Here is a 42,007-nt window from a genome sequence, read left to right as displayed (position 1 = left end):
GAGGACGCCCAGGCCGTGGGCGTCGTCGACGACCAGCCCGGCGCCGTGCTCCCGGCAGGCCGCCGCGAGTTCCGCGAGCGGGGCCCCGTCGCCGTCGACCGAGAAGACCGTGTCGGACACCGTGATCGCCGCCCCCTCGTGTGCCGAGAGCGCCTTGCGCACGGCGTCCGGCTCGGCGTGCGCCACCACCTGGGTCGTACCGCGGGCCAGCCGGCAGCCGTCGATGAGCGAGGCGTGGTTGCCCGCGTCGGAGACGATCAGTGAGCCGTGCGGGGCCAGCGCGGTGACCGCCGCGAGGTTGGCCGCGTAGCCGGAGGAGAAGACGAGGGCCGCCTCGGCACCGCAGAATCCGGCCAGTTCCGCTTCCAGTTCCGCGTGCAGTTCGGTACTCCCGGTGACGAGCCGGGAGCCGGTCGAACCGCCGCCCCAGACCCGCGCGGCACGGGCCGCGCCCTCGGTGACCTCGGGGTGCCGGGCCAGTCCCAGGTAGTCGTTGCTCGCCAGATCGAGGAGCGGTGAGGCGGCCGGACGGGGGCGCAGAGTCCGTACGAGTCCGGCGCGGCGGCGCACTCGCGCCTGCTCGTCGATCCAGCCGAACGCCATGGGTGGTCCTCCGGGAATTTTGTAGGCAGTGCACAGACACTAGCGGGACCACCAGCAGGTCAGTATGTGGCAATACCCACACCTCGAAGCGACTCTGTTGTGCGAACTCTCCTTGGCCCGGAGCGGGTCCGTAGGACAGGATCGGCTCTCATGGACCTGCTGAACACGCTGGTGGACAAGGGGCTTCGGCGCGAGCTGCCGACCCGCGAAGAGGCACTCGCCGTCCTCGCGACGTCCGACGACGACCTGCTCGATGTGGTGGCCGCGGCCGGGAAGGTGCGCCGGCACTGGTTCGGCCGACGGGTGAAACTCAACTATCTCGTCAACCTGAAGTCCGGCCTGTGCCCCGAGGACTGCTCCTACTGTTCGCAGCGGCTCGGCTCCCAGGCCGGGATCCTGAAGTACACCTGGCTCAAACCCGACCAGGCCTCCGACGCCGCGGCGGCCGGTGTGGCCGGGGGCGCCAAGCGCGTGTGCCTGGTGGCCAGCGGACGCGGTCCGACCGACCGTGACGTGGACCGGGTCTCCGACACCATCAAGGCGATCAAGGAGAACAACGAGGGCGTCGAGGTGTGCGCCTGCCTCGGGCTGCTCTCCGACGGGCAGGCCGAGCGGCTGCGCGAGGCGGGCGCCGACGCCTACAACCACAACCTCAACACGTCCGAGGCGACGTACGGGGAGATCACGACCACGCACACCTACGCCGACCGGGTCGACACGGTCGGCAAGGCGCACGCCGCGGGCCTGTCGGCCTGCTCCGGGCTGATCGCCGGCATGGGCGAGAGCGACGAGGACCTCGTGGACGTCGTCTACTCGCTGCGCGAGCTGGACCCGGACTCGGTTCCGGTCAACTTCCTGATCCCGGTCGAGGGGACCCCGCTGGCCAAGGAGTGGAACCTCACCCCGCAGCGCTGCCTCAGGATCCTCGCGATGGTGCGCTTCGTGTGCCCGGACGTCGAGGTGCGCATCGCGGGCGGCCGGGAGGTCCATCTGCGCTCGATGCAGCCGGTCGCCCTGCACCTGGCCAACTCGATCTTCCTCGGCGACTATCTGACCACCGAGGGCCAGGCCGGCAAGGCCGACCTGGAGATGATCGCGGACGCCGGCTTCGAGGTGGAGGGCACCGACCAGGTGACGCTGCCCGAGCACCGGTCCGGCGGCTGCCACGACGGCGGCGGGGTCTGCGGCTCCGAGGGTTCCGGAAGCTGCGGCTCCGGCGCCGCCCCGCAGGAGTCCGAGCCCCGTACGGCCGCCGATGCCCGGGCCGACCTGGTCGCCGTCCGCCGCCGGGGCGCCGGAACGGACCTCGCGCCCAATGCCTGAGCGGACGGCGCCCGAGCTGACGGTGCCCGAACTGCTGGAGCTCGACCGGCGGCATGTGTGGCATCCGTACGGCCCGATGCCCGGACGGCAGGAACCGCTGGTCGTGGAGTCGGCGAGCGGGGTGCGGATGCGGCTCGCCGACGGCTCGGGAGAGCTGGTCGACGGCATGTCGTCCTGGTGGTCCGCGATCCACGGGTACAACCACCCGGTGCTCAACGAGGCGGCGCGTGGGCAGCTGGAGCGGATGAGCCATGTGATGTTCGGCGGGCTCACCCACGAGCCCGCCGTACGACTGGCGAAACTCCTTGTCGACATGTCTCCCGAGGGTCTCGAGCATGTCTTCCTCGCCGACTCGGGGTCCGTGTCGGTCGAGGTCGCGGTCAAGATGTGCCTGCAGTACTGGCGTTCGCTGGGCCGTCCCGGCAAGCGGCGGCTGCTGACCTGGCGCGGCGGCTACCACGGCGACACCTGGCAGCCGATGTCGGTGTGCGATCCCGAGGGCGGGATGCACGACCTGTGGACCGGGGTGCTCCAGCGTCAGGTGTTCGCGGACGCGCCGCCCGCCGGGTACGACGAGTCGTACGCCGAGCACCTGCGCGGCATGATCGAGCGGCACGCCGACGAGCTGGCCGCGGTGATCGTCGAGCCGGTGGTGCAGGGCGCGGGCGGGATGCGCTTCCACTCCCCCGCCTATCTGCGGGTGCTGCGCGAGGCGTGCGACGCGCACGACGTGCTGCTGGTGTTCGACGAGATCGCGACCGGGTTCGGCCGTACGGGCGCGCTGTTCGCGGCGGAACACGCGGCCGTGACGCCGGATGTGATGTGCGTGGGCAAGGCGCTGACCGGCGGATATCTGACCATGGCGGCGACGCTGTGCACCGCTCGGGTGGCCGACGGCATCTCCCGGGGCGAGGTGCCGGTGCTCGCGCACGGCCCGACCTTCATGGGCAATCCGCTGGCGGCGTCCGTGGCCTGCGCCTCGATCGAGCTGCTGCTCGGCCAGGACTGGCTCACGGAGGTCAAGCGGATCGAGGCGGGGCTGCGGGACGGGCTCTCGGCGGCCTCGGAACTGCCCGGTGTGACGGACGTGCGGGTCCTCGGCGCCATCGGGGTCGTGCAGCTGGATCACCCCGTGGACATGAAGGCGGCCACCGAGGCGGCCGTACGCGAGGGCGTGTGGCTGCGGCCGTTCCGCGATCTGATCTACACGATGCCGCCGTACATCACGAGCGACGCGGATGTGGCGCGGATCGCGCGGGCGGTGTGCGCGGCGGCGCGGGAGGGATGACATGTCGGTACTGGTGATCACGGGCACGGGCACGGAGGTCGGCAAGACAGTCGTGACCGCCGCCGTCGCCGCGGCGGCGAGGGCGGCCGGCCGTTCGGTGGCCGTGCTGAAGGCCGCCCAGACGGGCGTACGTCCGGACGAACCGGGGGACGCCGCCGAGGTCGCGCGGCTCGCGGGCGCCGTGACGACGGCCGAACTCGCCCGGTATCCCGAGCCGTTGGCGCCCGCCACGGCCGCCCGCCGGGCCGGTCGTACCCCGGTGCATCCGCGGGAGGTCGCGGAGGCCGCCGCCAAGCTGGCCACCGAGCACGACCTGGTGCTGGTCGAGGGGGCCGGCGGACTGCTCGTACGGTTCGACGCGGCCGGCGGGACCCTGGCGGACGCGGCCCGGCTGCTGTCGGCGCCGGTGCTGGTCGTGGTGCCGGCGGGGCTCGGCACGCTGAACACGACGGAGCTGACAGCGCGTGAACTCCGCTCCCGTGGGCTCGACCTGGCCGGCATCGTGATCGGGAGCTGGCCCGCGGCTCCGGATCTCGCCGCGCGCTGCAATCTCGCGGACCTGCCGGACGTGGCCGGAGCGCCGCTGCTGGGCTCCGTGCCCGCCGGGGCCGGGGTCCTCTCCCCCGCCGCCTTCCGCTCGGCCGCGCCGCACTGGCTGGCGCCCCGTCTGGACGGTACGTGGGACGCGGAGGCGTTCCGGGTGCGGGAGGCGCCCGGGGCGTCCTGAGTCCCGGCGTCCTCAGTCCCGGCGGGCGCGCGGTGAAACCGGGGCGGACGTGATCGCGTGTTGAACTACGTACGTGATCACCTCTGGAGGGAACGCCTTGCACGCGACACACTCACGCCCGTCCCGCCGCACGGCCCTCGCCCTGGGCGCGGCCGCCGCTCTCTCGCTCGGCGGCGGCACGGCCCACGCGTTACCCGGTACGGGCGGCGTCACCGCACGGCTGAGGAAGCTCGAACGGGAGCACACCGCCCGGCTGGGCGTCTACGCCCGCAATCTGCGCACGGGCCGGACCGTGGCCTACCGGGCGGACGAACGCTTCCCGATGGCCTCGGTGTTCAAGACGCTGGCCGCCGCGGCTGTCCTGCGGGACCTCGACCGCGACGGCGAGTTCCTGGCCAAGCGCGTCCGCTACACCCAGGGCTACGTCAAGAAGTCGGGGTACTCCCCCGTCACCGAGAAGAACGTCGCGACCGGTATGACCGTCGCCGAACTCTGCGACGCCACCATCCGCTTCAGCGACAACACCGCGGGCAATCTGCTGCTCGTGGAGCTGGGCGGACCGACCGCCGTCACGCGCTTCTGCCGCTCGATCGGTGACGGGGTCACCCGGCTCGACCGCTGGGAGCCCGAACTCAACAGCGCGGAACCCTGGCGTACGACCGACACGACCACTCCGCGCGCCATCGGCCTGACCTACGCCCGTCTGGTGCTCGGCGACGCGCTGGAGCCCCGGGATCGCGCGCGGCTCACGGACTGGCTGCTGCGCAACACCACCAGCACCGAGAAGTTCCGCAAGGCGCTGCCCGCCGACTGGCTGGTCGCCGACAAGACCGGCGGGGGACGGTACGGCACCAACAACGACGTGGGCATCACCTGGCCGCCGGACGGTCCGCCGATCGTGATGTCCGTCCTGACCACCCAGCCGGAGGAGGACGCCGCGGCCGACAACCCGCTGGTGGCCGGGGCCGCCGCGTTGCTGGCGTCGGAACTCGGCTAGGGAGCACGGGGTGAGGGGTGGCCGGTCGTGGGACGCCTGGCTCGTCGCGGGCGCCGTCGGTGTCGCCGGCCTGTCGGCCCTGCACTCCGCCGTGCCCAACGGGGTCGGGCGGCTCGGAAGTCTCCTGGAGACGTTCCTGCCGTGGCTGGGTGCGGCCGTGCCTGTGCTCGGCTGCCTCGCCGCGTTCAAGCGGTCGAAGGCGGGGCTGCTCGCCTGCCTGGCGCCGTTGGCCGTCTGGTTCTGGATGTTCGGCGGGCTGTGGTTCTCCTCGCCCTCTGAGTCCCACGACGACCTGACGGTCGTGCAGCACAACGTGGCCGATGACAACGCCGACCACTCCGGCACCGCTCGGGCTCTGCGCGCCACGGGTGCGGAGCTGGTGGCCGTCGAGGAGCTGACGCCCGCCGCACGGCCCGTCTACCAGGACGTCCTGGGCGCCTCCCGGCCGCACCGGGCGGTTCACGGCACGGTGGGTCTGTGGTCGGCCTGGCCCCTTTCGGACGTGCGGCCCGTGGACATCCGGCCCGAGGGCTTTCCGGAGAGCTGGCAGAGGGGTCTGCGGGCCACGGTGTCCGCGCCCGGTGGAAAGCTCGCGGTGTATGTGGTCCATCTGCCGTCCGTCCGTCTGGGCCCGACGGGTCTGACCTCGGCGGCACGTGACGAGAGCGCGGCACTGCTCGGGGCACGGATCGCTGACGACCCGGCCGACCGGCTCCTGCTGGTCGGCGACCTCAACGGCACGGTGCAAGACCGGGGGCTCGGTCCGCTCACCTCCCGACTGGACGCCCCTCCTTCGGGGTTCGCGTTCAGCTGGCCGGCCTCCTTTCCCGTGGCGCGGATCGACCAGGTGCTGGGGAGAGGAGCCGAGGTGACGGAGGTGTCCGCCCTGGACGCCACCGGGAGTGATCACCTTCCGGTGCTCGGCCGGGTCCGTCTGGGCTAGTCGAGTTGTCGGCGGCAGGGGTGCGCGGGGGCCCCGCGGGGGACAATCCGGGTAGTCCGCCACGCAGGGAGGTCTCCATGCCGCTCCGCTCCGGCAAGGTGCCGCGGGATGCCGTGCACCATCCGCTGTTCGCCCGCTACTACGCCCGGATCAGCGTCGCCGCCGAGACCCGGATGGGTATGGGCGGGGTGCGCGAGAGGCTGCTCGGCGGGCTGTCCGGGCGGGTGCTCGAGATCGGCGCGGGCAACGGGCTGAACTTCGCGCACTACCCGGGCACCGTCTCGGAGGTCGTGGCCATCGAGCCGGAGCGGCGCCTGCGGCAGCTGGCCGTGGAGGCCGCCCTGCGCGCAGAGGTGCCGGTGGACGTGGTGCCTGGTGCGGCCGAGGCGCTGCCGGTCAAGAGCGAGGGCTTCGACGCGGTGGTGGTGTCGCTGGTGCTGTGCAGTGTGCGGGACGTGCCCCGGGCGCTCGGGGAGCTCCGGCGGGTGCTGCGGCCGGGCAGCGAGGTGCGGTTCTTCGAGCACGGCCGGGGCGGCGGCCGGGTGATGACCTTCAGCCAGCGCGCGCTGGACCGGACGGTGTGGCCGGTTCTGGCCGGTGGCTGCCATCTGTCGCGGGAGCCGGTGCGGGCGCTGCGCGACGCCGGTTTCGAACTCGGCCCCTACCGGCAGGTGCTGATGCCGGAACAGGGGCCGGTCCTGCCCGCCTCATACTGCGTACTGGGCACGGCCTGGCGCCCGGTCAGTTCGTAGTCACAGGCTCCACTGCAGCAGCTCCCGCTCGATGTCCCGGACGGACGCCTCGCCGCTCTTGACCAGCTTGGCGAGGTCGCGGACCTGTTCGGGCGAGGTGACGACCTTGGCGCCGCTGGCGACGAGGTACGCGTAGGCGACGGCGGAGGCGAACAGGGCGTTGGAGCGCTCCAGGGCGGGGACGTGGATCAGCAGCTGGAGCAGCGCGGCGGCGCGGGCGTGCGGGCTGTCGTAGACGGGGACGTCGAATATGGCGGCCTGGTGGCGTGCGACGGCGGCGACGAGGGCTCCCCAGTCGGTGACCTGGGGGTCTCCCGGGGTCTTGTGCTCGGCGAGCATCAGCAGCCAGGCAAGATCGATCTCGAGGTTGTTCAAGGGATCAGTGACGACCTTCGCGCGTGCCCTCCCGGTCCCCGCCGAACTCCTCGGCGAAGACGGACTCGTACTGCTTCATGAAGTCGGCGGCGGCCTCCACGAAGGTGTGGCCCACCTCGCCGGTGTCCTGTCTGACCAGCTCTTCGATGTAGCGGTTGACGCTCATGCCGCGGGCCAGGGCGCGTTCGCGGGCGGCTCGGGCGGTGCCCTCGTCCACTCGCACGTTCAGCTGGGTCTTCGCCATACCTCGACGCTAGCGCGAGGACGCTAGCACCGGCAAGGCCGGGACTCCGACTCGCGGAGGATACCGAGTGTGGGCCGCGTCACATTACCCTCGGGCAAGACGACGAAGTCCGGACATCCACCCCGAGGAGGCGGCCTTGTCCACACCTGCTGCGGAGCACGCCCCCGGCCTCGCGTCGGCCGACGGGATCGCGGCCCGCGCCCGCGGTCTGACCAAGGCGTACGGCTCCGGCGAGACGGCCGTGCTCGCGCTGGACTCGGTGGACGTGGATGTCGCGCGAGGCCGGTTCACCGCGGTGATGGGGCCGTCGGGCTCCGGGAAGTCCACGCTGATGCACTGCCTGGCGGGGCTCGACACCGTCTCGGCCGGCCAGGTGTGGCTCGGCGACACGGAGATCACGGGGCTGAGGGAGCGCGAGCTGACGCGGCTGCGCCGGGACCGGATCGGGTTCATGTTCCAGTCGTTCAACCTCATCCCGACCCTGAACGCGCTGGAGAACATCACCCTGCCCATGGACATCGCGGGCCGGAAGCCCGACGAGACGTGGCTGGACCAGGTCATCGACACCCTGGGCCTGCGGGACCGGCTCAGGCACCGGCCGTCGCAGCTCTCCGGGGGCCAGCAGCAGCGCGTGGCCTGTGCGCGGGCCCTGGCCTCGCGGCCCGAGCTGATCTTCGCGGACGAGCCGACCGGCAACCTCGACTCGCGCGCCGGTCTTGAGGTGCTCGGCTTTCTGCGCGAGGCGGTGGACCAGCTGGGCCAGACGGTCGTCATGGTCACCCACGACCCGGGCGCCGCCGCCCACTCGGACCTGGTCCTCTTCCTCGGGGACGGGCGGATCGTGGACGAGACGCCGCGGCCGACGGCGGAGGCCGTGCTGGAGCGGATGAAGAGATTCGACACGATCCGCACCCGGTTCGAGGACACCCCGGCCGCCGAGGAGAACTGACCCGTGCTCAAGGCGACCCTGAGAAGCTTCCTGGCGCACAAGGGGCGGCTGCTGCTCTCCGCGCTCGCCGTCCTGCTGTCCGTGGCGTTCGTCGCGGGCAGCCTGATCTTCTCGGACACGGTCAGCCGTACGTTCGACCGGCTGTTCGCCTCCACCGCGGCCGATGTCACGGTCAGCCCCAAGGAGGACCTCGACGAGGCCGTGCCCTCCGGCCGGACGGCCACCCTGCCGGCCTCGCTCGCCGCACGCGTGCGGCAGGTCGACGGGGTCGCGGCGGCCCGGGCCGAGGTGGACGTGGACGGCCTCACGGTCGCCGACGAGGACAACGAGCCGGTGGGCCCGACCACCGGGGCTCCCACACTCGGCACCGCCTGGAACCCGACCGAGCGCAGCCCCGTGGAGCTGACCTCCGGTCACGCCCCGCGCGGACCGGCCCAGGCGCTGCTCGACTCGGAGACCGCCGGCCGCAAGGACGTGCGCATCGGCGACACCCTCACCGTGATCGCGCCGCCCGGGTCGTTCAAGGTCAAAGTCGTCGGCATCGTCACGTTCACCACCACCAACCCCGGCGCCGCCCTGGTCTTCTTCGACACCCGGACCGCGCAGACGAAGCTGCTGGGCAGCCCGGGGGGCGCCACCGGCATCGCGGTCGACGCGGCGGAGGGCGTCAGCGACGCGCAGCTCAAGCAGCGCGTGGCCGCCGCGCTGGGCGCGCACACCTACGACTTCAGGACGGCCGGCGAGCAGGCCGAGTCGGACGTCGAACAGCTCGGCGGATTCCTGGATGTCATCAAGTACGTGATGGTCGGGTTCGCGGGGATCGCCGTGCTGGTGGGCGTGTTCCTGATCGTGAACACCTTCTCCATGCTCATCGCGCAGCGCACCCGCGAGCTGGGGCTGCTGCGCGCGCTGGGCGCCGACCGGCGCCAGGTCCGCCGCTCGGTCCTCGTCGAGGCCCTCCTGCTCGGCCTGGTCGGCTCCACGCTGGGGCTCGCGGCGGGCATCGGGCTGGCGGCCGGTCTCATCGAACTGATGGGCCTGCTCGGCATGAACATCGACGCCGGCGAGATGGTCATCGGCTGGGTGACGCCCGTGACGGCGTATGTCGTCGGACTCGGGGTCACCTTCGTCGCCGCGTACCTCCCGGCGCGGCGGGCCGCGGGGGTCTCGCCGATGGCCGCGCTCTCGGACGCCGAGGTCGCCGGGGTGGGCCGGCCGCTGCGGGTGCGCGCGGTGGCGGGCGCGATCGTCGGGGCTGCCGGGGCGGCGGCGCTCGCGGGGTGCGCGGCGGCGACCCGGACCTCGTCGGCGGCGTCCCTGCTGGGGCTGGGTGTCGTCCTGACCCTGATCGCCACCGTGATCGCGGGTCCGCTGCTGGTGCGCCCGGTGATCCGCGTGCTCGGCGCGGCCTTCCCCGCGCTGTTCGGGTCCATCGGCCGGATGAGCCAGCGCAACGCGCTGCGCAACCCCCGCCGTACGGGGGCCACCGCGGCGGCCCTGATGGTGGGTCTCGCCCTGGTGGGCGGGATGTCGGTGGCGAGCGCCTCGATGACCAGGTCCTTCGACCAGCAGATCGACAAGACGCTGGGCGCCGACTTCGTGATCCAGAACACCAACTTCCTGCCGTTCCCGAAGGAGGTCACCGACGAGGTGCGCGGCACCGACGGGGCGGGCCTGGTCGTGCGGGGGCGGTTCACGCCGGTCGCGGTGCGGCTGCCGGACGGCGACCGGGTGGAGACGACCGCCGCCGCCTACGACCCGCGGCTCGACGAGGTCGCCAACATCACGTACGTCCAAGGGGACTCCGCGTCGGCACTGGCGGCCGGGCGCCTGGCCATGGACCGGGACTTCGCGCGCGACCACGGCGTACGCGTGGGCAGCACCGTCCCGGTGGAGTTCCAGGGCGGCCGCAGGGCCGAGCTGAAGGTCGGGGCCCTCACCGACCAGGACTCCGCCGAGGGGTTCGGCACGCAGGGCGGGCTCTACTTCGGCCTCGCCACCCTGGAGCGGTACGCGCCGGGCGGGCAGGACTCCGCGCTGTACGTCAACGCCGCCCCCGGCACCGGCGACGACGAACTGCGCGCGAACCTGGAGCGGACGCTGGATCCGTATCCGCAGGTGCAGGTGCGGGACCTGGCCGACTACAAGCAGCTGGTGCACGACCAGATCGCCGTTCTGCTGTACCTCGTGTACGCGCTGCTGGGGCTGGCGATCATCATCGCGGTGCTCGGCGTGGTCAACACCCTCGCCCTGTCCGTCGTCGAGCGCACCCGGGAGATCGGACTGCTGCGGGCGATCGGGCTGGCCCGGCGTCAGCTGCGGCGGATGATCCGGCTGGAGTCGGTGGTGATCGCGGTGTTCGGCGCGGTCCTGGGGCTGGCGCTGGGGCTGGTGTGGGGCGTGTGCACACAGCAGGTGCTGGCGCTCCAGGGCATGACGGCCCTCGCGATCCCATGGGGCACGATCGTCGCGGTGGTGATCGGCTCTGCGGTGGTGGGCGTGGTGGCCGCGCTGCTGCCGGCGTTGCGTGCATCCCGCATGAATGTACTGGCGGCCATCGCGCACGAATGATGGAATCGCGGCAGTCGCTCAAGTCCCTTCCCGGTGAGGAGAGTTCATGCCGCGCCCGTTCCGCTTCGGAATCAACATGCTCACGGCCGCCCCCGGCGAGGAGTGGCGCGCCAAATGCCGCCGGGCCGAGGAACTCGGCTACGACGTGATCCTCGTCCCCGACCATCTGGGCATGCCCGCGCCCTTCCCCGCGCTGGTGGCGGCGGCCGAGGCGACCGAGCGGCCGAGGCTCGGCACCTTCACGCTCAACGCCGGTTTCTGGAATCCGGCGCTGCTGGCCCGCGAGGTGGCGACGACGGACGCGCTGACGGGCGGGCGCCTGGAACTCGGGATCGGCACCGGCTACGCGCGGGACGAGCACGAGTCGGCCGGGCTGCCGTTCGGCTCGCCGGGCGAGCGGGTGGACCATCTGCGGCGCACCGTGGAGGAGTTGGAGCGCCTGCTGGCCTCCGAGGAGCACCAGCCGCGGGCGGCGCAGCGGCCGCGGGTGCCGCTGCTGGTGGGCGGGAACGGCGACCGGATGCTGAGGCTGGCCGCCGGGCACGCCGACATAGCGGCCTTCACCGGCGCGCGCACGGCACCCGGCAGCACAACGGGGCAGTTGACACCGATCAGCGCGGACGATCTCGAGGAGCGCGTGGCACGGTATCTGAAGTTCGCGGAGGGCCGCGCCGAGCCGGCCGAGCTGAATCTGCTGGTGCAGGTGGTGATCGGCACCGAGGACCGCGAGGCCGCCATCCAGCCGTTGCTGGACCGCGTACCGGGCCTGACGGCGGAGGAGGTACTGGACCTTCCCGTCACCCTGGTCGGCACGCTGGACGAGATCACCGCCCAGGTCCTCTCCCGGCGCGAGCGCTACGGCTTCACGTACCTGACCATCCTGGAGCCGTACATGGAGGCGTTCGCGCCGGTCATCGAACGGTTGCGCGGGCAGGCCGGCTAGCGCGTCACGCGGTGGCGGAGGTAGACGACTCTCGAAGCGAAGGTGCGGGTCTCGACGAGTTCGAGATCCACCCGGCGCTCGTGCCGGGGAAAGTACGGGATGCCACCGCCGACGAGTACCGGGTAGACCATGGTCCGGTACTCGTCGATCAGGCCCGCCCGGGCCGCCTCGGCGGCGAGAGTCGCGCCGCCGATCGCGATCTCGCCCTCCCCCGGCTCGGCCCGCAACCGCTCGATCTCCTCCGCCACGCCGCCGGAGGCCAGACGGGCGTGACCCTGCACCGTGGACAGTGTGGTGGAGAACACCACCTTGGGGAGCGGATTCCAGAGCGCGGCCCATTCGTGCCCCGCGGCGTCGAGCGAGGGGTCCTGGTCGGCGGTCTCCCAGTACAGCATCGTCTCGTACAGCCGCCGTCCCATCAGGTGGACGCCGACCCCTCGGATCTCGTCGATCCAGAAGCGAAAGACCTCGTCGGGCAGCCCCCAGTCGAAGTCGCCGTCCGGCCCGACGATGTAGCCGTCGAGTGACACGCTCATCGAATAGGTCACGCTGCGCATCAGCAGTCCTCCTCGGTATCGGGTTCGACCGGCTGTCGCCGATCGATGTATCCGCCCTCAAAGCTTGAACACAAATTCCACACACCCTCTCTCCATACTGGCCCCGATGGTCTAGATTGACCGTGCTTCAGCTGTTCGGGCACGAGGCGACCCTTAATGATCAATAGGTCCAGCGCTGTACGCACTGGCATGTCATGCGCACGACGAGGGGGGGGCGGGGGCCTCCCTGGGGGAGAACGGCGCGGGGGGCGGGGGCCTCCCGGAGGGGGAGGAACAGTGTCGGGCGAGCACGTCGAGCCACTGGGGACCTGGGGGGTTCTGTGCGGCAGGGGGGATTAGCCAGCCCGTATCCGTCAGCGCGCGGGCGCCTGGCGGACGGGGCGATCAGCCGGCCCGCGATCGATTGGGAGCAGCGGTACCGCCGTACCGTGATCATCAGCGATACCGTGGCCACCGCCTTCGTGGTGGCGGCCATCGGCAACTTCTTCGGGGCGCGGGACGCGGCCAACTGGCACGAGAAGTGGGGAATCCTCGCCTTCGGCACCGAGCTGCTGGTGCTGGGGGCGCTCGCGGTGGGCCGGGCTTGGGCTCCGGCAGTGCTCGGCCAGGGGGCTGAGGAATTCCGCAGGCTCGGACGCTCGCTGTTCGCGGCGACCGTCGTACTGGCGCTCGGGGGCATCGCCCTCACCTCGCGCAACATCAAGCTCTGGATCTTCGTCGCGATCCCCGCGATCGCGCTCGTCACCATGACCGCGCGGTATCTGCTGCGCCTCGGGCTGCACCGACAGCGCAAGGAAGGCCGGTGCCTGAGACCGGTGCTCGCGGCCGGCAGCCCGGCCACCGTGCACGACCTGATCACCCGGACCCGCAAGTTCCCGCACCTCGGCTGGCGGGTGGACGCGGTCTGCACGACGGACGGCCTCGGGATCGACGGTGATCAACTGGATGGAGTACCGGTCGTCGGCCGACTGGCGGACGTCGCGGGCCACGTCCACCGCGACGGCTACCGGGTCGTCGCGGTCACCCCGGACCCGCACTGGTCACCGGACCGGCTGCAGCGGCTGGCCTGGAACCTCGAGGGCAGCGACGCCGAGATGGTGGTGGCCCCCGTGCTGATGGAGGTGGCCGGCCCACGGCTGCACATCGACGCGGTGCTCGGGATCCCGCTCCTGCGGGTCAGCATGCCGGCCTTCACCGGGGGCCGCCGCGTGGTCAAAGGAGTCGTCGACCGAGTAGGCGCAACGTTTCTGCTGGTGCTGTTCGCTCCGCTGATGGTCTTCGTCGGGCTGCTCGTGCTGATGGACAGCCGGGGCGGGGTGTTCTACCGCCAGCGCAGGGTGGGCAAGGACGGCCGCGAGTTCACGATTCTCAAGTTCCGCACCATGGTCGCCGGGGCTCATGGGGCACGTGCCGGGCTGGCCGGCCTCAACGAGGGCGCGGGCCTGCTGTTCAAGCTCCGCCGGGATCCGCGGGTGACCCGGGTGGGAGCGGTGCTGCGCCGGTACTCGCTCGACGAGCTCCCGCAGCTTTTCAACGTGCTCACCGGATCGATGTCGCTCGTCGGTCCGCGGCCTCCGCTGCCGGAGGAGTCCGCGGCGTACGGCCCGGACATCAGGCGGCGGCTGCTGGTCAAGCCCGGACTCACCGGCCTGTGGCAGATCAGCGGACGCAGCGACCTGTCGTGGGAGGAGGCGGTCCGGCTGGACCTGCGGTACGTGGAGGACTGGTCGCTGGCCCTGGACACAGTGATCTTGTGGAAAACGCTACGCGCGGTGCTCCACGGCCAGGGGGCCTACTGATGCGCGGGGGGAAGCGGCGGGGCGGTCCCGCCGGCGCGCTGAACGCAGGCCGCGAAGGCCTGCCTGGGGGGAGGAACGGGTCATGAGAGTCAGTGTTTTCGGGCTCGGCTACGTGGGCTGCGTGTCGGCCGCGTGCCTGGCCGGCATGGGCCACGAGGTCGTCGGGGTGGACGTGAACCAGGTGAAGGTCGACCTGGTCAACGACGGCAAGGCCCCGGTGGTCGAGGAACGGATCGGCGATCTCATCGCCGAGGTCGTGCGGACCGGAGCGTTACGCGCCACCGGCGACGTCCGCGAGGCGATCATGGACAGCGAGGTGTCGCTGGTCTGTGTCGGCACACCGTCGGAGCCCAACGGCAGCCTGTGCACCACGTACTTGGAGCGGGTCACCGAGGAGATCGGCGCCGCGCTGGCCGAGAGGGCCGGGCAGGGGGCCCGGCACACCGTGGTGTTCCGCAGCACCATGCTCCCGGGCACCTGCCTGAACCTGCTGGTGCCGATCCTGGAGAAGTCAGTCGGCGGCACGGCCGGGGTGGACATCGGGGTCGCGGTCAACCCGGAGTTCCTGCGCGAGGGCACCAGCGTGCGGGACTTCTTCGACCCGCCCAAGACCGTCATCGGCGAACTCGACCCGGCGAGCGGCGATGCCGTGCTGGCGCTGTACAAGGGCCTGCCCGGCGAGGTGTTCCGGGTGCCGGTCCCGACGGCCGAGGCCATCAAGTACGCGGACAACGCGTTCCACGGCCTCAAGATCGGCTTCGCGAACGAGCTGGGCGCGGTGTGCCAGGCGCTCGGCGTGGACTCGCACCAGGTGATGGACGTGTTCCTGGCCGACCGCAAGCTGAACATCAGCCCCGCCTACCTGCGGCCCGGCTTCGCCTTCGGAGGCTCCTGCCTGCCCAAGGACTTGCGCAGCCTGGTCCACGCGGCGCGCCGGGCCGACGTCTCGGTGCCGATCCTCGCCCATGTGCTGCCCTCCAACTCCGACCATCTGCAGCGCGCGGTGGAGCTGGTCGAGCGCACCGGCAAGCGCCGGGTGGGCCTGTTCGGGCTGTCCTTCAAGCCCGGCACCGACGACCTCCGCGAGAGCCCGCTCGTCGAGCTGGCGGAGAGGCTCTTCGGCAAGGGGTACGAACTGAAGATCTACGACGCCAATGTGAGCCTCTCCCGGCTGATCGGCGCCAACCGCGAGTACATCGAGACCCGGCTGCCGCACCTGGCGCAGCTGCTCGCCGACTCGGTCGACGAGGTGCTGGAGCACGCCGAGGTGTGCCTCGTCGGGAGCAGTGATCCGGCCGTGCTGTCGGCGCTGCCCCATGGCGACGGCACGGTGATCGTCGACCTCATCCGCCTTCCCGACGCCGAGGCGCGCCGGGCCGAACCGGGGTACGTGGGCCTTGCTTGGTGACAGATCGTCGGGTGACCCGGCCGGCGGCCAGGGGACGGACCGGCGCGCGCTGATCCTGGTGGAGAACCTGTCGGTGCCTTTCGACCGGCGGGTGTGGCAGGAGTGCACGACGCTGCGCGACGCGGGCTGGGAGGTGCACGTCATCTGTCCCCGGGGGAGCAAGCGGGACACGGAGCCGGAGGCGGTGATCGACGGGGTGCGGATCCACCGCTACCCGTTGCGCGCGGCCACCGGCGGGCCCGCCGGCTATCCCCGGGAGTACGGATCGGCCTTGTGGCAAACGGTCCGGCTGGCCCGGAAGGTCGGCCCGGTCGACGTGGTCCACGCCTGCAACCCGCCCGACCTGCTGTTCCTGCCGGCACTGTGGATGAAGCGGCACGGCGCGCGGTTCGTCTTCGACCAGCACGACCTGGTACCCGAGCTGTACCTCTCCCGGTTCGACCGCGGCGAGGATCTGCTCTACCGCGCCGTGTGCGCGCTGGAACGGCTGACCTACCGGGCCGCGGACATCGTGCTCGCCACGAACGAGAGCTACCGGGACGTCGCGGTGCGCCGCGGCGGCCGGCGGCCCGAGGACGTCTTCGTGGTGCGCAGCGCGCCCGCTACCGACCGTTTCCAACCGGTGCCGCCCGAGCCCGAGTTGAAACGCGGCAAGCCTCATCTGCTGTGCTACCTCGGGGTCATGGGCCCGCAGGACGGCGTCGACTACGCCTTACGGGCCCTGGCGAAGCTGCGCGACGAGCTCGGGCGGACCGACTGGCACGCGGTGTTCGTCGGCGCCGGCGACGCCTTCGACGCGATGGTGGAGCTGTCCCGGCGGCTCGGTCTCTCCGAGCAGGTGGAGTTCACCGGGCGCATTCCGGACGCCGACCTGGTGCGCTACCTGTCCACCGCGGACGTGTGTCTCTCCCCCGACCCGCGCAATCCGCTCAACGACGTGTCGACGATGAACAAGGTCCTGGAGTACATGGCGATGGGCCGGCCGATCGTCTCGTTCGACCTGAAGGAGGCGCGCGTCTCCGCCGGTGACGCCGCCGTCTACGCGCCCGCCAACGACGAGGCTCGGTTCGCCGAGCTCATCGCGCTGCTGCTGGACGATCCGGACAAGCGGGCCCGGATGGGCAAGACCGGCGAGGAGCGGATCAGCGGGCCGCTCTCCTGGCGGAACTCTCAGGCGTCGCTGCTCGCCGCCTACGCCGCTGCCTGCCGTGACCGCGCTCCGGTGTCGAGAGCGACCCGTACCAGGCAGGGAAGAGGCCGCACTGTTGAGCGATGAAACAATACGCCTGGTCACGATCGGGCGGATCATCCGCCGGCGCGGGCGGCTGCTCACCGTCCTCGCCGTGCTGGGCGCGCTCGTCGGCTACGGCACCTCCCTGCTGTTCCCTCCGCGCTACACGACGTCGGCATCGGTACTGCTGCCGGGGGCGTGGGAGGAGCGCGAGCTGCTGACCCAGGCGGAGATCGCGAGCAGTTCGGTGGTGGTCGACCGCGCGGCCGCCACGCTCGGCTGGACCGGAGTCAGCGGCGGCGAACTGCGGGACCGGGTGAGCGCCGAGGCCGCCGACGGGAACATCATCAAGATCTCGGGCACGGCCGACACCCCGGAGCGCGCCCAGCGGCTCTCCGACCAGGTCGCACGGCAATTCGTCGCATTCGCCGCGCGGATCGCGGGCGACGACACCGACCCCGAAGCGGCGGAGCGGCCCGAGGCACTGCGGCAGATGGTGGTGCGGACCAGCCGGCGCATCACCGAGCTGGCCGACGCGGCCGATCCGGGGCAGACCGTGGAGAGCGTGCAGACCCGCACCGAGCTGGCGAAGCTGCGCACCACGCTGCAGGAGGCCGTGAAGAAGCTGGACGAGGCCGACCCTGCCGCCGACAAGGCCGGCATGGTCGTCATGGGTCCGGCGGCCCGGCCGGCCGGCGAGGCACCGCCGACGAGGACACAGCTCGTCGTCGGCGGGGCACTGCTCTCCTTCCTGCTCGCGATCATCGGCCATCTCACCGCCGCGCGGATGAGCCGCCGGCCGCGCACCGAACCGGAGATCGCCGCGGCGCTGGGCTCGGAGTCGCTGGGCACCGTCGACGTCCCCGGTGAACCACCCGCGCAGCGGACGGAGGACGGCGGACGGCGGGCCCGGATCCGCCGGCTGCTGGGCGTCGACGTCCGATGGGACATACCTGGTCCGCAGACGTCCGGCGACGAGGCCGGACGGCGGATCCGCTACCTGCGGGTGTGCGCCCGCCTCCGGGACCGACTGCCGGCCCCCCGGCGGCTGCTGGTCGTCGTCCCGGACGGCGACGAGATCGCCCACCGGGCGGCCGGGCAGCTCGTCGCCGAGGCCGAGAACGATCCGCTGCTGCGGGTGGTGGAGGTTTCGGTGGACCGGCCGCTGGTGCCGGACCGCGACCACGAGTCCGGTGCCCTGGTCGTGCTCAGCGCCGGCCGCTGGACCGCGGGGGAACTCACCGGCATCGCCGAGGCGTGTGCGGACGCCCGGCACGAGGTCGTCGGCGTCGTCCTCGCCGGCACGGTCCGGTCCCGTCCGACGCGGCCCGCCGGCCGTCCTCGGGATGCCGCCGCTCCGGCCCTCGCGGTCGGCGACAACGCGGCGGGAGGTTCGCGGTGACGACGAGTACGACGTCGGAGCAGTCGGCCGCCGCTCCGCTGCTTGACCTGCAGTCGCTGGTGGTGGCGGTGCGCAGACGGCGGCGCCTGTGGTGCTCCATGGCGCTGCTGGGGCTGCTCGTCGGCGCGGCGGTGGCGATCCTGCTGCCGCCACCGCCGACCGCGGTGACCAAGGTGCTGGTCGCGCATCAAGAGGACCAGCCGAACGACCCCGGAACGCTGATCCGCACCGACGTCGAGCTGCTGCGGACCACACGGATCGCCGGCCAGGCCCTGCGGTCTCTCGGGTCCCCGGAAAAACCGGAGGACTTCATGCAGGACTACGCGGGGACCGGCCTGACCAACAACCTGCTGCAGATCAATGCGACGGGTGACAGCGACGCGGAAGCGGTGGCCCGCGCCAAGGCCCTGGCCGACGCGTTCGTCGCGGACCATGTGAAGCGGATCCGGGAAGCCGCGGACGCCGAGGCCAAGACCCTGCTCGCCCAGCGTGACCGCATGCGGGACGAACTCGCCCAGGTCAACAAGGCGATCGGAGACGGACCGCCGGAGAGCGACCCGAAGGCGTCGGCGGACATGGAGTCCCTCTTCGCCCGCCGGGCCGAACTCACCTCGCGGATCACCGACTTCGGCCAGCGCGCCGCGGAGGCGCGGGTCGGCACGCCCCAGCTCATCGCCGGGACACAGATCGTGGACGCTCCGCACGCGGTGCGGCACTCACTGCCCAGGGCCGCCGCCACCGACGCCGCGATCGGACTCGTCCTCGGGCTCGTCCTCGGGCTCGCGGTGGCCGCGGTCGGCACGGTGGTGGCGGACCGCCCCGTGCTGCGCCGGGACATCGCGGCGAACCTCGGCGCCTCGGTCGTCGCGGAGCTGCCCCGTACGGAGCGGCCCAGGATCTGGCAGCGCCGGCGGACCAGGGCGACTCGCGAACGGCTCACGACGACCTTGGCCCGCACGGTACGGGGCTCCGCGGAACCGGTGTCGCTGCTGGAACTGGGCTGTGCGCGCAGCACGAGCGCGATCGCCCTTGACCTCGCCGGGGCACTGGCGGCCCAGGGGCCGGTGGCCGTGGTCGACGGTCTGCCCGGCCGGCAGCTCGCGAGCCGCCGCCCGAAGCCGGGAGACCCGGCCGTGGTCAGCGGCGAGGAGGCCGCGGCCGTGTCGCACCAGGAACTACGGCTCGGCGTCGGCTCGGTGGCGCCCGGCACGGCGTGGACCGACCTGCGGTACCTCGGCACCCGGACCGTGCTCGTCGTCCGTGCCGGGCACGGCAGCGCGGCGTGGCTGCACACCGTGGCGCGACAGCTCGCGGACCAGCGCATCCCGGTGATCGGCGTGGTGCTGATCGACCCCGATCCGCGTGACCGGACCGACGGCACCCTGTGGGACGGCCCGCACACGGCGCTGCGCGGCCACGACGAGCGGCCGGCCCGGCAGAACGGGACAGCCCGGCGGCGGACGGAGCGGCTGCCGATGAGGGCGGCGGGCGTCCCCGACAGCGACCAGGAGGGACGGTAGGACATGTGTGGCATCGCAGGCACGTACCGATGGCCCGACGGGAAGATCGTGACCGACCGGCTCACCGACACCCTCGCCCACCGCGGTCCGGACGGAGCGGGCCGGTACAGCCACGCCGCCGGTGACGGCGAAGTGCATCTCGGGCACCGCCGGCTGGCCATCATCGACCTGTCCGAGACCGGCGCCCAGCCCATGGTCTCGGGCGGCCTCGTCCTGACGTACAACGGCGAGCTGTACAACGCGCCCGAGCTGCGTGCCGAACTGGCGGCCGGCGGGGTGCGCTTCCGCGGTACCTCCGACACCGAGGTGCTGCTGGAGGCCTGGCGGCGCTGGGGCACGGACTGCCTGCCCCGGCTGCGCGGCATGTTCGCGTTCGGGATCTTCGACGAGCGGACCGGCGAACTGGTCCTCGCCCGCGACCAGTTGGGCATCAAGCCACTGTTTCTGCTCCGGCGCGGCGAGGGCCTGGTGTTCGCCTCCGAGCTCAAGGCGCTCGCCGTCGCCACCGGCGGTGCTCTCGAGGTGGACCATGCGGCGCTGGTGGCGTCGCTCCTCTACTACTGGGTGCCGGACTCGCGGTGCGCGTACCGCGAGGCGGAGAAGCTGCCACCGGGGAGCTGGCTGCGGGTCCGGCCCGACGGCCGGGTGGAGCGCGGCCGTTACTGGCACCTGAAGGACGTCGCCGCCGAGGGCCGTGAGCGGGCCCGCGGCGGTGAGCTGCCGGATCTGGCCGCCGTCGTCGAGGAGTCGACCCGGCGGCACCTGCTCTCCGACGTACCCGTGGCGACCTTCCTCTCCGGCGGTCTCGACTCCAGCTGGCTGACCGCCCTGGCGGCCCGCCACCAGCCCGGGATCTCCGCCTACACGATCGGATTCCGCGCCGAGGACGCCAAGTTCGAGGCGATGCCGGACGATCTGCGCTACGCCCGGCAGGTGGCCGAGCGGTTCGGCGTCGACCTGCGGGAGATCGAGATCGCCCCGAACGTGCTCGACCTGCTGCCGCGGATGACGTACCACCTGGACGAGCCGATCGGTGACCCCGCCGCGATCAACACCTTCCTGATCTGTTCGGCCGCCCGGGAGGCCGGGGTCAAGGTGATGCTCTCGGGAATGGGCGCGGACGAACTGTTCGCCGGGTACCGCAAGCACCTGGCCAACCTGCTCGCGCTGCGCTATCAGCGGGTTCCGCGACCTGTGCGGCGCGGGGTGTACGCGGCCGTGGGCCGGCTGCCGGTCGCCACCGGCCGCAGGGGGCTGCGTTCTGTGCGGTTCGCGAAGCGGTTCCTGTCCTTCGCCGAGCTGCCGGAGGAGACCGCGTTCCGGCGCAGCTACACCATGTACGACCAGGACGAGCTGCTCGGCCTGATCAACCCGGATCTGGCCGGCACGGTCGACGACGTGCTCACCGAGCACCGGGACATCTACGAGGACAACCACCTCGACGACTTCGTGAACCGCATGTGCCTGGGCGACGCCCGGATGTTCCTGCCGGGCTTGAACCTCACCTACACCGACCGGTCGAGCATGGCCGCGTCGACCGAGGTGCGGGTGCCGTATGTGGACGTCGAGGTGGTGAAGGCCGCCTTCGCCTTTCCCGGCGATCGCAAGATCGTCGGCCGGCAGGGCAAGGCCGTGCTGAAGGAGGCGGCCACCTCGATCCTGCCCGCGGAGATCGTCTACCGGCCCAAGGGGCTGTTCAGCGCCCCGCTGCGGGCCTGGATGAGCCGGGATCTCGCGCCGCTGGTGCGCGAGGTGATCAACGACGGCGAGCTCGTCCGCTCCGGGTTCCTGCGCCGGGACGCGCTGCGGCGGATGGTCGCCGAGGACGCCGCCGGTCAGCAGGACTTCTCCAAGCATCTATGGCATGTGCTGACCCTCGAGTACTGGTACCGCGGCGCGACTTCTGGGGAGTTCGAGTGAAGCAGGTTGTACAGAACTACAAGAGCGGCGAGCTGGCGGTGCTCGACGTGCCGGTGCCGGGGTGCAAGCCGGGCGGTGTGCTGGTCCGCACCGCCTACTCGCTGATCTCCACCGGGACCGAGCTCATGAAGGTGTCCGAGGCCGGCATGTCGATGCTGGGCAAGGCCCGCTCCCGCCCGGACCAGGTCGCCAAGGTCATGCAGAGCGTGGCCACCAACGGGGTGCCCGCCACCTACCGCAAGGTGATGGGCAAGCTGGACTCCTACACGCCGCTCGGCTACTCGCTGTGCGGTGTGGTCGAGCAGGTCGGCGCCGGGGTCGACGATGTGAAGGCCGGCGACCTCGTGGCCTGCGCCGGCAATGAGCACGCGTTGCACGCCGAGCTGAACTGGGTGCCGAAGCACCTCTACGTCCCCGTGCCGGACGGGCTCGAACCGCGGCACGCGGCCTTCGGCACCGTCGGGTCGATCGCGATGCAGGGCGTCCGCCAGGGCGAGCCGCAGCTCGGCGAGGTGGCCCTGGTCATCGGCCTCGGGCTGATCGGGCAGCTGGTGGTGCAGCTGCTGGGCGCCTCGGGGGTGCGCGTCGTCGGCGTCGACCCCGACCCGGCGCGCTGCGAGCTGGCCGAGCGCCTGGGCGCCGCGGCCTGCGGTGATCCCGAGTCGGCGGCGGTGGAGGCCGCCGTCGCCGAACTCACCGACGGGCATGGGGTGGACCAGGTGTATCTGGCCGCCGGCGGCGGCAGCAGCAACCAGCCCGTCGAGCTGGCCGCCCGGTTGTGCCGGGACCGCGGCCGGGTCGTCGACATCGGCAAGTGCCGTCTGGACCTGCCGTGGAACGCGTACTACGAGAAGGAGCTCGACGTCCGGTTCTCGCGGTCCTACGGCCCCGGGCGCTACGACCCGGAGTACGAGCTGGAGGGCCGGGACTACCCGATCGGCTATGTGCGCTGGACCGAGCGGCGCAACCTGGCGTGCTTCCTCGATCTCCTCGCCCGCGGCCGCGTCGACGTGGAGCCCCTGGTCTCCCACATCGCCGACTTCGACGACGCCGTCGAGACGTACCAACGCCTGAAGGACGGCGACCTGAAGGCCGTGGCCGTGCTGTTCCGCTACCCGGAACAGGCGGTGGAAGCCGAGGCTCCGGCGGTGGCCGTTCCCTCCGTGAAGGTGAAGCGGAGCCCGGCCCGGGCTGCCGGGGCGCCGGTGCGGCTGGCGTTCGTCGGCGCGGGGAACTACGCGACGTCGATGCTCCTGCCGCACCTGGCCGGGCGCGACGGCGTGGAGTTGTCCACGGTCGTCACCACGACGGCGCTGTCCGGGGCCAACGCGCAGCGGAAGTTCGGCTTCGCCGACGCGACCACCGACCTGGACGCGGTGCTCGGCGACAAGTCCGTCGACGCGGTGTTCGTGGTCACCCGGCACAGCTCGCACGCCGAGCTGACCCGGAGGGCGCTGCTGGCCGGCAAGGCGGTGTTCGTGGAGAAGCCGCTGGCGCTCACCGAGGACGAGCTGGCCGGCGTGCTCGCGGCGGTGGAGGAGTCCGGCAACGACCGGCTCCAGGTGGGCTTCAACCGCCGGTTCGCGCCGCTGCTGACCGAGGCCAAGAAGCGGTTCGGCGCCCGGACCGGCCCGGCGAGCCTGCGCTACCTGGTCAACGCGGGCCGGCTCCAGCAGGGCAGCTGGTACCTCCAGCAGGGCACCGAGGGTTCGCGGTTCGCCGGTGAGGGCGGGCACTTCATCGACACGGCGAGCTGGCTGCTCGAGGCCGACCCGGTCTCGGTGTATGCGGTCGCCACATCCGGCAACGACGACCTCCAGGTCGTGCTGCGCTACCCGGACGGGTCCACCGCCACCATCAGCTACGTCACCAACGGCGCGCCCGGCTTCCCCAAGGAGACGCTGGACCTGGTCGCCGACGGCAAGGTGCTGCGGCTCGACGACTTCGTCCGTGCCTCGGTCCACGGCCGCAAGCGGTGGGTCAGTTCGCGGCTGCCCCAGGCCCGGGACAAGGGGCAGAACGCCGAACTGGCCGCGTTCGTCAGGGCCGTGCGGAGCGGCGGGCCGATGCCGGTGCCGCTTGAGTCGCTGGTCGCCACCACGTCGGCCACCCTCGCGGTGCGGGCCGGCCTGGCCGGCGGCGTGCCGGTGACGTTGGAGCGGGCGCGATGAGCATGAGCGCGGGCTGGTACTTACGTCGGCTGTCCCGGATGGGACCGCGGGAGGTCGGCGGCCGGGTGGGCGACGCGGTGCGCAGGCGGCGGTGGCGGTCGGCGCCGCCGGACTGCCCGAGCGTGACCGGCGCCCGGTTCACCGCGGTACTGCCCCCGGGGACGCTCGACGCGGTGCCACCGGACGCCGCGAAACGCCTCGTCGCCGAGGCGGACCGGCTGATGGCCGGGCACGCCGAGTACTTCGGGGTGGTCCGCGACGACCTGGCCGACCCGGACTGGTCGTACGACCCGAAGACCGGGCGCCGGGCGCCGTCGGGCTACGCCTTCAACGTGCCGTACCGGAGCGAGGACGCGGTCGGGGACATCAAGCAGATCTGGGAGCCGTCCCGGCATCAGTACCTCACCGTGCTCGCGGCCGCCTACGCGATCACCGGGGACGAGCGGTACGCCGACCGAGTGGCCGCGCACTTACGGTCGTGGTGGGCGGCCAACCCGCCGTTGCGCGGAGTGCACTGGATCAGCGGCATCGAGCTGGGGATCCGGCTGCTGTCCTGGGTGTGGATCCGCCGGCTGCTCGACGGCTGGCCGGGCGCGGCCGGGCTGTTCGAGGGCAATGCGGTGGCGCTGAACCAGATCTGGCACCACCAGCGCTGGCTGGCCGCCTTCCCCAGCCGGGGGTCGTCGGCGAACAACCACGTCATCGCCGAAACCGCCGGGCAGTTCGCAGCGGCCTGCGCGTTCGGTTGGTTCCCCTCCTCGGCGCGCTGGCGGGCCGACGCGCTGCGGTCGCTGGAGCGGCACCTGCGGAGCAACACCTTCCGCTCCGGGCTCAACCGCGAGCTGGCCAGCGAGTACCACGGGCTGGTGCTGGAGCTCGGTCTGGCCGCGGTGGCCGAGGCCGATGCCACGGGCGTGCCGGTCCCCGCGACCGTCCGCCTCGTGCTGCTGCGGATGACCGACGCGCTCGCGGCCGTCGTGGACAACCGGCTGCGGCCGCCGCGCCAGGGGGACTCGGACGACGGGCACGGTCTGGTCGTGGACGGGGCGGGCACCGACCGCTGGGCCTCGCTGCTGGCCACCGGGGACGCCGTGTTCGGCCGGCTCGCCTGGTGGCCGGCGGTGACCGGCACCGATGTGCGCACCCCGCTGCTGGCCGCGCTCATCAAGCCCGCTGAACCGGCCGTGGCCCGCCCGGTGAGCCGTCCGGCCCACTTCGCGGACGCGGGCATGACCATCCTGCGCGGTCCCGGGGAGATCTGGTGCCGCTGCGACGGCGGTCCGCACGGGTTCCTGTCCATCGCCGCGCACGCCCACGCGGACGCGCTGTCCGTGGAGGTCCGGCACGACGGGGTCGATGTGCTCGCCGACCCGGGGACGTACTGCTACCACGGACAGCCCGAGTGGCGGCGGTACTTCCGGTCGACCCTCGGCCACAACACCCTGCAACTGGACGGCGCTGACCAGTCCGTCTCCGGCGGTCCGTTCCTGTGGACCCGGCACGCCGAGACCCGCGTCCTGGCCGCTGACACCTCCGGCGAGGAGGTGGCCCGCTGGAGCGGCGAGCACGACGGCTACCAGGGCTCCGTGCACCGCCGCCGGGTGGAGCTGACGGCCGCGAGCCGTGAGCTGCGGGTGGTCGACGAGGTCCGGGGCGACCTCAGGGCCGTGCGCCTCGCGTTCCATCTGGGCCCGGCGATCACCGCGGACCTGGCAGGGAACCGGGCCGTGCTCACCTGGACCCGGGACGGCGAGGACCGCTCCGCCGTGCTCGACCTGCCCGGGCAGCTGACCTGGCGGGCGCATCGCGGCGAGACGGAGCCGCCGCTCGGCTGGTACTCGGCCGGCTTCGGACGCAAGGAACCCGCCACAACGCTGGTCGGCACCGGCTTCGCCGACGGCGCGGAAGGGTTCACCACCGTACTCAAGTTCCGCGGCTAGGGGGGCTCGTGGAGATCAAGTGGCGGCTCCGGGCGTTATCGGCGGCACCGCTGGCCCTGGCCCTGCTGGCGGCGACCGGCTGTGACAGCGCGTCGGACGCCGGGGCGAAGCCGGCCGCCGCGCCGTCGTCCACGTCCGTGGCCCGGGTGTGCTCCGAGCCCCCGGCCGGGCCGGCGAAGGCGCCGGCGGGCGCGGTGACGGTCGACCCCACGGTGGTCGGTGACCTGGCCGCGAAGACCAAGAGCAGCCCCCCGAGCACCACGTTCTGGCTCCGGCCGGGCAAGCACAGGCTTGAGCCGGACCGCTACGCCCAGGTCATCCCGAAGAAGGGGAACAGCTATCTCGGGGCGCCGGGCGCGGTGCTCGACGGCCGGAAGACCAACCAGTACGCGTTCGGCGGCACCGCCCGCGATGTCACCGTCCGCCATCTGACCGTGCAGGGTTTCGTCGCGCCGCACAACGAGGGCGTGGTCAACCACGACTCGGCCGACGGGTGGGTGATCGAGCACGCGAGGATCCAGAACAACTCCGGCGCCGGGCTGATGGCCGGTGCCCGCCAGCGGGTCCGCGCCAGCTGCCTGCGCGGCAACGGGCAGTACGGAATGAACGCGTACAAGACCGGCGGCCGTATCAGCGGCCTGGTGGTCGAGGGCAACGAGATCGTGGGCAACAACACCGACGACTGGGAACGGCGGCGGGAGGGCTGCGGCTGCACCGGAGGCGTCAAGTTCTGGGCCGTCGACGGCGCCGATGTGCGCGGCAACTGGGTGCACGACAACCGCGGAGCCGGGTTGTGGGCGGACACCAACAACAACGACTTCCGCATCGAGGACAACGTGCTCGAGGCCAACGACGGTGCCGCGCTGATCTACGAGACCAGCTACAACGCGGTCATCCGGAAGAACACGATCCGCCGGAACAACCGGGTCGAGGGCCGCAGATCCGCCGACCGCGGCGACAACTTCCCGTTCGCGACCGTCTATCTGTCCGAGTCCGGCGGCGAACCAAGGATCCGAGCCCGTACGGACAAGATCGAGATTTACCGGAACGTGCTGGAGGACAACTGGTCCGGGATCACCCTGTGGGAGAACGCCGACCGGTTCTGCAACAGCCCGGCCAACACCTCCTCCGGTGACTGCACCTTGCTGGTGAAGGACACCGACCGCTGCGCGCGGCCGGCGATCGCCACGGCACCGCTCTACGCCGACTGCCGGTGGAAGACCCAGCGGGTGGACATCCACCACAACCGTTTCGTGCTGGACACCTCCGTCGTCGGGTGCACGGTGAAGTGCGACCGCATGGCGGTGCTGGCCAACTACGGCACCTATCCGGACTGGTCGCCCTACCAGGGCGAGCGGGTGGCGGAGGCGATCACCCGCGAGCAGCACAACCACTGGCACGACAACGTCTACGTCGGGCCATGGAAGTTCGTCGCCCACGACCCGAGCCGGGTGCTCGACTTCGGGCAGTGGCAGGGCACGCCGTACCGGCAGGACGCGGGCAGCACCTTCCGCGCGCGGGACGGTGGTTGAGATGAGCCCGGGCCACAGGGACCACACGTCGAGGATCGTGGGTACGGCCTGGGGGCTGCTGATCCTCAACACGCTCGGCTCCGCCGGGGCGAAGACCATCGTCCCGCTGCCGCGCTCCCTCATCCAGATGGTCACCATGGGCGCGCTGGTGGCCGCGTTCGCGCTGGCGCTCGCCGTCAATCTCCGGCTGCGTATCCGGGCCAGTGCCTTCGTGTTCCTGCTCACCCTGCTGCTGGTGGTGAGCGTGATCTCCAGCGCGAGCCTGGAGTCCGGGTTCGGGGCGCTGTTCCGCTGCGCCCGGCTGGCCCTCTTCGTCACCACGCTGTGGCTGCTCAGCCGCTGGTGGGACGGTGGCTTCACGTTCGTACGGCACCACATCCGGACGTACTTCGCGGTGCTCGGGTCGGTCGCCGCCGGCCTGCTCATCTCACCGGGCGCGGCCATGCCCGAGCTCTACGGCGGGCGGCTGGTCGGCGCGTTGTGGCCGCTGACCCCGCCGCAGATCGGGCAGTACGCCGCGGTGATCATCGGGCTCACCGTGCTGCTCGTGCTGGGCCGCCGGACCGACAGGGTCAGCGCGGCGGTGGTCGTCGTGCCGGCACTGGTCCTGCTCGCGCTGACCCACACCCGGACGGCCACGCTGGGCCTGTTCACCGGGCTGGCGTTGGCGATCGGCTCGCTCGTCCTGACCAGTGCCGCCGCCCGCCGGTTCTTCGCCTGGGCGGTGCTCTGCGCCGCCGTGGCCGCGGTGGGGTTCTCCTCCGCGCTGCAGGCGTGGTTCCTGCGCGGCCAGAGCCAGGAGAACTTCACCAGCCTCACCGGCCGGGCGAAGGTCTGGGACGCCCTGCTGGCGGCGCCCCGGTCGACCTCGGAGTTCCTGTTCGGCGCGGGACTGGGCGACAAGTCGTTCGGCGGGCTGCCGATCGACAACAGCTGGCTGGCCGTCTACCACGAGCAGGGGATGACCGGCGTGGCTCTGGTGGCGGCGATCATCATCGTGCTGGGCGGGGTCGCCCTGCTGCGGCCGCCGTCGCTGCAGAGGGCCTGCGCGATCTTCCTGATCAGCTACTGCGCGATCGCGTCGTACACCGAGGCCGGACTGGGCGACGCCTCGCCGTATCTGCTGCATCTGGCCGTGGCGGCCTCGCTGCTGGCGGCACCTGCCGAGGCTCCTCCCCTTGCGACGCCCGAAGTACCCGCACGACGTGTCCCGCGATGGGCCCGGACATCGGAGGTGACCTGAGCATGCACGTACTCGTGGTGCACAACCGCTACGCCTCGGCACAGCCGAGCGGGGAGAACAAGGTCGTCGACCAGGAGGTGGCGCTGCTGCGCGAGGCCGGCCACCGGGTCGAGGTGTTCGAGCGGCGCAGCGACGAGATCGCCGCCCGGTCCCTGCTGGGCAAGGCCGCGATACCGCTGCTGGTGCCGTGGAACCCGGCGGTCCGAGCGGAGCTCACCGCCCGGCTGCGCACCGAGCGGCCGGACGTGGTGCACGTCCACAACGTCTTCCCGCTCCTGTCTCCGGCGGTGCTGGCCGCCTGCGCCGACGCTGGTGTGCCGGCCGTCGCAACGCTGCACAACTACACCCAGGTCTGCCCGCCCGGCACGCTCCAGCGGGACGGCCGGCCGTGCACGGCGTGCGTCGGGTCGACGCCGCTGCCCGCCGTGCGGCACGGCTGCTACCGCGGCTCCCGGCTGGCGACGGTGCCGCTCGCGGTCAGCCTGTCCGTCAACCGGCGGCGCTGGTGGTCCGGTGTGGAGCGGTTCTTCTGCATCTCCGCGGCGCAGCGCGACGTCCTGGTGCGGGCCGGCATGCCGCCCGAGCGGCTGGCGGTGAAGCACAACTTCGTGCCCGACCCCGGCACGTGCCGAGAGGGCGCGGGCGAGCATCTGCTCTATCTCGGCCGGCTCGCGGAGGCCAAGGGCGTGCGGCTGCTCATGGCCGCGTGGGACGAGATCGCGGCGAGCGGCGGTGTGGGCGTGCCGCTCGTGATCGCCGGCTCGGGGCCGCTGGAGCCGGAGGTGACCGCCTGGGCGGCGGGCCGGGACGACGTGCGCTACGTCGGCCTGTACGACACGGCGGAGTGCCGGAAGGCCGTCGCGCGTGCCGTCGCGGTGGTGGCTCCCTCGACGTGGCTGGAGGCGTTCGGCCTGGTGGTCGTGGAGGCGATGGCGGCGGGGGTCCCGACCGTCGCGGCCGGTCACGGCGCGTTCGTCGAACTCGTCGAGGACGGGGTGACCGGGCTGCTGCACGAGCCGGGCGACGCCGCCTCGCTCGCGGATCGCCTACGCCGGATCACGGCGGAGCGAGCCCGCAACCGGGAGATGGGCCGGGCGGCCCGGCGCCGTTACGAGCGGGGCTTCAGCCCGGCCGTCGGCCTGGAGCGCCTGGTGGAGGGGTACCGCTCCGCGATCGCGGGCCGGACGGAATCAATCGGGGACCGAATCAATGGGGGGCAGTAAATGACACGATGCCGACTCTGCGGCTCGGCGACGCTGGCGAGCGTCGTCGATCTCGGGGCGACACCGCCGTGCGAGAGCTTTCTCGCCGCGGACCGACTGGACGAGCCGGAGCCCGCGTACCCGCTGCACCTGCGGGTCTGCACCGACTGCTGGCTGGCGCAGATCCCGCCGCTGATCACGCCGGAGGAGACGTTCAAGGAGTACGCGTACTTCTCCTCGTTCTCGACCTCCTGGGTGGAGCACGCGCGCGCCTTCGTCGCCGACGCCGTCCAGCGGGTGGGTCTCGGCCCCCAGGGCTCCGAGGCCTCCGGGGCCTTCGTGGTCGAGGTCGCGAGCAACGACGGGTACTTGCTGAAGCACGTGGTGGACCGGGGGATCCGCTGCCTGGGCATCGAGCCGTCGGTGAACGTCGGCGCCGCGGCACGGGACGCCGGTGTGCCCACGCTCACGGAGTTCCTGAGCCCGGACACCGGCTCCGCCGTCCGTGCCGAGCACGGCCCGGCGGACCTGGTCGTGGCCAACAACGTGTACGCGCACATCCCGGACGTGGTCGGGTTCACCAAGGGACTGCGCGCCCTGGTCGCCGACGACGGCTGGGTCTCCATCGAGGTGCAGCACCTGCTGACCCTGATCGAGGAGAACCAGTACGACACGATCTACCACGAGCATTTCCAGTACTACACGGTCGCGTCCGCGATCCGGGCCCTTGCGAGCGGCGGACTGGCGCTCGTGGACGTCGAGTTGCTGCCCACGCACGGCGGCTCGATCCGGCTGTGGGCCCGGCCCGCCGAGGTGGCCGGCGAGCCGACGCGGCGGGTGGCCGACGTGCTGGCCCGGGAGAAGGCCGCCGGTCTTCAGGAGCTGTCCGGGTACACCGAGTTCTCGGCCCGGGTGGCCAAGGTGCGCCGGGACCTCCTGAAGTTCCTCATCGAGGCCGCCGAGCGCGGTGAGACGGTCGTCGGCTACGGCGCCCCGGGCAAGGGAAACACCCTGCTCAACCACTGCGGCATCCGGCCCGACCTCCTCCCGTACACGGTCGACCGCAACCCCTACAAGCACGGCAGGTACACCCCGGGCACCCGCATCCCGATCCTGCCGCCCGAGCAGATAGCCGCCGACAAACCGGACTATGTGCTCGTCCTCCCGTGGAACCTGCGGGCCGAGCTGGTCGAGCAGCTGTCCTTCGTGCACGACTGGGGCGGCCGGCTGGTCTTCCCCATCCCGGAACTGAGCATTGTCGAGGTCAAGGCATGAAGGTCGTACTGTTCTGCGGCGGTTACGGGATGCGGATGCGGAGCGGCGCCGCGGACGACGTGCCCAAGCCGATGGCGATGGTCGGGCCCAGACCGCTGATCTGGCACGTCATGCGCTACTACGCGCACTACGGGCACACGGAGTTCATCCTGTGCCTCGGGTACGGCGCCCACCACATCAAGGACTTCTTCCTCAACTACGAGGAGACGACGTCCAACGACTTCGTGCTGCGGGGCGGGCGGACCGAGCTGCTGTCCACCGACATCGCCGACTGGACGATCACGTTCGCGCAGACCGGCATCGAGTCGCCGATCGGGGAGCGGCTGCGCCGGGTGCGGCACCACCTGGACGGCGACGAGATGTTCCTCGCCAACTACGCCGACGTACTCACCGACGCCCCGCTGCCGGAGATGATCGACCGGTTCGCCCGGCGCGACGCCGGTGCGTCGATGATGGTGGTGCCGCCGCAGTCCTCGTTCCACTGCGTGGATCTGGGCGAGGACGGCCTGGTCGGGGGCATCACCGCGGTGAGCGACATGCCGCTGTGGGAGAACGGCGGCTACTTCGTGCTCCGCCAGGAGGTCTTCGACCACATACCCGAGAACGGTGACCTGGTCGCCGACGGATGTGCCCAACTGGCCAAGCGAGGGCGGCTGGTGGCGCACCAGCACCGCGGCTTCTGGAAGCCGACCGACACCGTGAAGGAACGGGCCGCGCTCGACGAGGCCTACGCCCGGGGCGAGCGCCCGTGGGCCGTGTGGGAGCAGGACAGCGTCGGAGCCAGGGCGTGATCCGGCTCGGGGCCGGGCCCCTGGACCGGATCGTCGCGGTGGGCGCGCACTGCGACGACATCGCCATCGGCGCGGGCGGCACGCTGCTCGCGCTGTGCCTCGCGCGGCCGGGCCTCCGTGTCGACGCGCTGGTGCTGTCCGGCGGCGGTACCGATCGGGAGCAGGAGGAGCGGGCCGCGCTCGCCGCCTTCTGCCCGGGCGCCGACCTGCGGATCACCGTGCACAAGCTGCCCGACGGCCGGCTGCCCGCGTACTGGGAGGAGGCCAAGGCCGCGGTCGAGGAACTGCGTGGCCGGACCGAGCCGGAGCTGATCCTGGCCCCGCGCACCGACGACGCGCACCAGGATCACCGCGGCCTGGCGCAGCTGATACCCACCGCGTTCCGCGACCACATGGTCCTCGGCTACGAGATCGTCAAGTGGGACGGCGATCTCGGCCGTCCGTCGGCGTACCAGCCGCTGTCGCCGGAGATCGCCGAGCGGAAGGTGCGGCTGCTGCAGGAGCACTACCCCTCGCAGCGGCACCGGCCCTGGTACGACCGGGAGGCCTTTCTCGGGCTGGCCCGGATCCGCGGCATCGAATGCCAGGCGCGCTACGCCGAGGCGTTCGCCGTCACCAAACTCACGCTCCATCTGGGCACTTTCAATCTGGGGGACTGAACCTTGCGCGTACTGCTGACCGGACACCAGGGCTACCTGGGCACCGTGATGGCCCCGGTCCTCAGGGCCGCCGGGCACGAGGTCGTCGGGCTCGACGCCGGCCTGTTCGCCGACTGCGTGCTGGGCGAGCCGCCCGCGGACCCGTCGGGGCACCGGGTGGACCTGCGCGACGTCACGGCCGAACATGTGGCCGGAGTCGATGCCGTGATCCACCTGGCCGCGCTGTCCAACGACCCGCTGGGCTCGCTGGCCCCTGAACTCACCTACGACATCAACCATCACGCGTCCGTGCGCCTTGCCCGGCTGGCCCGGGACGCCGGGGTGCGGCGCTTCCTGTACGCGTCCACCTGCTCGGTCTACGGCGCGGCGGGCGGCGACGAGCTGGTGGGCGAGGGCGCCCCGCTGCGCCCGGTGACGCCGTACGCGGAGTCCAAGGTGCGGGTGGAGGACGACCTGCACGCGCTGGCCGACGGCGACTTCAGCCCGGTGTACATGCGCAACGCCACCGCTTTCGGCTACTCCCCCAGGCTGCGCGCGGACATCGTGCTGAACAACCTGGTGGGCCACGCGTTGCTGTCCGGCGAGGTACTGGTGCTCTCCGACGGCACCCCCTGGCGCCCGCTGGTGCACGCCGCCGACATCGCACGGGCCTTCACGGCCGCGCTGACCGCGCCGCGCGAGGCGGTGCACGACCGGGCGTTCAACATCGGCAGCGAGACCAACAACGTCACGGTCGCCGAGATCGCCGAGCAGGTCGCCGAGGCGGTGTCCGGCTCGAAGGTGGTGATCACCGGGGAGACCGGTGCCGATCCGCGCTCGTACCGGGTGGACTTCTCCCGGTTCCGTGCCGCGATCCCCGGCTTCGACTGCGAGTGGACGGTGAAGCGGGGCGCGCTCGAACTCGCCGACGCCTACCGCGAACACGGGCTGACCCAGGAGGACTTCGAGCGGCGCTTCACCCGCCTCGCCGTGCTGCGCGCGGCGTCCGACGCCGGCACCGTCGACGACACCCTGCGGTGGCGCCGGTGACAGCGGTCGGCGAGGAGATGCACGCACTGGTGGAGCGGCTGTACCCGCTCTGCCGGAGCATCACCGGCGACGGTGTGCGCGCCACCTTGGACATCGTCGGCGAGTACGTCCCGCTCCAGGTGCACGAGGTGCCGACCGGGACGCAGGTGCTCGACTGGACGGTGCCGCAGGAGTGGAACATCCGGGACGCGTACATCGCCGACACCGCCGGCAACCGGGTCGTCGACTTCGCCGCGTCCAGCCTGCACGTGCTCGGCTACAGCGTGCCGGTGTCGACGACCATGCCGCTCACCGAGCTGCGCGAACACCTGCACACCCTGCCGGAACACCCGAGCTGGGTGCCGTACCGCACCAGCTACTACCAGCCGGAGTGGGGCTTCTGTCTGTCCCAGGAGACCTTGGACGCGCTGCCGGAGGGCGACTACGAGGTACGGATCGACTCCACCCTCGCCGACGGCCACCTCACCTACGCCGAGCACGTGGTCCCCGGGCAGGTCGCCGACGAGGTGATCGTCTCCTGCCATGTCTGCCATCCGTCGCTGGCCAACGACAACCTGGCCGGCATCGCCGTGGCGACGTACCTGGCCCGGGCTCTGGCGGACGAGAAGCCGTACTACACCTACCGGTTCATCTACGCGCCCGGCACCATCGGGGCGATCACCTGGCTGGCCCGCAACGCGGAGCGGATCGAGCGGGTCAAGCACGGCCTCGTGCTCGCCTGCGCAGGCGACTCGGGCCGGCTGACGTACAAGCGGAGCAGGCGCGGCGACGCGGAGATCGACCGGGTGATGGGGCATGTGCTGGCCGCCTCCGAACGCCCGCACAGCATCAACGAGTTCACTCCGTACGGCTACGACGAGCGGCAGTACTGCTCGCCCGGGTTCGACCTCGGCGTGGGCTCGCTCAGCCGGACCCCGTACGCCGGCTACCCCGAGTACCACACCTCGGCGGACAACCCCGACTTCGTCTCCCCGGAGGCGATGGCGGACACCCTCGCCGTCTGCCGCGAGGCGTTCGGCGTCCTCGACCGCAACCGGAGGTACCTCAACCTCAGCCCCTACGGCGAACCGCAGCTCGGCCGGCGCGGGTTGTACGACGCGCTCGGCGGGCGCAGTGACACCAAGCAGACGCAGATGGCCATGCTCTGGGTGCTCAGCCTCTCCGACGGCGAGCACAGTCTGCTGGACGTCGCCGAGCGGTCCGGGCTGCCGTTCGACACCGTCGCCGCCGCGGCCGACGCCCTGCACGGCGCCGGTCTGATCAAGGCATGACGCGGATGACCACCGAGGAGGAGAAGGCGAAGGCACCGGCGGGATCCGCCCGGCGGGCCTTCGCCGGCCGGCTGTCCTGGGGGCTGGCCGACCAGGCGGCCTCCAGCATCAGCAACTTCGCGGTGGGGATCTATGTGGCCCGCTCGCTGGGGGTGACCGCGTTCGGCGTGTTCGGCCTCGCCTGGGTGACATACGGCGTGGTGCTCAACGTCTCCCGGGGGCTTGCCACCGATCCGCTCGTGGTGCGCTTCAGCGGTGTGTCCGACGCGTCCTGGCGGGGGGCGGTGGCCCGGTCGTCGGGTACCGCCCTCGGCGTCGGTGCCGCCATCGGCGCGGCCTGTCTGGTGGCCGGCCTCGCGCTCGGCGGGCGCGTGGGGCCCGCGTTCGCCTGCCTCGGCGTCATGCTGCCGGGGCTGCTGCTCCAGGACGCCTGGCGGTACGCGTTCTTCGCGGCCGGCACCGGGCGCAAGGCGTTCGTCAACGACGTCGTATGGGGCGTCGCGCTCGTCCCCGCCATGGTCGTCGCGGCCCGCGTGGGCAGCGTGGCCGCCTTCGTGCTCGCCTGGGGCGCGTCCGCCACGGTGGCCGCGGCGTACGGCTATGTCCAGTCCGGCATCCTGCCCCGGACGGCCCGGGCACGCGCGTGGCTGCGCGAGCAACGCGACCTCGGCTACCGGTACCTGGTCGAGAACGTCAGCCTCAGCGGCGCGAGCCAGCTGCGTGCGTACGGGCTCGGCGCGATCGCCGGGGTCGGCGCGGTGGGCGCGGTGCGGGGCGCCGAGCTGCTGCTCGGACCGTTCCTCGCCGTGCTGATGGGTCTGTCGCTGGTCACCGTCGCGGAGGCGGCACGGGTGCTGCGGCGGTCCCCGCACCGCCTTAGCAGGTTCTGCCTCCTGCTGGGCGGCGGGCAGGCCGTCGCCGCGCTGCTGTGGGGCGGGGCGCTGCTGCTGATGCCGGACCGGCTCGGCGAGCTGGTGCTGGGCGACGTCTGGCACTCCGCCGCCCAGCTCATCGTGCCGGTCACCCTCGGTGTCGCGGGCGCCGGCCTCGGCACCGGCGCCGCGGCGGGGCTGCGGGCGCTCGCCGCGGCCCGGCGCAGCCTGCGCTGCCAGCTCTTCGCCTCCGCCTGCTACGTCGCCGGCGGGCTCGGCGGCGCGGCCCTGGCCGGCACGGTCGGCTCGGCCTGGGGCGTCGCCGCCGCGACCCTCGCCGGCTCGGCCGCGTGGTGGCTCCAGTTGCGGTCCGCCCTGCGCGAGCACCTGAAGGAACCCATCCCCGAAGTGAGGACGTCATGACCGCCCATCCCCGGCTGAGCATCGGACTGCCCGTGTACAACGGCGAGGAGTACCTGGCCGAATCGCTCGACGCCCTGCTCGGCCAGACCTACGAGGACTTCGAGCTGGTCATCTCCGACAACGCCTCGACCGACGGGACCGAGGACATCTGCCGCAAGTACGCCGCGCAGGACTCACGCATCCGGTACGTCCGGCTGCTTCGGAACATCGGCGCCGCGCCGAACCACAACTACGTGTTCACCGAGTGCCGCGGCGAGCTGTTCAAGTGGGCCTCGCACGACGACCTCTACGCCCGGGACCTGCTGCGGCGCTGCGTGGAGGCGCTCGACGCGCGGCCCGACGTGGTCCTCGCGCACTCCGACCAAGCGGTCATCGACGGCGAAGGACAGGTGACGGTCCCCTACGAGTACAGGCTGGCCACCGCCTCCCCGCACGCGCCGGAGCGCTTCCGGAGCTTCCTGTTCGAGCCCGGTGGCGACGACTTCTACGGGGTGATGCGCGCCGACATGCTGCGCCGGGTGAAGCCGCACGACAGCTATCACCACGCGGACCGGACGTTCGTCGCCGAGATCGTCCTGCAGGGGCCCTTCCACCAGGTGCCGGAGCTCTTGTACTTCCGCCGCGACCACCCCACCCGCGCCGAGCGGGCGAACCCGTCCAAGCGCTCCCGGTGCGTCAACCTGGACCCGCGCCGGGCGGGCGCGCTGCACCCGACGCCCCGGCTGCTGGCCGAGTACGTCTGGGGCTTCGTCTCGGCGATTCAGCGGGCGCCGCTCTCCGCGGCCGACCGGCGCGCCTGCTACCGCCACCTGGCCGCGTGGATGACCAGCCGGGCCCGGCCGGGCGCCGGCGAGCGGGTCGAGGACCGTGCCCCGGTCGACCCGGCCAAGCTCACCGTCTCCGTCGACGCCCTGGTCGCCGGCCGTGAGGGGAGGCAGGCGTGACCACGGCCCGCGTCGGGGTGTTCGGCCTGCTCGGCTCCGGCAACCTCGGCAACGACGGGTCGCTCGAAGCCGTACTCGGGTACCTCCGCGCCGAGCACCCGGACGCGGTCGTGGACGCGCTGTGCGGCGGACCCGAGGTCGTCACGGCCCGGTACGGGATCCCGGCGACGCGGCTGCACTGGTACCGCGGGGAGTACCGGACCGCGTCGCGTGTGGGCGCGATCGCGGGGAAGGGACTGGGCAAGCTCGTCGACGTGGTCCGCACCGCGGCCTGGGTACGCCGGCACGACGTGGTGATCGTGCCGGGCATGGGTGTCCTGGAGGCCACGCTGCCGCTGCGGCCGTGGGGCTTCCCGTACTCGCTGTTCCTGCTCTGCGCGGCCGGCCGGCTGTTCCGCACCAGGGTCGCGCTGGTCGGCGTCGGCGCCGCCCCGATCCGCGACCGGGCGACCCGGGCCCTGGTGCGCCGGTCGGCGCGGCTGGCCGCCTACCGGTCGTACCGGGACGCCCAATCCCGCGACGCGATGCGGGAGATGGGCGTGGACACCGCGCACGACGAGGTCTGCCCGGATCTCGCCTTCGCCCTGCCGACGCCACCGGCGATCGGGCCGTCGGGCCCGCCCGGTGCGGTCTGCGTCGGTGTCATGGACTTCCACGGCGGCAACGACGACCGTGCCCGCGCCGAAGAGATCCACCGGCGCTACCTCGACGGGACGACTCGCTTCGTCCGCGCGCTGATCGAGGACGGCAGGCCGGTCCGGCTGCTCACCGGCGACGCCTGCGACGCGTCCGTGGTCGCCGCGATCCTCGACGCGGTGGACTCGCCGCTGGTCACCGCGGCGCAGGCGGCTTCGCTGGCCGACCTGATGAAGGAGACTGCGGCGGCCGACGCCGTGGTGGCGACCCGGTACCACAACCTGGTCTGCGCGCTGAAGACCGGAACACCGACCCTCGCCCTCACCTACGCGGCGAAGAGCGACGCCCTCATGGACCGGATGGGTCTCGGCGCGTACTGCCACCCTGCCCGCGAGGTCGACGCCGACCGGCTGCTGGAGCGGTTCGGGGAGCTGGAGAAGCGAGCGGCGGAGCTGCGGCAGACCCTGGCCGAGCGGAACGAGGTGGCCGCCCGGCAACTCACCGACCACTTCACCGCCTTGACGGCAGCCCTGTTCCCAGCGAAGGAGACTCCATGAAAGCGACCGAGGTCCCGGAGATAGCGGGCGCGTTCCTCTTCGAGCCGACGCCTTACGCCGACGAGCGCGGCTTCTTCTGCCGCACCTTCGACGCCGACGTGATCCGCTCGGCGGGCCTCGACCCGGACGCCTTCGTCCAGGACAGCGTGTCCCGCTCGGTGCGGGGCGTGCTGCGCGGCCTGCACCTGCGCTCCGGCAAGGGCGAGGCCAAGCTGGTGCGGTGCTCGTACGGGCGGATCTTCGACGTCGTCGTGGACCTGCGGCCGGACTCACCTACCCATCGCAACGTGGCCACCTTCGAGCTGTCCGGTGAGACCCAGGTGACCCTGTACATCCCGGCGGGATGCGCGCACGGCTTCCAGGCGCTCACCGAGACCGCCGACACCTCGTACCGGATCGACCGCCCGCACGATCCGGCCGAGGACGTGACGATCGCCTTCGACGACCCGGAGCTCGCGATCCGCTGGCCGCTGCCGGCCACATCGATGTCCCAGCGGGACCGGGAGGCGCCGAGCCTCGCCCAGGTCCTGAAGCAGAGAGAGAGCTGAAGTCAGCGTGGACACTGAGGAGTTCTTCCTGCCCCGGTCGCGGGCGGCGAACGAGCGGCTGCACACCCTGGTCCCCGGGGGCGCGCACACCTACGCCAAGGGTGACGACCAGTACCCCGAGAACCTGGCCCCGGTCATCAGCCACGGCCGCGGTGCCCATGTGTGGGACGTCGACGGCAACCGCTACATCGAGTACGGGTCCGGCCTGCGGTCGGTCAGCCTCGGCCACGCCCACCCGCGTGTGACCGAGGCGGTACGGCGGGAGATCGACCGCGGCAGCAACTTCGTCCGGCCGTCCATCGTGGAGGTCGAGGCCGCGGAACGCTTCCTGGCCACGGTGCCGACCGCCGAGATGGTGAAGTTCGCGAAGAACGGCTCCGACGCCACCACCGCCGCGGTCCGCCTCGCCCGCGCCGCCACTGGTCGCGCCCGGGTGGCCGTCTGCGCCGATCATCCGTTCTTCTCCGTCGACGACTGGTTCATCGGTACGACTCCGATGTCCGCCGGCATCCCGGCGGCGACCACCGACCTCACCGTGGCGTTCCCCTACGGCGACCTGGCCGCCACGGAGGAACTGCTCGCCCGGTACCAGGACGAGGTCGCCTGCCTGATCCTCGAACCCGCCACCCACACCGAGCCGCCGCCCGGGTACCTCGAGGGCCTGCGCGAACTGGCCGACCGGCACGGCTGCGTACTGATCTTCGACGAGATGATCACCGGGCTACGGTGGTCCGAGGCGGGCGCCCAGGGCCTGTACGGCGTCGTTCCCGACCTCTCCACGTTCGGCAAGGCGCTGGGCAACGGATTCGCCGTCTCCGCGCTGGCCGGGCGTCGCGAGCTGATGGAGCGGGGCGGGCTGCGGCACTCCGGCGAGCGGGTGTTCCTGCTGTCCACCACGCACGGCGCGGAAACGCACTCCCTGGCAGCGGCGATGGCCGTGCAAGCCACCTACGTCGAGGAGGGGATCACCGCGCGGCTGCACGCCCTGGGCGAGCGGCTGGCCGCCGGTGTCCGCGAGGCCACGGCCGGCATGGGCGTCGGCGACCATGTCGTCGTCCGGGGCCGGGCCAGCAACCTGGTCTTCGCCACCCTCGACGAGAACCGGCAGCCGTCGCAGGAGTACCGCACCCTGTTCCTGCGCCGGCTCCTCGCGGGCGGGGTGCTGGCCCCGTCGTTCGTGGTGAGCAGCGCGCTCAGCGAGGCGGACATCGATCACACCGTCGATGTGGTGGCCCAGGCGTGTGCGGTGTACCGGAAGGCACTGGACGCCGGTGACCCCGCCCCCTGGCTGGCCGGGCGGCCGGTGAAGCCGGTGTTCCGCCGCTCGGTGTGAACCTGACGTGACGTCAATGACGGTCTCGGCGGCCGGCGTCGGCCATCCGGTCGATGAGCCACGCGGTCGCCGGTACCACCGCCAGCGCGGTGCACCAGCCGCCGAGGACGTCCGTCGGGTAGTGCGCGCCCAGGGCGACCTGCGCCCAGCCCATGGCGGCGCCTGCGGCGAGCGCCGCCCCGAGCACGAGCACCGCGCCGGCCGTGTTGCCGAGGCCGAGCCGGCCGGCCGCGAGCAGCGCCACCACGAGGGCGAGCGCGGTGAGGAAGGCCGTGTGCCCGCTCGGGTAGGACAGGTTGTCGGGGCCGTGGATGGTGCGTCCCACCAGGGGCTTGAGCAGCTTCGTCGTCCCCACGGTCAGGCCGGCGCCGGCGACGACGAACACCGCCGCGCGAGGGTGCCGAAGCAGCAGGCAGCCCGTCACGGCGGCCACGACCAGCGCCACCGCCCCCAGGGGCTCCCCCAGGAAGTCCGTGGCCAGAGCGAGGTTCCGCCACGGCGGCCGCACACCGTCGACCGCCGGCTGAATCCACCCGTCCACCGTGCCGGGCTCGCCGTGCCCGGCGTGCATGACCCCGAGCGCGACGACCATCAGCGCGGCGAGGGCCGCGATCAGCCCGAGCCACCCGCGCGGCGCCGGGGGCAGCACCGCGGGCGCCGACCGGTGGGCAACCATGACTGCCGGGCGCCAACTCCCCACGAACGAGCCCCCCGTCGTGTCCGACTCGGCCCGCGCGGGGCGCCGTCAGTCTCCGGTGGCCACCCTAACCAACAGGCGGTGTCCGGGTACTGAAACCCGATCGCCGGATGGGCCGGCGCTCTGCTTGGCTCGCCCCATGAGCGATCTTCACATCCGCTGCGCGACCCTCTCGGACATCGAAACCGTGCTCGGTTTCTGGCGCGAAGCCGCGGAAGGCACCAGCATCAGCGACGACCACGACGGAGTGGCCCGGCTCATCACACGGGACCCCGAGGCCCTGCTCCTCGCCGAGCGCGACGGTCTCCTCACGGGCACCGTCATAGCCGGCTTCGACGGCTGGCGTTGCTCCGCCTACCGGCTCGCCGTACACCCGGACCACCGTCGGCAAGGCATCGCCACCGCCCTCCTGGAGGCCGCCGAACAGCGCTTCGCCGCCCTGGGCGGGCGACGTGTCGACGCCATGGTCCTGGAGGCCAACGAAGAGGCCCACCACACCTGGGCCGCGGCCGGCTACCGGCGCGAGGACCACTGGCGGCGCTGGGTCAAGCCCCTCATCGGCTAGGGCAGGCCCCCCATCGGCTGGGGAGTGTCTCCGGCCGGGGCGAGGACCCCGGCCACCAGCCGCCGGGCGTAGGCGGCGTCGAGGCCGTCCGGGCGGAAGAGGATGCGGTACATGATGGGCGCGACGACCTGGTCGATCACCGTTTCGACGTCGGGTGTCCGCTCCCCGCGTCCGGCCGCCCGGGTGAGGACGAGGCCGATCTGCTCGGCGGCGTAGGCCGAGCACCGGCCGGCGTTGCCGCCGTCGGGGTCGCCGAGCAGGGCGTCGCGGATGTAGGCGCGGCCGGCGGGCGAGGCCATCTCGTCGAGGAACTGCTCGGCCCAGGCCGTGAGGTCGGCCGGCAGGGTGCCGTGGTCGCCGGGCGTGGTGTCGGGCCGCAGGCGCTCGACCGCCACGTCCGACAGCAGTTCCTGCAGGTCGCCCCAGCGGCGGTAGATGGTCGACGGTGTCACGCCCGCGCGCTGGGCGACCAGCGGCACCGTCAGGGCGTCCCGGCCCAGCTCCGAGGCGAGTTCGCGTACGGCGGCGTGCACCGCCGCCTGGACCCGGGCGCTGCGGCCGCCGGGGCGCACCATCTGTCTGCTCACGGCACCCACCTTAAAGCGAACCCTTTGCGTCTGGGGCGGTTCCCGGTTCAGGCCGCGGGCGCGAGCCGGCGGGCGGGCCGGGTCTGCTCGTAGGCGTGGCCGACCCGCAGGAGCAGCCGCTCCCCGAGCGGCCGGCCGAGGAGCTGCATGCCGATCGGCAGGCCCTGGGTGTCGTGGCCG

37 protein-coding genes and 1 pseudogene (1 of these 38 cut by a window edge) are annotated in these 42,007 nt (G+C 72.3%); 31 read left to right on the top strand and 7 right to left on the bottom strand.

Annotated elements, in window-relative coordinates; translation table 11 throughout:
• On the bottom strand, positions 1 to 603 hold a 603-nt coding region (locus ACWIF2_RS03910; RefSeq protein WP_454358431.1), incomplete at its 3' end, for an aminotransferase class I/II-fold pyridoxal phosphate-dependent enzyme.
• A 150-nt stretch (positions 604 to 753) separates the two neighbouring features.
• Here ACWIF2_RS03910 and bioB point away from each other — a divergent pair.
• The 6 genes from bioB (at position 754) to ACWIF2_RS03880 (ending at position 6,633) form a co-directional block, all read left to right on the top strand.
• Entirely contained in the window at positions 754 to 1,926 is a 1,173-nt protein-coding gene (gene bioB, locus ACWIF2_RS03905) for a biotin synthase BioB (RefSeq protein ID WP_454358430.1), read from the top strand.
• Positions 1,919 to 3,214 carry an adenosylmethionine--8-amino-7-oxononanoate transaminase gene (locus tag ACWIF2_RS03900; RefSeq protein WP_454358429.1) on the top strand — a complete coding sequence of 432 codons (1,296 nt, stop codon included), beginning with the start codon at positions 1,919 to 1,921 and terminating at the stop codon, positions 3,212 to 3,214. Before bioB ends, ACWIF2_RS03900 begins: the two co-directional genes overlap by 8 nt.
• 1 nt (position 3,215) lies before the next feature.
• A complete protein-coding gene (bioD, locus tag ACWIF2_RS03895; protein ID WP_454358428.1) occupies positions 3,216 to 3,941 on the top strand; it encodes a dethiobiotin synthase in 726 nt (241 codons plus the stop codon).
• A 97-nt stretch (positions 3,942 to 4,038) separates the two neighbouring features.
• On the top strand, positions 4,039 to 4,938 hold the full coding sequence (bla, locus tag ACWIF2_RS03890) for a class A beta-lactamase (RefSeq protein WP_454358427.1): 900 nt from the start codon (positions 4,039 to 4,041) through the stop codon (positions 4,936 to 4,938).
• 10 nt (positions 4,939 to 4,948) lie between these two features.
• The gene (locus ACWIF2_RS03885; protein WP_454358426.1) at positions 4,949 to 5,881 is read left to right on the top strand and encodes an endonuclease/exonuclease/phosphatase family protein; all 933 of its coding nucleotides are present in this window, start codon (positions 4,949 to 4,951) and stop codon (positions 5,879 to 5,881) included.
• Between the two features lie 77 nt (positions 5,882 to 5,958).
• On the top strand, positions 5,959 to 6,633 hold the full coding sequence (locus ACWIF2_RS03880) for a class I SAM-dependent methyltransferase (RefSeq protein WP_454358424.1): 675 nt from the start codon (positions 5,959 to 5,961) through the stop codon (positions 6,631 to 6,633).
• Here the strand turns inward: ACWIF2_RS03880 and ACWIF2_RS03875 are convergent, their stop codons facing one another.
• Both ACWIF2_RS03875 and ACWIF2_RS03870 read right to left on the bottom strand, forming a co-directional pair.
• Positions 6,634 to 7,008 (bottom strand): fic family toxin-antitoxin system, toxin component, encoded by a 375-nt coding sequence (locus ACWIF2_RS03875; RefSeq protein WP_382487261.1) that lies wholly within the window; start codon positions 7,006 to 7,008, stop codon positions 6,634 to 6,636.
• A 4-nt stretch (positions 7,009 to 7,012) separates the two neighbouring features.
• Positions 7,013 to 7,252 (bottom strand): toxin-antitoxin system HicB family antitoxin, encoded by a 240-nt coding sequence (locus ACWIF2_RS03870; RefSeq protein ID WP_086560028.1) that lies wholly within the window; start codon positions 7,250 to 7,252, stop codon positions 7,013 to 7,015.
• A gap of 136 nt (positions 7,253 to 7,388) precedes the next feature.
• On the opposite strand from ACWIF2_RS03870, the gene ACWIF2_RS03865 reads away from it, so the two are divergent.
• From ACWIF2_RS03865 to ACWIF2_RS03855, 3 genes are read left to right on the top strand one after another with little or no spacing between them, the layout of a single operon-like run.
• The gene (locus ACWIF2_RS03865) at positions 7,389 to 8,201 is read left to right on the top strand and encodes an ABC transporter ATP-binding protein (RefSeq protein WP_454358423.1); all 813 of its coding nucleotides are present in this window, start codon (positions 7,389 to 7,391) and stop codon (positions 8,199 to 8,201) included.
• A 3-nt stretch (positions 8,202 to 8,204) separates the two neighbouring features.
• Positions 8,205 to 10,772, top strand: a complete 2,568-nt coding sequence (locus tag ACWIF2_RS03860) for an ABC transporter permease (RefSeq protein WP_454358422.1) — start codon at positions 8,205 to 8,207, stop codon at positions 10,770 to 10,772.
• Positions 10,773 to 10,818: 46 nt separating this feature from the next.
• Positions 10,819 to 11,715, top strand: coding sequence for an LLM class F420-dependent oxidoreductase (locus ACWIF2_RS03855; protein WP_454358421.1), 897 nt, complete (start codon positions 10,819 to 10,821; stop codon positions 11,713 to 11,715).
• Here ACWIF2_RS03855 and ACWIF2_RS03850 read toward each other — a convergent pair.
• Complete coding sequence (locus ACWIF2_RS03850) at positions 11,712 to 12,272, bottom strand: dihydrofolate reductase family protein (protein ID WP_454358420.1); 561 nt, start codon at positions 12,270 to 12,272, stop codon at positions 11,712 to 11,714. The genes ACWIF2_RS03855 and ACWIF2_RS03850 overlap by 4 nt on opposite strands.
• 320 nt (positions 12,273 to 12,592) lie before the next feature.
• Between ACWIF2_RS03850 and ACWIF2_RS03845 the strand changes: the two genes are divergently transcribed.
• The 21 genes and pseudogenes from ACWIF2_RS03845 to ACWIF2_RS03745 all read left to right on the top strand — a co-directional run bounded on the left by ACWIF2_RS03845 (position 12,593) and on the right by ACWIF2_RS03745 (position 39,978).
• On the top strand, positions 12,593 to 14,071 hold the full coding sequence (locus tag ACWIF2_RS03845) for a sugar transferase (protein ID WP_454358419.1): 1,479 nt from the start codon (positions 12,593 to 12,595) through the stop codon (positions 14,069 to 14,071).
• 82 nt (positions 14,072 to 14,153) lie between these two features.
• Positions 14,154 to 15,479 carry a nucleotide sugar dehydrogenase gene (locus tag ACWIF2_RS03840; RefSeq protein ID WP_454358418.1) on the top strand — a complete coding sequence of 442 codons (1,326 nt, stop codon included), beginning with the start codon at positions 14,154 to 14,156 and terminating at the stop codon, positions 15,477 to 15,479.
• Positions 15,469 to 16,748, top strand: a pseudogene (locus tag ACWIF2_RS03835) (glycosyltransferase family 4 protein). Before ACWIF2_RS03840 ends, ACWIF2_RS03835 begins: the two are co-directional and overlap by 11 nt.
• On the top strand, positions 16,745 to 18,112 hold the full coding sequence (locus tag ACWIF2_RS03830) for a polysaccharide biosynthesis protein (RefSeq protein ID WP_454358417.1): 1,368 nt from the start codon (positions 16,745 to 16,747) through the stop codon (positions 18,110 to 18,112). The pseudogene ACWIF2_RS03835 and the gene ACWIF2_RS03830 overlap by 4 nt, the downstream one beginning before the upstream one ends.
• On the top strand, positions 18,109 to 19,632 hold the full coding sequence (locus ACWIF2_RS03825) for a Wzz/FepE/Etk N-terminal domain-containing protein (protein WP_454358416.1): 1,524 nt from the start codon (positions 18,109 to 18,111) through the stop codon (positions 19,630 to 19,632). Before ACWIF2_RS03830 ends, ACWIF2_RS03825 begins: the two co-directional genes overlap by 4 nt.
• Positions 19,633 to 19,635: 3 nt before the next feature.
• Entirely contained in the window at positions 19,636 to 21,552 is a 1,917-nt protein-coding gene (gene asnB / locus ACWIF2_RS03820; protein WP_454358415.1) for an asparagine synthase (glutamine-hydrolyzing), read from the top strand.
• Positions 21,549 to 23,723: a bi-domain-containing oxidoreductase gene (locus tag ACWIF2_RS03815; RefSeq protein ID WP_454358414.1), complete on the top strand. Its 2,175-nt coding sequence runs from the start codon at positions 21,549 to 21,551 to the stop codon at positions 23,721 to 23,723. The genes asnB and ACWIF2_RS03815 overlap by 4 nt, the downstream gene beginning before the upstream one ends.
• On the top strand, positions 23,720 to 25,663 hold the full coding sequence (locus tag ACWIF2_RS03810; protein ID WP_454358413.1) for an alginate lyase family protein: 1,944 nt from the start codon (positions 23,720 to 23,722) through the stop codon (positions 25,661 to 25,663). The genes ACWIF2_RS03815 and ACWIF2_RS03810 overlap by 4 nt, the downstream gene beginning before the upstream one ends.
• A gap of 8 nt (positions 25,664 to 25,671) precedes the next feature.
• Positions 25,672 to 27,195, top strand: coding sequence for a right-handed parallel beta-helix repeat-containing protein (locus tag ACWIF2_RS03805; RefSeq protein ID WP_454358412.1), 1,524 nt, complete (start codon positions 25,672 to 25,674; stop codon positions 27,193 to 27,195).
• Between the two features lies 1 nt (position 27,196).
• Positions 27,197 to 28,438 carry an O-antigen ligase domain-containing protein gene (locus ACWIF2_RS03800; protein ID WP_454358411.1) on the top strand — a complete coding sequence of 414 codons (1,242 nt, stop codon included), beginning with the start codon at positions 27,197 to 27,199 and terminating at the stop codon, positions 28,436 to 28,438.
• 2 nt (positions 28,439 to 28,440) lie between these two features.
• Positions 28,441 to 29,661, top strand: a complete 1,221-nt coding sequence (locus ACWIF2_RS03795) for a glycosyltransferase (protein WP_454358410.1) — start codon at positions 28,441 to 28,443, stop codon at positions 29,659 to 29,661.
• On the top strand, positions 29,662 to 30,915 hold the full coding sequence (locus tag ACWIF2_RS03790; RefSeq protein ID WP_454358409.1) for a class I SAM-dependent methyltransferase: 1,254 nt from the start codon (positions 29,662 to 29,664) through the stop codon (positions 30,913 to 30,915).
• Positions 30,912 to 31,706 (top strand): glucose-1-phosphate cytidylyltransferase, encoded by a 795-nt coding sequence (locus tag ACWIF2_RS03785; protein ID WP_454358408.1) that lies wholly within the window; start codon positions 30,912 to 30,914, stop codon positions 31,704 to 31,706. Before ACWIF2_RS03790 ends, ACWIF2_RS03785 begins: the two co-directional genes overlap by 4 nt.
• Positions 31,703 to 32,365: a PIG-L deacetylase family protein gene (locus ACWIF2_RS03780; protein ID WP_454358407.1), complete on the top strand. Its 663-nt coding sequence runs from the start codon at positions 31,703 to 31,705 to the stop codon at positions 32,363 to 32,365. Before ACWIF2_RS03785 ends, ACWIF2_RS03780 begins: the two co-directional genes overlap by 4 nt.
• Before the next feature lie 3 nt (positions 32,366 to 32,368).
• Positions 32,369 to 33,394: an NAD-dependent epimerase/dehydratase family protein gene (locus ACWIF2_RS03775; RefSeq protein ID WP_454358406.1), complete on the top strand. Its 1,026-nt coding sequence runs from the start codon at positions 32,369 to 32,371 to the stop codon at positions 33,392 to 33,394.
• On the top strand, positions 33,382 to 34,665 hold the full coding sequence (locus ACWIF2_RS03770; protein WP_454358405.1) for a DUF4910 domain-containing protein: 1,284 nt from the start codon (positions 33,382 to 33,384) through the stop codon (positions 34,663 to 34,665). The genes ACWIF2_RS03775 and ACWIF2_RS03770 overlap by 13 nt, the downstream gene beginning before the upstream one ends.
• Before the next feature lie 5 nt (positions 34,666 to 34,670).
• The gene (locus ACWIF2_RS03765) at positions 34,671 to 35,960 is read left to right on the top strand and encodes a hypothetical protein (RefSeq protein ID WP_454358437.1); all 1,290 of its coding nucleotides are present in this window, start codon (positions 34,671 to 34,673) and stop codon (positions 35,958 to 35,960) included.
• The gene (locus tag ACWIF2_RS03760) at positions 35,957 to 36,904 is read left to right on the top strand and encodes a glycosyltransferase family 2 protein (protein WP_454358404.1); all 948 of its coding nucleotides are present in this window, start codon (positions 35,957 to 35,959) and stop codon (positions 36,902 to 36,904) included. The genes ACWIF2_RS03765 and ACWIF2_RS03760 overlap by 4 nt, the downstream gene beginning before the upstream one ends.
• The gene (locus tag ACWIF2_RS03755; protein WP_454358403.1) at positions 36,901 to 38,097 is read left to right on the top strand and encodes a polysaccharide pyruvyl transferase family protein; all 1,197 of its coding nucleotides are present in this window, start codon (positions 36,901 to 36,903) and stop codon (positions 38,095 to 38,097) included. Before ACWIF2_RS03760 ends, ACWIF2_RS03755 begins: the two co-directional genes overlap by 4 nt.
• The gene (gene rfbC, locus ACWIF2_RS03750) at positions 38,094 to 38,645 is read left to right on the top strand and encodes a dTDP-4-dehydrorhamnose 3,5-epimerase (protein ID WP_454358402.1); all 552 of its coding nucleotides are present in this window, start codon (positions 38,094 to 38,096) and stop codon (positions 38,643 to 38,645) included. The genes ACWIF2_RS03755 and rfbC overlap by 4 nt, the downstream gene beginning before the upstream one ends.
• A gap of 7 nt (positions 38,646 to 38,652) precedes the next feature.
• Positions 38,653 to 39,978, top strand: coding sequence for a glutamate-1-semialdehyde 2,1-aminomutase (locus ACWIF2_RS03745; protein ID WP_454358401.1), 1,326 nt, complete (start codon positions 38,653 to 38,655; stop codon positions 39,976 to 39,978).
• Positions 39,979 to 39,991: 13 nt separating this feature from the next.
• Here the strand turns inward: ACWIF2_RS03745 and ACWIF2_RS03740 are convergent, their stop codons facing one another.
• On the bottom strand, positions 39,992 to 40,654 hold the full coding sequence (locus ACWIF2_RS03740; protein WP_454358400.1) for a phosphatase PAP2 family protein: 663 nt from the start codon (positions 40,652 to 40,654) through the stop codon (positions 39,992 to 39,994).
• 160 nt (positions 40,655 to 40,814) lie between these two features.
• Between ACWIF2_RS03740 and ACWIF2_RS03735 the strand changes: the two genes are divergently transcribed.
• Positions 40,815 to 41,240 (top strand): GNAT family N-acetyltransferase, encoded by a 426-nt coding sequence (locus ACWIF2_RS03735; RefSeq protein WP_454358399.1) that lies wholly within the window; start codon positions 40,815 to 40,817, stop codon positions 41,238 to 41,240.
• Here ACWIF2_RS03735 and ACWIF2_RS03730 read toward each other — a convergent pair.
• Together ACWIF2_RS03730 and ACWIF2_RS03725 are read right to left on the bottom strand one after the other, a co-directional pair.
• Positions 41,237 to 41,815 carry a TetR/AcrR family transcriptional regulator gene (locus ACWIF2_RS03730; protein WP_454358435.1) on the bottom strand — a complete coding sequence of 193 codons (579 nt, stop codon included), beginning with the start codon at positions 41,813 to 41,815 and terminating at the stop codon, positions 41,237 to 41,239. The two genes, ACWIF2_RS03735 and ACWIF2_RS03730, sit on opposite strands and share 4 nt — an antisense overlap.
• 59 nt (positions 41,816 to 41,874) lie before the next feature.
• A protein-coding gene (locus tag ACWIF2_RS03725) for an amidase (RefSeq protein WP_454358398.1) crosses the window boundary here: on the bottom strand, positions 41,875 to 42,007 show its final stretch. Its footprint extends 1,259 nt past the window's final position; only the last 133 of its 1,392 coding nucleotides appear in the window; its start codon lies beyond the right edge, outside the window; the stop codon is at positions 41,875 to 41,877.

The organism is Streptomyces sp. NPDC055506, assembly GCF_053643595.1.
Note: the sequence above shows the minus strand (reverse complement) of the source record. Positions and strands in the feature narration are given on the sequence as shown.

Bases quoted from the DNA above. Each gene is read 5' to 3' on its own strand.
- ACWIF2_RS03785 (WP_454358408.1), top strand. From the start codon at position 30,912: ATGAAGGTCGTACTGTTCTGCGGCGGTTACGGGATGCGGATGCGGAGC.
- ACWIF2_RS03735 (WP_454358399.1), top strand. From the start codon at position 40,815: ATGAGCGATCTTCACATCCGCTGCGCGACCCTCTCGGACATCGAAACC.
- bioB (WP_454358430.1), top strand. From the start codon at position 754: ATGGACCTGCTGAACACGCTGGTGGACAAGGGGCTTCGGCGCGAGCTG.
- ACWIF2_RS03855 (WP_454358421.1), top strand. From the start codon at position 10,819: ATGCCGCGCCCGTTCCGCTTCGGAATCAACATGCTCACGGCCGCCCCC.
- ACWIF2_RS03850 (WP_454358420.1), bottom strand. From the start codon at position 12,272: ATGCGCAGCGTGACCTATTCGATGAGCGTGTCACTCGACGGCTACATC.
- ACWIF2_RS03730 (WP_454358435.1), bottom strand. From the start codon at position 41,815: ATGGTGCGCCCCGGCGGCCGCAGCGCCCGGGTCCAGGCGGCGGTGCAC.
- ACWIF2_RS03870 (WP_086560028.1), bottom strand. From the start codon at position 7,252: ATGGCGAAGACCCAGCTGAACGTGCGAGTGGACGAGGGCACCGCCCGA.
- bioD (WP_454358428.1), top strand. From the start codon at position 3,216: ATGTCGGTACTGGTGATCACGGGCACGGGCACGGAGGTCGGCAAGACA.
- ACWIF2_RS03790 (WP_454358409.1), top strand. From the start codon at position 29,662: ATGACACGATGCCGACTCTGCGGCTCGGCGACGCTGGCGAGCGTCGTC.
- ACWIF2_RS03840 (WP_454358418.1), top strand. From the start codon at position 14,154: ATGAGAGTCAGTGTTTTCGGGCTCGGCTACGTGGGCTGCGTGTCGGCC.
- ACWIF2_RS03800 (WP_454358411.1), top strand. From the start codon at position 27,197: ATGAGCCCGGGCCACAGGGACCACACGTCGAGGATCGTGGGTACGGCC.
- ACWIF2_RS03765 (WP_454358437.1), top strand. From the start codon at position 34,671: ATGACCACCGAGGAGGAGAAGGCGAAGGCACCGGCGGGATCCGCCCGG.
- ACWIF2_RS03740 (WP_454358400.1), bottom strand. From the start codon at position 40,654: ATGGTTGCCCACCGGTCGGCGCCCGCGGTGCTGCCCCCGGCGCCGCGC.
- ACWIF2_RS03880 (WP_454358424.1), top strand. From the start codon at position 5,959: ATGCCGCTCCGCTCCGGCAAGGTGCCGCGGGATGCCGTGCACCATCCG.
- ACWIF2_RS03900 (WP_454358429.1), top strand. From the start codon at position 1,919: ATGCCTGAGCGGACGGCGCCCGAGCTGACGGTGCCCGAACTGCTGGAG.
- ACWIF2_RS03795 (WP_454358410.1), top strand. From the start codon at position 28,441: ATGCACGTACTCGTGGTGCACAACCGCTACGCCTCGGCACAGCCGAGC.
- ACWIF2_RS03760 (WP_454358404.1), top strand. From the start codon at position 35,957: ATGACCGCCCATCCCCGGCTGAGCATCGGACTGCCCGTGTACAACGGC.
- asnB (WP_454358415.1), top strand. From the start codon at position 19,636: ATGTGTGGCATCGCAGGCACGTACCGATGGCCCGACGGGAAGATCGTG.
- ACWIF2_RS03810 (WP_454358413.1), top strand. From the start codon at position 23,720: ATGAGCATGAGCGCGGGCTGGTACTTACGTCGGCTGTCCCGGATGGGA.
- rfbC (WP_454358402.1), top strand. From the start codon at position 38,094: ATGAAAGCGACCGAGGTCCCGGAGATAGCGGGCGCGTTCCTCTTCGAG.